54 protein-coding genes (1 of these 54 only partly in view) are annotated in these 57,671 nt (G+C 32.7%); 24 read left to right on the top strand and 30 right to left on the bottom strand.

Going from position 1 to position 57,671, the window contains the following annotated elements; genetic code table 11:
- Positions 1 to 908: the 3' portion of a peptidogalycan biosysnthesis protein gene (locus AC5ZCW_RS14990; protein ID WP_496120706.1), read on the top strand. The gene continues 238 nt to the left of window position 1, outside the view; the window shows 908 of its 1,146 coding nt (coding positions 239-1,146); its start codon lies off the left edge, out of view; the stop codon is at positions 906 to 908.
- Positions 909 to 1,091: 183 nt separating this feature from the next.
- On the opposite strand, the gene AC5ZCW_RS14985 is transcribed toward AC5ZCW_RS14990, so the two are convergent.
- A complete protein-coding gene (locus AC5ZCW_RS14985) occupies positions 1,092 to 1,961 on the bottom strand; it encodes a diacylglycerol/lipid kinase family protein (RefSeq protein ID WP_343542889.1) in 870 nt (289 codons plus the stop codon).
- A 61-nt stretch (positions 1,962 to 2,022) separates the two neighbouring features.
- Between AC5ZCW_RS14985 and AC5ZCW_RS14980 the strand changes: the two genes are divergently transcribed.
- Positions 2,023 to 2,985 carry an App1 family protein phosphatidate phosphatase gene (locus AC5ZCW_RS14980; protein WP_343542890.1) on the top strand — a complete coding sequence of 321 codons (963 nt, stop codon included), beginning with the start codon at positions 2,023 to 2,025 and terminating at the stop codon, positions 2,983 to 2,985.
- A 242-nt stretch (positions 2,986 to 3,227) separates the two neighbouring features.
- Here AC5ZCW_RS14980 and AC5ZCW_RS14975 read toward each other — a convergent pair whose 3' ends face one another.
- Positions 3,228 to 5,150 (bottom strand): ABC-F family ATP-binding cassette domain-containing protein, encoded by a 1,923-nt coding sequence (locus AC5ZCW_RS14975; protein WP_496120705.1) that lies wholly within the window; start codon positions 5,148 to 5,150, stop codon positions 3,228 to 3,230.
- Positions 5,151 to 5,586: 436 nt separating this feature from the next.
- On the opposite strand from AC5ZCW_RS14975, the gene AC5ZCW_RS14970 reads away from it, so the two are divergent.
- The gene (locus tag AC5ZCW_RS14970) at positions 5,587 to 5,970 is read left to right on the top strand and encodes a DUF983 domain-containing protein (protein ID WP_496120704.1); all 384 of its coding nucleotides are present in this window, start codon (positions 5,587 to 5,589) and stop codon (positions 5,968 to 5,970) included.
- Here AC5ZCW_RS14970 and AC5ZCW_RS14965 read toward each other — a convergent pair.
- From AC5ZCW_RS14965 to topA, 8 genes are all read right to left on the bottom strand, one after another.
- A complete protein-coding gene (locus AC5ZCW_RS14965; RefSeq protein WP_496120703.1) occupies positions 5,951 to 7,024 on the bottom strand; it encodes an NAD(P)/FAD-dependent oxidoreductase in 1,074 nt (357 codons plus the stop codon). The two genes, AC5ZCW_RS14970 and AC5ZCW_RS14965, sit on opposite strands and share 20 nt — an antisense overlap.
- Before the next feature lie 75 nt (positions 7,025 to 7,099).
- Positions 7,100 to 8,089, bottom strand: coding sequence for a type IX secretion system ring subunit PorN/GldN (gene porN, locus AC5ZCW_RS14960; RefSeq protein ID WP_496120796.1), 990 nt, complete (start codon positions 8,087 to 8,089; stop codon positions 7,100 to 7,102).
- 179 nt (positions 8,090 to 8,268) lie between these two features.
- Positions 8,269 to 9,258 (bottom strand): type IX secretion system ring subunit PorN/GldN, encoded by a 990-nt coding sequence (gene porN / locus AC5ZCW_RS14955; RefSeq protein WP_177210776.1) that lies wholly within the window; start codon positions 9,256 to 9,258, stop codon positions 8,269 to 8,271.
- A 44-nt stretch (positions 9,259 to 9,302) separates the two neighbouring features.
- A complete protein-coding gene (porM, locus tag AC5ZCW_RS14950) occupies positions 9,303 to 10,844 on the bottom strand; it encodes a type IX secretion system motor protein PorM/GldM (protein ID WP_281631285.1) in 1,542 nt (513 codons plus the stop codon).
- A gap of 51 nt (positions 10,845 to 10,895) precedes the next feature.
- Positions 10,896 to 11,543 (bottom strand): type IX secretion system motor protein PorL/GldL, encoded by a 648-nt coding sequence (porL, locus tag AC5ZCW_RS14945; protein WP_008467092.1) that lies wholly within the window; start codon positions 11,541 to 11,543, stop codon positions 10,896 to 10,898.
- Positions 11,544 to 11,599: 56 nt separating this feature from the next.
- On the bottom strand, positions 11,600 to 12,994 hold the full coding sequence (gene porK, locus AC5ZCW_RS14940; RefSeq protein ID WP_095928630.1) for a T9SS ring complex lipoprotein PorK/GldK: 1,395 nt from the start codon (positions 12,992 to 12,994) through the stop codon (positions 11,600 to 11,602).
- Positions 12,995 to 13,256: 262 nt separating this feature from the next.
- Positions 13,257 to 14,408, bottom strand: a complete 1,152-nt coding sequence (locus AC5ZCW_RS14935; RefSeq protein WP_496120702.1) for a formimidoylglutamase — start codon at positions 14,406 to 14,408, stop codon at positions 13,257 to 13,259.
- Between the two features lie 6 nt (positions 14,409 to 14,414).
- Complete coding sequence (gene topA, locus AC5ZCW_RS14930) at positions 14,415 to 16,943, bottom strand: type I DNA topoisomerase (protein ID WP_496120701.1); 2,529 nt, start codon at positions 16,941 to 16,943, stop codon at positions 14,415 to 14,417.
- A gap of 372 nt (positions 16,944 to 17,315) precedes the next feature.
- Between topA and miaB the strand changes: the two genes are divergently transcribed.
- The 11 genes from miaB to AC5ZCW_RS14875 all read left to right on the top strand — a co-directional run bounded on the left by miaB (position 17,316) and on the right by AC5ZCW_RS14875 (position 30,322).
- Positions 17,316 to 18,761, top strand: a complete 1,446-nt coding sequence (miaB, locus tag AC5ZCW_RS14925; RefSeq protein ID WP_496120700.1) for a tRNA (N6-isopentenyl adenosine(37)-C2)-methylthiotransferase MiaB — start codon at positions 17,316 to 17,318, stop codon at positions 18,759 to 18,761.
- A 77-nt stretch (positions 18,762 to 18,838) separates the two neighbouring features.
- Positions 18,839 to 19,207 carry a GxxExxY protein gene (locus AC5ZCW_RS14920; protein ID WP_496120699.1) on the top strand — a complete coding sequence of 123 codons (369 nt, stop codon included), beginning with the start codon at positions 18,839 to 18,841 and terminating at the stop codon, positions 19,205 to 19,207.
- A gap of 56 nt (positions 19,208 to 19,263) precedes the next feature.
- Complete coding sequence (locus tag AC5ZCW_RS14915) at positions 19,264 to 20,523, top strand: sigma-54 interaction domain-containing protein (protein WP_496120698.1); 1,260 nt, start codon at positions 19,264 to 19,266, stop codon at positions 20,521 to 20,523.
- Between the two features lie 100 nt (positions 20,524 to 20,623).
- Positions 20,624 to 21,127 carry an LptE family protein gene (locus AC5ZCW_RS14910; RefSeq protein ID WP_177210782.1) on the top strand — a complete coding sequence of 168 codons (504 nt, stop codon included), beginning with the start codon at positions 20,624 to 20,626 and terminating at the stop codon, positions 21,125 to 21,127.
- Between the two features lie 106 nt (positions 21,128 to 21,233).
- Positions 21,234 to 22,943: a tetratricopeptide repeat protein gene (locus AC5ZCW_RS14905; RefSeq protein ID WP_496120697.1), complete on the top strand. Its 1,710-nt coding sequence runs from the start codon at positions 21,234 to 21,236 to the stop codon at positions 22,941 to 22,943.
- A 3-nt stretch (positions 22,944 to 22,946) separates the two neighbouring features.
- Positions 22,947 to 23,291 (top strand): preprotein translocase subunit SecG, encoded by a 345-nt coding sequence (gene secG / locus AC5ZCW_RS14900; RefSeq protein ID WP_177210784.1) that lies wholly within the window; start codon positions 22,947 to 22,949, stop codon positions 23,289 to 23,291.
- 143 nt (positions 23,292 to 23,434) lie between these two features.
- Positions 23,435 to 23,710, top strand: coding sequence for a co-chaperone GroES (locus AC5ZCW_RS14895; protein ID WP_008467105.1), 276 nt, complete (start codon positions 23,435 to 23,437; stop codon positions 23,708 to 23,710).
- Positions 23,711 to 23,796: 86 nt separating this feature from the next.
- A complete protein-coding gene (locus tag AC5ZCW_RS14890; protein WP_343542915.1) occupies positions 23,797 to 24,153 on the top strand; it encodes a four helix bundle protein in 357 nt (118 codons plus the stop codon).
- Between the two features lie 157 nt (positions 24,154 to 24,310).
- Complete coding sequence (gene groL, locus AC5ZCW_RS14885; protein ID WP_095928620.1) at positions 24,311 to 25,942, top strand: chaperonin GroEL; 1,632 nt, start codon at positions 24,311 to 24,313, stop codon at positions 25,940 to 25,942.
- Between the two features lie 462 nt (positions 25,943 to 26,404).
- The gene (locus AC5ZCW_RS14880; protein ID WP_496120696.1) at positions 26,405 to 27,604 is read left to right on the top strand and encodes an alkaline phosphatase family protein; all 1,200 of its coding nucleotides are present in this window, start codon (positions 26,405 to 26,407) and stop codon (positions 27,602 to 27,604) included.
- 354 nt (positions 27,605 to 27,958) lie between these two features.
- A complete protein-coding gene (locus AC5ZCW_RS14875) occupies positions 27,959 to 30,322 on the top strand; it encodes a hypothetical protein (protein ID WP_496120695.1) in 2,364 nt (787 codons plus the stop codon).
- A 152-nt stretch (positions 30,323 to 30,474) separates the two neighbouring features.
- Here AC5ZCW_RS14875 and AC5ZCW_RS14870 read toward each other — a convergent pair whose 3' ends face one another.
- Together AC5ZCW_RS14870 and AC5ZCW_RS14865 are read right to left on the bottom strand one after the other, a co-directional pair.
- A complete protein-coding gene (locus AC5ZCW_RS14870; protein ID WP_496120694.1) occupies positions 30,475 to 32,004 on the bottom strand; it encodes a SulP family inorganic anion transporter in 1,530 nt (509 codons plus the stop codon).
- A gap of 247 nt (positions 32,005 to 32,251) precedes the next feature.
- On the bottom strand, positions 32,252 to 32,497 hold the full coding sequence (locus tag AC5ZCW_RS14865) for a hypothetical protein (protein ID WP_496120693.1): 246 nt from the start codon (positions 32,495 to 32,497) through the stop codon (positions 32,252 to 32,254).
- 81 nt (positions 32,498 to 32,578) lie between these two features.
- Between AC5ZCW_RS14865 and AC5ZCW_RS14860 the strand changes: the two genes are divergently transcribed.
- The 4 genes from AC5ZCW_RS14860 (at position 32,579) to AC5ZCW_RS14845 (ending at position 36,469) form a co-directional block, all read left to right on the top strand.
- A complete protein-coding gene (locus AC5ZCW_RS14860) occupies positions 32,579 to 33,661 on the top strand; it encodes a sensor histidine kinase (RefSeq protein ID WP_496120692.1) in 1,083 nt (360 codons plus the stop codon).
- Positions 33,637 to 34,350: a LytR/AlgR family response regulator transcription factor gene (locus AC5ZCW_RS14855; protein ID WP_496120691.1), complete on the top strand. Its 714-nt coding sequence runs from the start codon at positions 33,637 to 33,639 to the stop codon at positions 34,348 to 34,350. Before AC5ZCW_RS14860 ends, AC5ZCW_RS14855 begins: the two co-directional genes overlap by 25 nt.
- 248 nt (positions 34,351 to 34,598) lie before the next feature.
- Positions 34,599 to 35,606, top strand: a complete 1,008-nt coding sequence (locus AC5ZCW_RS14850) for an SDH family Clp fold serine proteinase (RefSeq protein WP_496120690.1) — start codon at positions 34,599 to 34,601, stop codon at positions 35,604 to 35,606.
- Positions 35,607 to 35,647: 41 nt separating this feature from the next.
- Positions 35,648 to 36,469: a hypothetical protein gene (locus AC5ZCW_RS14845; RefSeq protein ID WP_496120689.1), complete on the top strand. Its 822-nt coding sequence runs from the start codon at positions 35,648 to 35,650 to the stop codon at positions 36,467 to 36,469.
- Between the two features lie 110 nt (positions 36,470 to 36,579).
- Here the strand turns inward: AC5ZCW_RS14845 and AC5ZCW_RS14840 are convergent, their stop codons facing one another.
- The gene (locus AC5ZCW_RS14840; RefSeq protein WP_496120688.1) at positions 36,580 to 36,990 is read right to left on the bottom strand and encodes a helix-turn-helix domain-containing protein; all 411 of its coding nucleotides are present in this window, start codon (positions 36,988 to 36,990) and stop codon (positions 36,580 to 36,582) included.
- 333 nt (positions 36,991 to 37,323) lie between these two features.
- Here AC5ZCW_RS14840 and AC5ZCW_RS14835 point away from each other — a divergent pair, with 333 nt between their 5' ends.
- The 6 genes from AC5ZCW_RS14835 (at position 37,324) to AC5ZCW_RS14810 (ending at position 41,655) form a co-directional block, all read left to right on the top strand.
- On the top strand, positions 37,324 to 37,788 hold the full coding sequence (locus AC5ZCW_RS14835; protein ID WP_496120687.1) for a hypothetical protein: 465 nt from the start codon (positions 37,324 to 37,326) through the stop codon (positions 37,786 to 37,788).
- A 643-nt stretch (positions 37,789 to 38,431) separates the two neighbouring features.
- Complete coding sequence (locus AC5ZCW_RS14830) at positions 38,432 to 39,679, top strand: TMEM143 family protein (RefSeq protein WP_496120686.1); 1,248 nt, start codon at positions 38,432 to 38,434, stop codon at positions 39,677 to 39,679.
- A gap of 2 nt (positions 39,680 to 39,681) precedes the next feature.
- Positions 39,682 to 40,197 carry a DUF2199 domain-containing protein gene (locus tag AC5ZCW_RS14825; protein WP_496120685.1) on the top strand — a complete coding sequence of 172 codons (516 nt, stop codon included), beginning with the start codon at positions 39,682 to 39,684 and terminating at the stop codon, positions 40,195 to 40,197.
- A gap of 46 nt (positions 40,198 to 40,243) precedes the next feature.
- Positions 40,244 to 40,708, top strand: a complete 465-nt coding sequence (locus AC5ZCW_RS14820) for an Mpo1 family 2-hydroxy fatty acid dioxygenase (RefSeq protein ID WP_496120684.1) — start codon at positions 40,244 to 40,246, stop codon at positions 40,706 to 40,708.
- Between the two features lie 101 nt (positions 40,709 to 40,809).
- Entirely contained in the window at positions 40,810 to 41,316 is a 507-nt protein-coding gene (locus AC5ZCW_RS14815; protein WP_496120683.1) for a hypothetical protein, read from the top strand.
- A 147-nt stretch (positions 41,317 to 41,463) separates the two neighbouring features.
- Complete coding sequence (locus tag AC5ZCW_RS14810) at positions 41,464 to 41,655, top strand: hypothetical protein (protein ID WP_496120682.1); 192 nt, start codon at positions 41,464 to 41,466, stop codon at positions 41,653 to 41,655.
- A 139-nt stretch (positions 41,656 to 41,794) separates the two neighbouring features.
- Here AC5ZCW_RS14810 and AC5ZCW_RS14805 read toward each other — a convergent pair whose 3' ends face one another.
- From AC5ZCW_RS14805 to AC5ZCW_RS14725, 17 genes are all read right to left on the bottom strand, one after another.
- Complete coding sequence (locus AC5ZCW_RS14805) at positions 41,795 to 42,442, bottom strand: hypothetical protein (RefSeq protein WP_496120681.1); 648 nt, start codon at positions 42,440 to 42,442, stop codon at positions 41,795 to 41,797.
- Positions 42,443 to 42,480: 38 nt separating this feature from the next.
- Positions 42,481 to 42,693: a hypothetical protein gene (locus AC5ZCW_RS14800; protein WP_496120680.1), complete on the bottom strand. Its 213-nt coding sequence runs from the start codon at positions 42,691 to 42,693 to the stop codon at positions 42,481 to 42,483.
- Positions 42,690 to 43,169 carry a hypothetical protein gene (locus AC5ZCW_RS14795; RefSeq protein WP_496120679.1) on the bottom strand — a complete coding sequence of 160 codons (480 nt, stop codon included), beginning with the start codon at positions 43,167 to 43,169 and terminating at the stop codon, positions 42,690 to 42,692. The genes AC5ZCW_RS14800 and AC5ZCW_RS14795 overlap by 4 nt, the downstream gene beginning before the upstream one ends.
- A 164-nt stretch (positions 43,170 to 43,333) precedes the next feature.
- On the bottom strand, positions 43,334 to 43,819 hold the full coding sequence (locus AC5ZCW_RS14790; RefSeq protein ID WP_496120678.1) for a hypothetical protein: 486 nt from the start codon (positions 43,817 to 43,819) through the stop codon (positions 43,334 to 43,336).
- Positions 43,820 to 43,950: 131 nt separating this feature from the next.
- Positions 43,951 to 44,739, bottom strand: a complete 789-nt coding sequence (locus AC5ZCW_RS14785; RefSeq protein ID WP_496120677.1) for a hypothetical protein — start codon at positions 44,737 to 44,739, stop codon at positions 43,951 to 43,953.
- 76 nt (positions 44,740 to 44,815) lie between these two features.
- The gene (locus AC5ZCW_RS14780) at positions 44,816 to 45,169 is read right to left on the bottom strand and encodes a tetratricopeptide repeat protein (protein WP_496120676.1); all 354 of its coding nucleotides are present in this window, start codon (positions 45,167 to 45,169) and stop codon (positions 44,816 to 44,818) included.
- Between the two features lie 161 nt (positions 45,170 to 45,330).
- Positions 45,331 to 45,486, bottom strand: coding sequence for a hypothetical protein (locus AC5ZCW_RS14775; protein WP_496120675.1), 156 nt, complete (start codon positions 45,484 to 45,486; stop codon positions 45,331 to 45,333).
- 490 nt (positions 45,487 to 45,976) lie between these two features.
- Positions 45,977 to 47,755, bottom strand: a complete 1,779-nt coding sequence (locus AC5ZCW_RS14770; protein ID WP_496120674.1) for a DUF4153 domain-containing protein — start codon at positions 47,753 to 47,755, stop codon at positions 45,977 to 45,979.
- Between the two features lie 353 nt (positions 47,756 to 48,108).
- Positions 48,109 to 48,555: a hypothetical protein gene (locus AC5ZCW_RS14765; RefSeq protein ID WP_496120673.1), complete on the bottom strand. Its 447-nt coding sequence runs from the start codon at positions 48,553 to 48,555 to the stop codon at positions 48,109 to 48,111.
- A gap of 105 nt (positions 48,556 to 48,660) precedes the next feature.
- A complete protein-coding gene (locus AC5ZCW_RS14760) occupies positions 48,661 to 49,497 on the bottom strand; it encodes an ankyrin repeat domain-containing protein (protein WP_496120672.1) in 837 nt (278 codons plus the stop codon).
- Between the two features lie 527 nt (positions 49,498 to 50,024).
- Positions 50,025 to 50,687: a hypothetical protein gene (locus tag AC5ZCW_RS14755; RefSeq protein ID WP_496120671.1), complete on the bottom strand. Its 663-nt coding sequence runs from the start codon at positions 50,685 to 50,687 to the stop codon at positions 50,025 to 50,027.
- A gap of 188 nt (positions 50,688 to 50,875) precedes the next feature.
- Positions 50,876 to 51,877, bottom strand: coding sequence for an SPFH domain-containing protein (locus AC5ZCW_RS14750; RefSeq protein ID WP_496120670.1), 1,002 nt, complete (start codon positions 51,875 to 51,877; stop codon positions 50,876 to 50,878).
- A gap of 50 nt (positions 51,878 to 51,927) precedes the next feature.
- Positions 51,928 to 53,271 carry a hypothetical protein gene (locus AC5ZCW_RS14745; protein ID WP_496120669.1) on the bottom strand — a complete coding sequence of 448 codons (1,344 nt, stop codon included), beginning with the start codon at positions 53,269 to 53,271 and terminating at the stop codon, positions 51,928 to 51,930.
- Between the two features lie 102 nt (positions 53,272 to 53,373).
- The gene (locus AC5ZCW_RS14740) at positions 53,374 to 54,174 is read right to left on the bottom strand and encodes a hypothetical protein (RefSeq protein WP_496120668.1); all 801 of its coding nucleotides are present in this window, start codon (positions 54,172 to 54,174) and stop codon (positions 53,374 to 53,376) included.
- Positions 54,175 to 54,403: 229 nt separating this feature from the next.
- On the bottom strand, positions 54,404 to 55,093 hold the full coding sequence (locus AC5ZCW_RS14735) for a hypothetical protein (protein ID WP_496120667.1): 690 nt from the start codon (positions 55,091 to 55,093) through the stop codon (positions 54,404 to 54,406).
- Positions 55,094 to 55,220: 127 nt separating this feature from the next.
- On the bottom strand, positions 55,221 to 56,078 hold the full coding sequence (locus tag AC5ZCW_RS14730) for a hypothetical protein (protein WP_496120666.1): 858 nt from the start codon (positions 56,076 to 56,078) through the stop codon (positions 55,221 to 55,223).
- Positions 56,079 to 56,161: 83 nt separating this feature from the next.
- Positions 56,162 to 57,355: an ankyrin repeat domain-containing protein gene (locus AC5ZCW_RS14725; protein ID WP_496120665.1), complete on the bottom strand. Its 1,194-nt coding sequence runs from the start codon at positions 57,353 to 57,355 to the stop codon at positions 56,162 to 56,164.
- Positions 57,356 to 57,671 lie beyond the last annotated feature (316 nt).

Below are 57,671 nucleotides of genomic sequence, written 5' to 3'. Positions count from 1 at the left end.
ATAAATGTTTAAAAACTTCGGTGCGTAATTTTGCTTTAAAGAATTTTGCTTCGCATGTTTTATTCGTCGGAAATAATATGCTTACAGGACAAAATGCTTTTATTTTTGATAAAACAATCAAAGAATCCAAAGCAATTAAAACACTTCATAAAGCGATTAACCAGCTAAAAAAAGATTTAAAAGAAAGCGGAAGAAAAGTTCACATTACAAGCATAAAAGATTTTACTGCGAAAGAAATCGAACCGCTTCAAGCTGAATTCAAAAACAATTATACTTTTTCTACTCAACCCAATATGATTTTTAAAATCAATGAAAATTGGAAATCAGAACAAGATTATATTGATGCATTGTCCAAAAAATATCGAGATCAATACAAACGCGCACGAAAAAAATCGGAAGGAATTGTAAAACAGCAAATGTCACTTTCTGATATTAAACAATATGAAGATGTTATTTACGATCTTTATTTTCATGTTGCCAAAAATGCGCCTTTCAACACTTTTTTTCTAGCTCGCAATCATTTTAGTTTTTTTAAAGAAATAATGGGAGAAAACTTTCTTCTGTACGGTTATTTCTTGGATGAAAAACTAATCGGTTTCAATACTTTAATAAAAAATGGAGATGTAATGGACACCTATTTTTTAGGCTATGACGAAGGTGTGCAGCGTGAAAAAATGCTGTATTTAAATATGCTTTACGATATGATTGCGTATTCTATCAAAAAAGGTTTCCACGAAATTGTTTTTGCCAGAACCGCTCTAGAAATCAAAAGTTCTGTTGGAGCAAAACCTGTAAAAATGTACGGTTTAATTACGCACAGCAACGCTTTGATTAATCATAACATTTCTAGATTTTTCAATTATTTGGAACCAAAAATAGAATGGCAGGAGAGAAATCCGTTTAAATAAAAAATGTGTCGCTCCGATGGAGCTTTTTTGTCTTACAGCTTATTTTTCTATACATATTTCGCTCTTCCAGAGCTAAAAAAAAGCTCCGTTAGGAGCATAATAATTTTAGAAAATGTATAATTCAGAAGGCTTAAAAGCTCCAGCGGAGCGACATAATTCAACACTAATATTTCTTCAATAAAATCACGGAACAGCAATTTTCATCTGTTTATGCAGAATATGAATTTCTAACGAAGTCTGCGCACCGCAATATTCACCATCAATTTGAAAATTAACGGGATAATCTGTTTTAATTTCAGCTCTATCGGTCGAGATAATTACAATATCATCAGAATCAATTGGCATATTTCCCGTAATTATTTTTCCAATCAGAAGCAGATCAAGGCTCTTTAAAATCACCAGCTCAAACTTCCCATCATTCATAGCGCCATTCGGATTGATAATTACACCTGTTCCATATTTCTGTGAATTGGCAATTACAATCATTCTTGCCACATGCTCGACCGTTTTGTTATTTGCTGAAATAGTTGCAACGAAAGGTTCTTCAGATTCTTTGAGCGTCGTAAAAGCCTGCAATGCATAGCCCCAAAAACCACGAACATCGCTTTGCTCGTAATTTTTAACCAGATTGGCATTTAATCCAAGATCGCTTAAATGGATGCTTTTTTTACCGTTAATGCAAATCATATCCATTTCGATATAATGGTGCAAAAAGGCTACTTTAAGGTTCTCCTCTATTCCTGTCGGAAGATTTAAGTCGACTGAAAGTCCGTTTGCAGAGCCAGCTGGTAAAATTCCAATTATGACATCTTGATTTTCCATAGCTTCAGCCACCATTTTTATGGTTCCATCGCCTCCCGCAACAATAATTCGTTCTGGTTCCGATTCGTTATATAAAGATTGTATTGCTTTTAAATCATTTTTCCCTGTAGTCTCATACACTTTCAAATCGAAATGATTAGTTACAGCAAACTCTTCTACAGCATCTATCAAATCAGATTTATCTAAGTCTCCAGAAATAGGATTTACCACAAACAGAATATTCTTTTTCAAAATTTTATTTTTAAAACCAATTAAATTAAGTAATTTACAGTTACATAAATATACGTAATTAATGAAACCAATTCTACAATTATATCGCGGTTATGCAAATGAACAAGAGTTAATTGTAATGGGGCATGTTTTTAAAAGGGAACACAAATACAATTTTGAGAACAGGAAATTAAAAAATGCCACTTCGATCCTTAAATTGTTCAGAATAAAAACCATCAAAAATTTTGACGTATATCTTCATTACAACAACGAAATAATTCATACCAAAACACTAGACGACGGGTACTTTAACTTTTGTATTCCACTAGAAAAAGAAACACATTTTGGATGGATGCCTTACGAAGTAAGCTTAAAATACCAAAATGAAACCACAACCTGCAAAGGCAGCTTTATACGACCTCATAAAGGGAAACTAGGAATTATATCAGATATTGATGATACTTTTTTGATTTCGCACACCAATAACATCTTTAGAAAAATTTATATTTTATTGTTCAAAAACGTTAACGATCGTAAAGTTTTTAATGATGTTGTAGCACATTACCAAGCATTAAGTTCTGCTGGAAGAAATAATACCGAAGAAGTAAATGCATTTTTCTATATTTCTAGCAGTGAATGGAATTTATACCGATTTATTGCCAAATTCACACGAATCAACAAACTGCCAAAAGCGGTTTTTCTACTAAAAGATATCAAAAGAGGAATTACTGATTTTTTTATGAGCGGAAGAGGAAATCATGATCATAAATACGAAAAAATTAAACATGTTGTAGAGTTTTACCCAACTTTAAAATATGTTTTAATGGGCGATGATTCACAGCATGATCCAATACTTTACGAAAGAATTTGCAAAATATTTCCCGTTACCGTTGTTGCGGTTTATATTAGACAAACTGGTAAATCTCCCAAAAAAGAAGTTCAAAAGATTCTGCAAAATTTAGAAAGCCTGAATGTTTCTGTTTGCTATTTTAGAGACAGCAGCAAAGCGATTGAACATTCTAGATCGATTGGGATTATTAAGTAGTTTGTTTCAAGTTTCAAGTTTCAAGTTTCAAGTTTCAAGTTTTGAACTGAATAAATATTTAACCGCAAGGCACGTTAAGTTTTTATAAGCTTTTATAAAACGCAAAGTTCGCAAAGCTATCTATCGATAAAGCTTTGCGAACTTTTTACATTGCATGCAAACTACAAAAAACTTAACGTGCCTTGCGGTTAAATTTACCTCTTAAGATTACAACTTGAAACTTGAAACTTGAAACAAAAAAATTAAGCATTCATCCCTTCAATTTCTTCTGAAACAACTTCCCAGTCGATTAACAATTGCTCTAAATCTTGTTTCTTTTTATTGTAAGCTGTAAAAAATGATGCATCTTCGATATGTTTGTCGTAATTGGTTTCTAACATCTTATCGTCGTGCTGGATTTGTTTTTCTAATTGCTGAATCTGACTTTCGATCTTGCTTAACTTGTTTTGAAGTGCTTTTCCTTTCTTCTGATCTTCGTAAGACAATTTACTAGTCTCTTTTTCTTTCGGAGCAGGTGCATTTTTTACCACATCTTTTTTCTCTACTTCGCGCATGTTTTCTAGGTTACGCTGTTCTAAGAAAAAGTTGATGTCTCCTAAATATTCTTTAATCTTTTGATCTTTAAATTCGTAAACAATATTTGACATTCCTTGAAGAAAATCCCTGTCGTGAGAAACCAACAATAAAGTTCCGCCGAATTTTTGAAGCGCGGCTTTTAAAACGTTTTTAGATTTAATATCCAAGTGGTTCGTTGGCTCATCCATAAGCAACACGTTGATTGGCTGCAATAACAGTTTACAAAGTGCCAAACGGTTACGCTCTCCTCCAGAAAGTACTTTAACTTTTTTCTCCACATCATCTCCACGAAACAAGAACGAACCTAACATATCGCGAACTTTCATTCGGTTTGTATCAGTCGCTGCATCTTCCATTGTTTGCAGTAAAGTGATTTCTCCGTCCAAATATTCAGCTTGATTTTGAGCAAAATATCCTAATTGTACATTATGTCCCAATTTGATATTTCCTTGGTATTCAAACTCGTTTACTAGAGCTTTAATAAAAGTCGATTTTCCTTGTCCGTTCTGACCAACAAAGGCAATTTTACTTCCTCTTTCTACCAATAAACTAATATCTTTAAGAATCGTTTTATCTCCGTAAGCTTTTGTTACATGTTCAGCTTCAATAACTACTTTTCCTGGTTCTTTTGAAACTGGAAATGAAATATTCATTACCGAATTATCATCTTCATCTACTTCGATTCTTTCTACTTTATCTAATTTTTTAATCAACGATTGCGCCATAGAAGCTTTAGAAGCTTTTGCACGGAATTTCTCGATTAATTTTTCTGTTTCTTCAATCTTTTTCTGCTGGTTCTTTTGAGTTGCCAATTGCTTTTCGCGAATTTCGTGGCGCAACTCTAAATATTGAGAATATGGCTTATTGAAATCATACGCTTTTCCTAAAGAGATTTCGATTGTTCTATTCGTTACATTATCCAAGAACATTTTATCGTGCGAAACAATTACCACAACTCCAGGATAATTACGAAGGAAATTCTCCAACCAAATGATACTTTCGATATCTAAGTGGTTAGTAGGCTCATCCAGAAGCAATACATCATTGGATTGCAATAACAGTTTAGCCAATTCGATACGCATTCTCCATCCACCAGAAAATGTTTCTGTTTGGTTATTGAAAACTTCTCTTTTAAAACCAAGACCTAAAAGAATTTTCTCTGTGTCTCCCACATAATTGTAACCTCCAAGAAGCTCAAAACGATGTGTGTAATCAGATAAATCTTCAATGATTTGCCCATATTCTTCACTTTCATAATCGGTTCTAGTAACCAATTGATGATTGATTTCTTCTAGTTTTTTCTCTACAACTTTAATCTCTGTAAAAGCCTCATACGCTTCTTCTAAAACGGTTCTTCCTTGTTCAAAATCAATATCCTGACGTAAGAAACCCATTCTAATATCTTTCTCCTGAGAAATAACTCCAGAATCTGGTTTAAAATCTCCTGCAAGCATTTTTAGCATTGTAGATTTACCAGCTCCGTTTTTACCAACAAGACCTACACGGTCACCAGCCCCCAAACGAAAAGTAACTTCTTCAAATAAATAGGTTCCTCCAAAAGAAACAGAAAGATTGTGTATATTAAGCATAATGTATTGCTGTAAATATAAAGGCTAAAAAACCTTTTTTATCATTAAATAAATAAACTGTAAACAAGCGAATTATCCCGTTACAATTTTGAAAGTGCAAAAGTATAACTTTTAATTGAAGTTTTGGCACTGAAAAACAATAGCTTTTGCAAAATTCAAAAACTAAAAACTTTATCTAATTCGTAATTTTACTTCTTTAGTTAAGCCAAAAAAAATTGCATTGGGAATATGCCTTTATATGAATTTTAGAAAAAAAAGAAACATTGTATAAGTTAGAAAGATCCCCAAAACCAAACCAATATAAGCGGTAAGTTTTTATCCTAATTTAGTAGCTTAAAGCCTGAAAATACCCTATATTTGCTCTAAATAATTTTTCCCGTTCACACTGGTATCCAAATACAATCGAGGTGAATTAAAGACTATAAAACTTACTTAAATGTTTAAAAGAGGTTCCAAACTAAATAGCATAATAACAGGAAGTTGTCCGAAATGCCAAAAAGAAAGCATGTATGAAGATAAAAATCCGCTTCATTTAAGCAAAGTTCTCAAAATGAATGAACATTGCAGCCACTGTGGATTTAAATACCAAATTGAACCTTCGTTTTTTTATGGCGCCATGTATGTAAGCTACGGATTAAATGTTGCAGTCGGAATTGCTTCTTTTATTGTTTCTTTTGTCTTTTTTGGAGCCACAATCGAGCAATCTTTTATTACAATCATATTAACATTAGTTGTATTGTTTCCTTTTGTACTGCGTCTTTCAAGAAACTTATACATCAATATGTTCGTATCGTACGATCCTAAGGCCGGTCAGGAGTAAGAGATTTTAAATATCTTTTATGGAAGCGTTTTATATCAGCTTCACGATCTATCGGGGTTCCGTTTTCGATATTGTCATATAACATTTTGGCTAAAGCCGGTCCAAGCATTACACCACGTGTCCCTAATCCATTAAGCAGATGAATGGATTGATAAGCTTCATGAGTACCCACCAAAGGTCTTCTATCAGCAACCGTTGGTCTAACTCCAGCAAAATGCTTTACAATTTCAAAATCACAGGTAATAATTTCTCTAATACGATCTAAAAGTTCTTGTTTTCCTTCTTCGGTAGGAAGATCTGTTTTATCGTGCCAATTGTAAGTAGCACCAACTTTAAATAAATTACCTCCTACTGGCAGAATAAAAACGCTGGTGTTAACAATTAAATCCAATTTCAAATCTGGCGCTTTTATTAAAAACAGTTCACCTTTTGTTCCATCCAGAGGCAGATAATTAAAATAAGGATTTTTGTGCAACCCAAAACCTTCTGCAAATATGATATTGCGAGCTTTAATATTTTTATATTGAATTCCCGAATCAAGAATCTCTAAGAAAGAACTATGGAAAGATTCCTCAAGAAGCAAATTATTTTCCTTTAAGTAGGCTTTATAACTTTCCAATAGCTGTCCAGTTTTAACGTAGCCCGTATGTAAAACTTCTCCGTAATCGTAAGGGGAATCGATTCCTTGATATTTCTTAGTAATTAGTTTCGTTGATAAAAAAGGGGCTAAGTTTATTTTATCAGAAGCTGCAAACCAATTATTCTGTTCTTCTATTGAAAAAAATTTTCGAAGAATTGGCATTTTAAAATTGAATTTCTCTTGCAGCTTGTCTTCAACCTGTTCATAAAATTCATTCATTAGAACCAAATGTTCTTTGGCATTCCACACCTCGCTGAAACGTTTCAAAATCACTGGATTGTACAAACCGCCAGCAATTCTCGAAGAATTCTGAGATTTGTCATCAACAACTAAAATAGATTTATTGTTTTTTAGGGCGATTTCGGCAAAAGAAATTCCAGCCAATCCAGATCCGACGATTAAATAATCAAGCATTGTGAAGTGTATAAAATAAAAAAAACTCTTACTACAAAGGTAGCAAGAGTTTTTCTTATAATTTAGTTTACAAACTTAGTAATTCCACATATCTTCTTCAAAATTACGAATCTTCTCTTTTACTCTTTCAGATTCTAATAATTGGCTCTGTGCATTATCTTTAATATAATCTTTAATCTCACGATCGCCATAAACATTTTCTTCTTTGTATATTACAGCATTAAAACGTCTTGAGTTTAAGATTTGATCGAATGAAATCGGAAGTGCCGAATTTTGATCATTAAAAGCTTTTCCTTCATGAAGTACTTCTCGAGCATTGGGAAAGAAAACCCAGAATAGCTCTATATAATCTTTTTCATCGCTATTCATGGTATAAACATCAGGAGTTACTGGACAAATTCCTAGCAGACGGTACTTTAAATCACTTTGCCTTTTATCAAAATACCAAAAACCTTTAATTTTATACTGAGTAACATCTGCAGCCGTAAGATCTTGTTTTAAAATATATTCGGCAGGAACTGTTCTAGTTGGCCCTACAGTTTGATCAACATAATTGACTTTCTTGTTTTTCCCCGTACCAGTAACCACTTTTTTCTTAACAACACGCGTTCTATAATCGTCAGGATATTGATTAATTAGTTCTCGGCCAGCATCAGTTGTATCAACTCGAGATAAAGCTCCCTGAATGTCTTTTAAAGTCTTTTTAGTATTGAAATAACTATCTGTATAAACTTCTGTAATCTTACCGTTTCTGATTGCTTTGGTTAAAATATCATAAAGCGAACGTCTATCCGAACCAATATTCGCAGTATCAACAGGGAAGTATAATGGAAAATTGATTTTTTCGTTTAAATCAATAATTTCCCAAACCATTTTACCCATCAAAACATCTCGATCATCAACATAACCATATGCTAGAGGTTTATCATTATCAGATATCATTTGAGCAGGTGTTTTATACCCTATCTGATCGGCAGTTTTGGCATTAAGTAAATTAGACTGAGCATTAGAAGTCATACTCCCGAGAACAGCAACAATAGCAATTAATAAATTTCTTACTTTCATCATGATAAATTTTACAGAACATTAAACGAAATTTTATTATAAATATTGTTATTTTTCCTACACAACTAAAAGAGAATCAAATACTAATTTAAATCAAATTGCTTTTGAAACTTTTTAACATAAAAAAAACTCTTACTACAAATGTAGTAAGAGTTTTTAAATATTTGATTATGTGTAACTTAGTAATTCCACATATCTTGTTCAAAATTGCGAATTTTCTCTTTCACTCTTTCAGATTCTAACAACTGATTTTGTGCATTGTCTTTCATGTAATCACTAATTGCTCTGTCTCCATAAAGATTTTCTTCTTTGTAAACGACAGCGTTAAAGCGTCTTGAATTTAAAATCTGATCGAATGAAATTGGAAGAGCTGAATTGTTGTCATTGAACGCTTTTGCTTCATGCAGTGCTTCTCTGGCATTTGGGAAGAATACCCAAAACAATTCAATATAATCCTTTTCATCACTATTCATTGTATAAACGTCTGGAGTTACTGGACAAATTCCTAGCAAACGATATTTTAATTCACTTTGACGTTTATCAAAATACCAATATCCTTTAATTTTATACTGAGTAACATCTGCAGCCGTAAGATCTTGTTTCAAAATATATTCAGCAGGAACTGTTCTTGTTGGTCCAACTGTTTCTTCTACATAAGAAACTGATTTGTTTTTACCTTTACCAGAAACTACTTTTTTCTTCACAACACGTGATTTATAGTCATCAGGATATTGGTTGATCAACTCTCTACCTGCATCTGTTGTATCAATACGAGATAATGATCCTTCGATGTCTTTCATAGATTTTTTAGTGTTGAAATAACTATCAGTATATACTTCAGTAATTTTCCCACCTTTAATAGCTTTAGTTAAAACGTCGTAAAGAGAACGTCTGTTAGGACCAATATTAGCTGTATCTACCGGAAAATACATTGGAAAGTTGATTTTTTCATTTAAATCAATAATCTCCCATGTAGTTTTTCCCATCAAGATATCTCTATCATCTACATAACCATAAGCTAATGGCTTATCATTATCAGAGATTAATTGAGCAGGTGTTTTAAGTCCAATCTGTGCAGGTGTTTTAGCATTAAGCAAATTAGATTGCGCGTGAGAAGCAAAACCTCCAGCGATAGAAACAATAGCTATTAAAAAATTTCTTACTTTCATCGTCGTATCGTTATAAGATATTGAATGTAGTTTGCACTACTTTATTATTGTATTTCGTAAATTACTGGAGCAGTTCTTGGCAATAAATAACTACCAGCTCCAACAAGTTTAGTTTTAATTTCAGAAATAGTAACTTGGTCTCCTTTACCTGCTCTTGAAAGTACTTGTTTACATTGTGCATTCATTTTGTTTCCTGTAACAACAACTGTAGGCTGTCCAGCAATCTTCATATTGAATCCAACAACATCCAAACCAACTTCAAAATCAAAATCAAGAAGTTTCGCCCCAATAGTAGCAATCTCTAAGTTAGATTTAGGACCTTTAACAACTCCCATCTCACCTCTAATTGTTCCTGTTGGACCAGGAATACCTTTAATTCTAAATGTTTTCTTATCAGTAACTTTGTCACCGTTTGGTAAAGTACCTGTTACAGAAATTGTAGTTTCAGTACCTTGACCTGGGCTCATATTATATTTTCCTGGTTTTCCAGCTGAAGCTAATCCTGGAGCACTTGCAACAATTTTGTTTGCATCAACACCAGCGAAAGATACAGAGATTGGGTTAACAACTCCTCTATATACTACGTTCATTTTGTCTGCAGAAATTGTAGCTGCGTTTGGTCTTGGAACTACAACATATTTTCCAGAGAATTTTAAAGGAATATTTTTCCCATCCTCTAAGAAAGTAAATTGTCCGTTGATATCTTGTTCTCCAACTCCACCAGCAGTTAAAGAGATAACAGCTTGTCCGTTTACAATTTGTCCAGGACCTTGGAAAGAAGTTGGTGTAGTGTTTTCGTCATAACGACCTAAAACAACTTTACCAGTAACTTTTTCACCTTGGAAATAAGCGTTTTTATCTAAAACAACAATTGCTTGATAGTTGCTGTAAGAAGCAGCAGCAACCGCAGCTTTACCTAAAGCACTGTTGTAAACGTCAGTTTCAACTTTTTTAACATCATTTTGCCAAGCTGAAAGTTTAGCAGCAGATGCGATAGCAGGGAATCCTTTAAAGTGGTACGCTAAGTATTTTTCTTTAATTCCCTCTTTGTTTTTAACATCAGAAACATCAAATTTCTTTTCAACTTCCGCAATAATTGCAGCGTATTTTTTGTCTGTTCCTAAAGCAGCTTTAATGTCAGCTTTATATTTTTCGATTTTAGAAATAATTTCGTTACCTTTTTTAGTGTAACCGTCTCCTGTAAACCAGTCGTCGATATTATCTCCTCTATCCATAGATTCGTAAGGCATTTTTCCAGTTGCTTTATCAACTTCAAAACCTTTAACAGCCTGAGCTTTAAGAGTACCTATATAATCATAAAATTCTTTTGTAATTGTTTCAACTTTGTGAGCTGTTACTGCAGCAATAGCGAATTCTCCTTTTGCTTCAGCAGCTTTTTGATCTAAAGATGTTAATAAACCTGCATTTGTTTCTGTTGAAGTAGTGTTTGCACCTTCAAACTTCTCATTCATCAAACCAAAAGCAGAAATAACTTCTTTTGATACGTTCATTGCTAACATCGCGATGAAAACCAGATACATCAGGTTAATCATCTTCTGTCTAGGGGTTAATTTTCCTCCTGCCATTTTTTTCTAATTAGTTCTTTATTAATAAATTTAATATTAGTTAAAAACTAATTATCCTTTGTTACTCATTGCAGAAAGCATACCACCGTAAACACTGTTTAAAGAAGCAATGTTTGCAGTCATAGACGCCATTTGTTCTTTTAATTTAGAAGCGTTTTCAGCGATTTCTTTGTTAGCCTCAGCATTTCTAGAAGCGCTTTCTAATTGAACTTTATATAAGCTGTTTAATGATTCCATTTGAGCTGCTGCAACAGATAATTCTTCAGAATATTTCTTTTGTCCAGCGATTGAATCTACAGTTGGAGCAATTCCTTTAGCAGCAGATTCGAAGTTTTTGATGCTGTTTCCTAAACTTGACATTAATTCACCGTCAATTTTAGCTTCTTTTAATAATGTATCTAATTTTTGAGATAATAATCCTTGAGCGTCAGTTGGAGTTTCAGCTTTAGCTTTTTTCTCTCTAGCTTGTCCGTTAGCTAATTCTGGGTAAACTAGTGTCCAATCTAGTTCTTCTTCAACTGGTTCGAAAGCAGAAAGCGCGAAAATTAAAGCCTCAGTAACTAATCCTACTGAAAGCATAACTGTACCTGTTAATGGTCCAATCTCAAAGTGAGTAATTTTGAATAACGCTCCAACGATTACCACTGCCGCTCCCATACCATAAGCGAAATTCATTGCTTTTTTACTTAATAATGCCATAATACTTTTTTTTTAGGTTTAAAATAGATTTGTTGGATATTGATAAAATTATAAAATTACTTTTTTCTGTTTCCTGTAACTTGAGTACCCATGTAATCTTGTACAGTTCTGAATCCGATATAACTTCTTGCAGAATCAGCATATTCGTGGTCACGTGTACTTACCTGTAGGAAATAAGCAACGTCTTTCCAAGAACCACCTCGAACTACTTTTCTTTGGTTTTTACCATCAATTACGTTTGGATTCATTGTTGATACATATTCGTAAGCGTTTGGATTATAAGCCGAATCTGTCCACTCAGAAACATTTCCTGCCATATTGTATAATCCATAACCGTTTACATCGTATGATTTAGCTTCAACTGTATAAAGTGCTTCGTCAGCAGCGTAGTCTCCTCTACTAGGTTTGAAGTTTGCTAAGAAACAACCTCTATCACTCTTAGTATAAGGACCTCCCCATGGGTAAGTAGCAGACTCCAGACCTCCTCTAGCAGCATACTCCCATTCTGCCTCAGTTGGTAATCTGAAAGAGTTTACTAAGTCACGTCCTTTTTTCTTAGATTTAATGTAGCTGTTTTTGTTTAAAGTTCTCCAAGCACAGAATGCTTTAGCTTGTTTCCAAGTCACACCCACTACTGGATAATCTCCATAAGCTTTGTGCCAGAAATAATCATTATGCATTGGCTCATTATATGAGTAAGCAAAATCTTTAATCCAAACTGCAGTATCAGGATAAACATTTACCTGTTCAGTTTTTACGAAGTCACTTCTTTTTCCAACTTTAGCTTTTGCAGCAGCTTGAATATCCATCCAAGAATAACGGAATTTCAATTTATTTACGTCAATTGTTCTTAAACCATTGTATGATTCTTCAATTGGTAAATACATAGAATCCATTACTTCAGCGTAATACTCGTCTGGATAAGCTTTAGTATCTTTAATTAATTTTACTTTTCTGTTTAATTTTCTTCCAGCATATGGATCATCCTTTGTACCAACACTATAGTAGTTATCATACATGTATTTATCATAAGCTGTCATTTTTTCTGGATCAGAGTCGTTAAAAGCATAATCAGCAATACTTCCGCCTTTTTTACCTTTTCCATCAGTAGCTTTCTGTCCAGTTTCGTCGGCTAAGATCGCTAAACGAACTCTCATTGTAGAGTCTTTTACCCACTCCACAAATTGACGATACTCACTATTTGTAATCTCAGTTTCATCCATATAGAATGAACGAACAGTTACAGTTTTAGTTGGAGCATCTTCCACGTTAGCTAAATCAGCATCTGATTTACCCATAATAAAAGATCCACCCGGAACTAATGTCATTCCATAAGGCTTCTCGGGATGCCATTTCCCTCCTGTAACACCGACTAATTCACCTTTGTCACCAGACTTACCACAGCCGATTACTAGTGTTAACATTGCTGCAAATGCAATAAACTTCTTCATATAAATTTGGGATTATCTATTCATTATTAAAAGTCCGTAAACGTATTTATTATTTATCTAAAAAACAATACTACTTGCGAATTTATTTTACCGTTCAAAAATAATGTTAAATAAAATAAAAAAAAAATATTTTATCGATAAACTGTTCTAAAAAATCGATGTAAAACGTTAATTTTTATATATTAGAAAAATTTTCCTACTAATTAAATTTAACCTTTTTAAACAGGTTTCAAAATTTTAAGATTTCACTTAAATTTTCGTTCTATAATGCGTTTTTTCGTTGCGCTTTCCACCATCTTTCTGGCAATTCTTGATTGCAAGCCGACAAATATTCTTCGTAAGAACAAGGTAATAACGTATTTCTTTTCAATTTATTGTTGCCATTTGATTCATATGGAATTTCGATCCACCAACGGTCAGTTTTATCGCTTTTATAGAATATCAGTTCTTCATCTTCCAATGGAACTATATATTTTAAATAATTGGCCCTGCTTCCAAATGGATATTCTTTCGAGCGGTAATGATACCCCTCAATAAAATACCATACAATCTGAGAAATAATAGCCGATTCGGCCAATGTACTGTTATGATTGAATACTCCAAAAGAAGAAACTTTATCACTGATACCAGCATATCTAGCCAAAGCACAAATCTCTTTTCCATTAAATCCGTTTGGCTCAAATGTAACCATATTAGCTGAAGCAGAAGATTTTACAGAATTCAAATCTATGCTAACCAAGTCTGCATCTCTAAAAACTGGCTCTGCCAAAGTTATTTTATTAGAAATTTCACCCAATCTATAAGCATCAAAAAACAACTTTTCAATCAAGTCAATTTCTTCTTGTGAATTATAATAAGTTTGATATCCTATATTACAGTAATTAAAAAGATTGTTAGGCTCATCAATAATAATTTTTGTAAGGTAAGAGTTAGCAGAAACCGACTCATTTTCTTTACCAAAATCAAATTTATTATCTACTGCAACCAAATTAACCATCTGCTCTAAATCATCGTAAGCACGATACAAAGCATAGGTCAAATCCTGAGAACCTCCTAGGACTATAGGTATGACTTTATTCTTGATTAATGCAGCTGTAACTTTCTTTAATGCAAAATAAGTATCCTCTACAGAATCGCCTGCAAGTATATCTCCAAGGTCTGCTATCGAAGCATCCCAGTTACCTGGAAACATACTATAAAGCTTTTTACGTACAGCAGAAAGATTAACTTCGTTAATCATATTGATGTTTGTACGGTCTTCTAAAACACCAATTATAGCAATATTTATTTGCGCAATATCAGGAAACTGATCTTGAGTATGAAAAACTATTTTACTCCCAAGCTCTTGTGAAGACAGTCCTCCGACGAATCTTACAATTGCATCATTAACTGGTTCTAGAAAATCAAATTCCATCTATATTTATTTCTTTTTAGCAGCTGTTTTTTTAGCTGGAGCTTTTTTAGCTGTTGTTGTTTTAGCTGCAGTTTTCTTTGCAGGCGCTTTTTTCGCAGGTGCCTTAGCAGCAATCATTTCTTGAACTTGAGCCAGAGTCAATTTTGTTGCATCAACATCTTTACTTAATTCAATTTTGATTTTACCTTTAAGAATCACAGAACGTCCCCATCGGGCCTTCTCCACTACAATTCCTTCTTCTTCCCAGTTATGAATAACTTTATCAATGTTTTTCTGAAGTTTATCTTCAATCAATTCTTCAACATCAGCTTGAGAAAGATTATCAAAATTGTATTTCTTGCTCACATTAACAAAAAGTCCGTTCCATTTAATGAATGGTCCAAAACGCCCCACTCCTTTTTGAACAGCTTCTCCTTTGTAAACTGCAATTGGCGCATCAGCAAGTGCTTTTTCGTCAATTAATTCCTGAGCTCTTTCTTTAGAAACATTAAGCGGATCTTCTCCTCTTGGTAATGATATAAAAACACTTCCGTGACGAACATAAGGTCCATAACGGCCATTGTTTACTTCAACTTCTTCACCTTTATATTCTCCTAAACTTTTTGGAAGCAAGAACAAATTCAGAGCTTCTTCAAGTGTAATATTTCCAATATTCTGGTCTGCCATCAAGCTTGCAAACTTCTTATCTTCATCGTCTGCTTCTCCAATTTGAGCCATTGGACCAAATTTCCCTAGACGAACAGAAACTTGTCTTCCATCTGCATCTTTTCCTAAAATTCTTTCACCACTTTCACGTTCAGCATTTGCCTCAACTTCTTTTACATTTGGGTGAAATTTATTGTAGAAATCCTGCATCATTTTTGCCCAGTCAATATTTCCTTCGGCAATTTCATCAAAGTCTTGCTCAACTTTTGCAGTAAAATTATAATCTAGAATGTTTCCGAAATTCTTTACCAAGAAATCAGTAACAATAGTTCCGATATCTGTAGGAACCAATTTTCCTTTATCTGAACCTGTATTTTCTTTTAGAACTTTTTCTCCTACTTTACTGTTTTGCAAAGTAAGCTGTGTATAATTACGCTCTACACCTTCAAGAGTTCCTTTTTCAACATAATTTCTATTGATAATTGTAGAAATTGTTGGTGCATAAGTTGACGGACGTCCGATTCCAAGCTCCTCTAATTTTTTAACTAGAGATGCCTCAGTGTAACGTGCAGGCGGTCTTGAATATCGTTCTGTAGCTGTAATATAGTTATTTGCTAGTTTCTCATTTACTTTTAAAGCTGGAAGCATTCCTTCTTGCTCCTCTTCATCGTCATCATGACCTTCTAAATATACTTTTAAGAAACCTTCAAAAAGCAATACTTCTCCAGAAGCTGTAAAGATCTCGCTATGATTATCAGCCTCAATTTTTACGTTTGTTCTTTCAAGCTGTGCATCGCTCATTTGCGAAGCCAAAGTTCTTTTCCAGATCAAATCGTATAAACGAGCTTGGTCACGGTCAATATTTACCGTATGACGAGACATATCTGTCGGACGAATTGCTTCGTGCGCTTCTTGTGCTCCTTTACTTTTGTTAGCAAAAGTTCTCGGTTTAGAAAATTCTTTCCCGTACGATTTTATGATTTCTGCTTGTGCAGCATCCATTGCTTCTTTAGAAAGGTTTACGGAGTCGGTTCTCATATAAGTAATAAGCCCGGCTTCATATAAACGCTGTGCTAACTGCATGGTAATTCCAACTGGCAAGTATAATTTTCTTGCTGCTTCCTGCTGTAACGTAGAAGTTGTAAAAGGTGCTGTTGGAGATTTTTTGGTAGGTTTAGTTTCTAAATCGGCTACCTTATATTTAGAACCGATGTTTTGATTTAAGAAATCCTCGGCTTCTTTTTTAGTATTGAAGTTTTTTGGAAGTTTTGCTTTGAAAGCTTTTCCTGCTTCGTTTACAAATTCTGCAACAATAGAATAAGTTGCAACTGCATTGAAACTTTGTATTTCGCGTTCTCTTTCAACAATCAAACGCACAGAAACTGACTGTACACGACCCGCTGAAAGTCCTCCTTTAATTTTTCTCCATAAAACCGGAGATAATTCATAACCTACTAAACGATCTAAAACACGACGTGCCTGTTGTGCGTTTACTAAATTATAGTCAATTTCTCTTGGATTATCGATTGCTTTGAGAATCGCAGATTTTGTAATCTCATGAAAAACAATACGTTTAGTTTTTTTAGTATCCAGTTTTAATTCTTCCGCCAAGTGCCATGAAATAGCCTCTCCCTCGCGGTCCTCATCGGATGCTAACCAAACCGTTTCGGCATTTTTAGAAAGTGACTTCAGCTTCGTTACCAAGGCTTTTTTATCCGGAGAAACTTCATATTTAGGTTTAAAACCATTTTCTACATCTACTCCTATTTCCTTTGATGGTAAGTCTGCTATGTGTCCATAACTTGACTCCACCTGAAAATCACTCCCAAGAAATTTCTCGATCGTTTTCGCCTTTGCAGGTGACTCCACTATTACTAAATTCTTTGCCATTGCTCTATTTTTCTGCAACAAAAGTATTTATTTTTTTTAAATATTAACCTTACGAATGCATTTTTGAGGTATTTTGATATTATGAAACTTAAAATTGCAGATTTATCTGTAATAATCTCGATAATATATATAGGTATAACTTTTAGTGATTTTTAACCAAGAAATCCCTTTATTTTAGATTGCAGATTTTAGATTTTATATTTTTTGCCATTGAGTTTAAACTTTCGTCCAGTACATATCAATTGATAAAACAACGCATAATCTACAATCTAAAATCTGCAATCTAAAATTTTTAAAACATTGTTAATTCTTTATCTGACATCTTGTCATATTAGATTCAATTACCCTATCTTTGCACTTTGAATTTTTACAATGGAAAAGATTATTGAAGAAAGCAAACAGGGTGAAAGTCTTGTTTTGGAAAATAAACCTGAGAATACTAAAAAACTATTTATAGAAAGTTACGGCTGTGCGATGAATTTTTCGGACAGTGAAGTCGTAGCTTCCATTTTGTCTGACGGAGGTTATAATACCACTTCTGTTTTAGAAGAAGCCGATTTGGTTTTGGTAAACACTTGTTCTATTAGAGATAAAGCAGAGCAAACTATTCGCAAACGTCTAGAAAAATACAACGCTGTAAAACGTACGAATCCGAAAATGAAAGTGGGCGTTTTGGGCTGTATGGCAGAACGTTTGAAAAGTCAGTTTTTAGAAGAAGAAAAAATAGTTGATCTTGTGGTTGGACCCGATGCTTATAAAGATCTTCCGAATTTATTGGCAGAAGTTGAAGAAGGCCGTGACGCCATTAATGTAATTTTATCAAAAGAAGAAACATACGGAGACATTTCGCCTGTCCGTTTAATGAGCAACGGAATCACAGCTTTGGTTTCGATCACTCGTGGATGCGATAATATGTGTACATTCTGCGTTGTACCGTTTACACGCGGACGTGAGCGTAGTCGTGAGCCTCAAAGCATCATGAATGAAATTAAAGATCTTTGGGAAAAAGGCTTTAAAGAAATTACACTTTTAGGACAAAACGTTGACAGTTACCTTTGGTACGGAGGCGGATTGAAAAAAGATTTTGTAAACGCTTCTGAAATGCAAAAAGCAACTGCCGTTGATTTTGATCAGTTGCTAGAGATGGTTGCTGTTGGTTTTCCAAAAATGCGTATTCGATTTTCGACTTCAAATCCGCAGGATATGCATGAGAGCATTCTGCATGTTATTGCAAAATATCCAAATATCTGCAAACATATTCACTTACCGGTTCAGTCTGGAAGTAATAGAATTTTAAAAGAAATGAATCGTTTGCACTCTCGTGAAGAATACATGGCTTTGATTGACAAAATTAGAGCAATTGTTCCAGATGCTTCGATCTCTCAAGATATGATTGCTGGTTTCCCAACAGAAACAGAGCAAGATCACCAAGACACTTTAAGTTTAATGGAATACGTAAAATATAATTTCGGTTATATGTATTCGTATTCTGAACGTCCTGGAACTTTGGCTGGAAGAAAAATGAAAGATGATGTCGAGGAAGAAACTAAAGCAAGAAGATTACAAGAAATTGTCGATTTACAGCAAAAGCATGCTTGGTTTAGAAGTGAAGAATTCGTTGGAAAAACAGTTGAAGTTTTAGTCGAGAAAGTTTCTAAGAAATCTAAAGACGAATTCTCCGGAAGAAATTCTCAGAGTATAACAGTTGTTTTTCCAAAAGAGAATTATAAAATTGGAGATTTCGTAAACGTAAAAATCACAAGCTGCACTAGCGGAACTTTAAAAGGTGAAGCCGTTGGACTAAGTAGCATGAATTAATTTTTTCGCCACGAATTTCACCAATTTACACGAATTTTCTTTCAAAAACTTCTATAGATTTGTTTTAAAAAACAAAGATGGAATTATATAGAAAAGAAGAATACTATAAAATTGTTGGAATTTGCATGGAAGTTCATAGAATATTAGGTGGTGGTCTATTGGAAATTGTTTACAAAGATGCATTAGAATATGAGTTTAAAAAACATAATATCCCCTATGAACGTGAAAAAGAATACGATATTCAATACAAAGAAATTGTTTTAGCACATAAATTTTATGCCGATTTTGTAGTTTATGACGAAATCATTTTAGAAGTAAAAGCATCAAAAGAAATAGCTGATGAATATATCGCCCAAACAATAAATTATTTAAAATTAGCTGATAGTGATTTAGGAATCGTTAATTTTAACAAAAAGACATTACAACACAAAAGAGTTATTCATTGACCACTTTCAAGAATTTGTGAAATTCGAGAAATTCGTGGCAAAAGATAAAATCTAATATGGAAACAGTTCAAGCAATAAAACAGCGATTTGAAATTATCGGAAATGATCCGAAATTAAATCGCGCCATTGAAAAAGCCATTCAGGTTGCTCCAACTGATATTTCGGTTATGGTAACTGGGGAAAGTGGTGTTGGTAAAGAAAATATTCCTAGAATTATACATTCGCTTTCGCATAGAAAGCATGGTAAATATATTGCCGTAAACTGCGGTGCAATTCCGGAAGGAACAATTGACAGTGAACTTTTTGGTCACGAAAAAGGTGCGTTTACAGGCGCGACAAGTACTCGTGAAGGTTATTTTGAAGTGGCCGATGGCGGAACAATTTTTCTCGATGAAGTTGGTGAATTGCCACTGACTACTCAAGTAAGATTACTTCGTGTACTTGAAAATGGTGAATTTATAAAAGTAGGTTCCTCTCAGGTTCAAAAAACGAATGTGAGAATAGTTGCGGCAACCAACGTGAATTTATTTAATGCTATTGAAAAAGGTAAATTCCGTGAGGATTTATACTATCGTTTAAGTACGGTTGAAATTACATTACCACCTTTACGCGAAAGAAATGACGATATTCATTTATTGTTCAGAAAATTTGTGGCCGATTTTGCTCACAAATACAAAATGCCGCCTTTAAGACTGGACGATGATGCCGTTCAGCTTTTACAAAAATTCAGATGGAGCGGAAATATTCGTCAGCTTCGAAATGTAGCTGAGCAGATTTCTGTTTTAGAAACCAATCGCGACATTAGTCTTGCTACTTTACAATCTTACTTGCCAGCTGAAGGAAGCAATTTGCCTTCTGTTATCAACGACAGTAAAAAAGAAAGTGACTTTAGCACAGAAAGAGACATTTTGTACAAAGTGCTTTTTGATATGAGAAGCGATTTGAACGACTTGAAAAAACTGACTTTAGAGTTGATGAAAAATGGTACATCTAAAGTACAAGATATTAATCCGAATCTAATTCAGAAAATATACGGAAATCAGCAAAACGACAGCGAAATTGATTTTGAAGAAGAACCAAGAACTGCTGTTATGACAGCGCCTACTGTTCGAGAAGACAATTATCAGATGCAAGATGACAATTACTTGTTTGCTGAAACTATCGAGGAAGAAGAAGTTTTACGTTTAGAGCAAAAGGAAATCGAAATGATCAAAAAATCATTAGAAAAAAACAAAGGAAAACGTAAAGCTGCGGCAGATGAACTAGGTATTTCTGAAAGAACTTTGTATCGTAAAATCAAGCAATTCGATCTATAAAAATAATTAAATTACAATTTCGAAATTCCAAATTCCAATTATCTATATTTGGAGCAATTGGAATTTGAAATTTAAAAATTGGGATTTCCTCTTAAATATTATGAAAAAAATATATTCTCTTTTTGCACTTTTAAGCCTTTTTATGTTGAGTGGCTGTTCTGTTTATAACTTTACAGGAACTGGAAAAATCGATGCTAAAACATTTCAAGTTAACTTCTTTCAGAATAATGCCGATTTAATTGAACCTGGAATCGATAGAACTTTTACCTTGGCTTTGCAGGATTTGATTATGAATCAAACCAATTTAAACTTAGTCAGTAATGGAGGTGATTTGGTTTATGAAGGAGAAATTACAGATTACAGAATTACTCCAATGACAGCAACTGCTGATCAGCAGGCTGCTCAAAACCGTTTATCGATTCGTGTCAATGTTCGTTTTATGAATAAAAAGAAAGAAACAGATGATTTTGAGAAATCTTTTGAATTCTATTACGACTTCCCAGGAAGAGACTTACCAACAGGATCTGTTTTAAGTGAAGCAATTAGAGTTATTTTTGAAAGAATTACACAAGATATCTTTAATGAGTCATTAGCAAAATGGTAGTTTTGCTTGTTTGTTTAATCGTTAAATCGTAAAACCGTTTAGTCGATAAAACAGCCAAAAACAAATAAACGATTAAACAATTAACCGATTAAACCAAAAATAAAGAATGAACGTTAGCGATTATACCTACTTAATGAACAAACCCGATGCTATTACTGAAAAGCAGGCGGATGCATTAGGCAGTGTTTTGAATGAATTTCCGTATTTTCAAAGTGCACGCGCATTGCGATTAAAAGGACTTTACAATCAAAACAGTTTTAAGTATAATTATGCTTTAAAGGTAACAGCAGCGCATACTGCTGATCGTTCTGTTCTATTTGATTTTATTACTTCTGAAGCTTTCACTTCTATTCAGAATGATTTCTATGAACAAAAATTGAGAGATCTTCTTGAAATTACAGTTTTTGACAGCGAAATCATTTCGCCTGAACAAATTCAGAAAGCTATTGAAATAAAAACAGACGTTGAAGAACAAGCTGTTTCTGAAATAACAAAAGAAACACCAATTTCTACTATAGAAACTCCTTCATTTATAAAAATCGAAGAGCCAATTAAAATGCAGGAACCAGTAAAAGCGGAAGAACCTGTCATTGTTGAAGAACCTAAAAAAGTTCCTGAAATTGACCCTTCTATTTTTCTGGCTATAAAAGAAGCACATTCTGTTACTTTTGAAAAACCAATTATAATAGAAGAGCCTAAAAAACTTCCAGAAATAGATCCGTCTATTTTTCTAGCTATTAAAGAAGCGCATTCAGTTAGTTTTGAAAAACCAGTAATCGAAACAGAAAATAAAATTAATGCTGTCGATTCAGTCTCAAATATTGAGGAAGAAAATGAAATTTTATCAGAAGAAGAACCAATAAAAACAGAGGAGCCTAAAATAGACCGTATTGAAAACTCTATTTTAAGCTCTATTAAAGTTTCTGAAACTCCTTCCATAACTGAACCTGAATCTATAATTACAGTCGAAGAGCATAAATTTGATCGTATTGAAAATTCTATTTTAAGTTCGATTAAAGAATCAGAAGCCGCAACTGCTGAACAATCTGCAAAAGCTGAGGAAATAAAAGCTGAACCTATTATAGAAGAGCCTATTTTAAATTCGGTTGAAGAAGACGAAGATGATAGCGTTATCGAAGAAATGATTATTCCAGAATTTAAAATGAATTCTGTTGAGCGATCTATTCTTTCTTCGATTAAAGAAGCTGAAACAAAAAAACCTGAAGAACCAAAAGAAGCAGCTCACGAGGTTATCAAAGCTGAGGATAGCGAAGAAGATAAAGAAGAAGAGATTAGAGAAGAAAATGAGGAGCCGATCGAAGAAATAATCGAAGAAGAAGAGCCTAATGAACCTGCAAAAACAGCTGCAGAACATTTAGAAATTGGAAAACCTTTGGATTTTTCTCTTAGCGAAAAACATTCGTTCCAAGAATGGCTTCAATTATCTCGAACAGAACCAATTGACCGCTCAAACGAACTTTCTCCAGAAGAACAAGCTAAAATTGAAGCTGCTAAAGAAGAAGAAAGGCAAAAGAAAGCTGAAATTATCGATAAATTTATCGAAACCAATCCGAAAATATCTCCAATTAAACCTGGAACAAGTGCTCCAGTAGTTCAAATTGAGGCCACTATAGAGGACAATTCGTATTTAATGACCGAGACTTTGGCCAGAGTATATCTGGAACAAAAGAAATATACAAAAGCAATTCAAGCTTATGAAATATTAATTTTGAAATATCCAGAAAAAATTACTTTCTTTGCAGACCGCATATCGGATATAAAGATTTTACAACAAAATAACAATAACAATAATTAAGTAATGAGCACATTTTCAATTTTTTTAGTTTTAATCACAATAGTTTGTTTTCTATTGATCGTAGTTATCATGGTACAAAACCCTAAAGGAGGCGGATTGTCTTCTACAATCAGCGGAACGCAGATGTTAGGTGGAGTACAAAAAACAACTGACTTTTTAGACAAAAGTACTTGGACTTTGGCTACTGTTTTAATTGTGCTAATTTTACTTTCAAGCTTAAGCTTCTCTGGATCTTTAAGCGATACTGAATCTAAAATTATTGATAAAACTGAAGCTCCTGTAAATGCACCTGCAGCTCCAGCACAAGGAACTACTCCTGCGCCTGCAACACCTGCACCAGCAAAATAAAAAGTAGCTCGATATACAATCTAATGCCAGCCTGTCAAAGCTGGCATTTTTTTTAAGAAATAATGTCAGTTTTTCTAGCATGGCACAGTTTCTGAAAGTTTATAGAACAGAAAAAAACGTATAACTTATAATAATATAAAATCATGGCTTTAAACATTAAACCGCTTTCAGACCGCGTACTTATTGAGCCTGTTGCAGCTGAAACTAAAACTGCCTCAGGTATTTTTATTCCTGATACTGCCAAAGAGAAACCTCAAAAAGGAACTGTAGTTGCAGTTGGAAACGGAACTAAAGATCACACTATGACTGTAAAAGTTGGAGATACTGTTCTTTACGGTAAATATGCAGGTACTGAATTAAAATTAGAAGGTACTGATTATCTAATCATGCGCGAGGATGACATTTTAGCGATTATCTAAAGATTGCTGTAAGCCGTAAGCTTTAAGCTATAAGCTTTCACAAAATGCCTATAGCCTACTGTTTAAAGCTTAAAGCTAATAAAAAAATGAGAGATTTTAAAAAATATGACATTTGGCAGCTGAGTCATTCTTTCACTTTAGAAATCTATAAAATAACTTCTCTTTTCCCAAAAGAAGAATTATATGGATTAACAAGTCAGATTAGAAGGGCATCTTCCTCAATCCCGACTAATATTAGTGAAGGATGCGGAAGAAATAGCGACAAAGAGTTCAATCAATTTCTCAACATTGCTTTAGGTTCTGCAAATGAAACCGAATATCTTTTGATTTTAGCTAAAGATTTACAATATCTAAATAATGAAATTGCAGAAAATCAAATAGAAAAAATCAACAGTATAAAAAGCAAAATTTACAAATTAAAACAAGTATTAGTTCAGCAATAAGCTGTAAGCCATAGGCAATAAGCACTATGCTGTAACTGAAACCCACAGTAGAAAAGCCTAAAGCTTAAAGCCTACTGTGTAAAGCATAAAAAAAATTATTAACAGCAGTAGAAAAAGCCTAAAGCTTAAAGCCTACTGCCTAAAGCAAATAATAAAAATGGCAAAAGATATAAAATTTGATATTGAAGCACGTGACGGTTTAAAACGTGGTGTTGATGCATTAGCAAATGCTGTAAAAGTAACTCTTGGACCAAAAGGTCGTAACGTAATTATCGGAAAATCATTTGGTGGACCAACTGTTACTAAAGATGGTGTTTCTGTTGCAAAAGAAATCGAATTAAAAGACGCACTAGAAAATATGGGTGCGCAAATGGTAAAAGAAGTTGCTTCTAAAACTAATGATTTAGCTGGAGACGGAACTACAACTGCTACAGTTTTAGCTCAAGCTATCGTAAAAGAAGGACTTAAAAATGTTGCTGCAGGTGCAAATCCAATGGATCTGAAACGCGGTATCGACAAAGCGGTTGAAACTATCGTAGCTGACTTAGCAAAACAAGCTAAAGTGGTTGGAAGTGATTCTGACAAAATCAAACAAATTGCTTCTATCTCTGCTAACAATGACGAAGTTATTGGTGAATTAATCGCTACAGCTTTCGCTAAAGTTGGAAAAGAAGGTGTTATCACTGTAGAAGAAGCTAAAGGAACTGATACTTTCGTTGATGTTGTTGAAGGAATGCAGTTTGACAGAGGATACCTTTCTCCTTACTTTGTAACAAACCCAGAGAAAATGGAAGTTGAATTAGATTCTCCTTACATTTTATTATACGACAAAAAAGTATCTTCTTTAAAAGAATTACTTCCGGTTTTAGAGCCAGTTGCTCAATCAGGAAAACCATTATTGATTATTGCTGAAGATGTAGACGGAGAAGCTCTTTCTACATTAGTAGTAAACAAATTAAGAGGTGCTCTTAAAATTGCTGCTGTAAAAGCTCCAGGTTTTGGAGACAGAAGAAAAGCAATGTTAGAAGATATCGCAATCTTAACTGGTGGAACTGTAATTTCTGAAGAAAGAGGTTATACTCTTGAAAATACAACTATCGAAATGTTAGGAAACGCAAAAAGAGTTTCTATCGATAAAGACAATACAACTATCGTAAGCGGTGCTGGTGAAGCTGATATTATCAAAAACAGAGTAAATCAAATTAAAGGTCAGATGGAAACTACTACATCTGATTACGATAAAGAAAAATTACAAGAGCGTCTAGCTAAACTAGCTGGTGGTGTTGCTGTTCTTTACGTTGGTGCTGCTTCTGAAGTTGAAATGAAAGAGAAAAAAGACAGAGTTGATGATGCTTTACATGCAACTCGTGCTGCTGTAGAAGAAGGAATCGTTGCTGGTGGTGGTGTAGCTTTATTAAGAGCTAAACTTGCTTTAGCTGATTTAAAAGCTGACAACGCTGATGAAGCTACAGGAATTCAAATCGTTTCTCGTGCTGTTGAAGCTCCATTAAGAACTATCGTTGAAAACGCTGGTCTTGAAGGTTCTGTTGTTGTAGCTAAAGTTTCTGAAGGTTCAGGTGATTTTGGATACAATGCAAAAACTGACGAATATGTAGATATGCTTACTGCTGGAATTATCGATCCTAAAAAAGTAACTCGTGTAGCCCTTGAAAACGCTGCATCTGTTTCTGGAATGATCTTAACTACAGAATGTGCATTAATTGATATTAAAGAAGAAAATGCCGGAGGCGGAATGCCAATGGGTGGCGGAATGCCAGGAATGATGTAATTCATTCTCTTCTTAAAAATTAAAAGCGCTGGATTTACTTCTAGCGCTTTTTTTTTGTTTTGTTCGCCACGAATTCACGAATTATTTTTTCAAATCTGTGTGTTTATTTTTTGCCACAGATTTCACTGATTTAATGGATTTTCCAAGCTTTATCTATAATTTTTTCCACGCAGATTTTACTGATTTTGGCAGATCTATGCAGATTAAAATTTAAAAAATCTGCTTAAATCTTTTTTTAATCTGCGTGAAAATTTACTCTCACAGATTTCGCAGATTTTATTTTAATCTGTGTAATCTGTGTAATCTGTGGCTAATAAAACAAATACAGATTATAAAAAAAATAATTCGTGAATTCGTGGCTATTCTCCTCTGTCAAGTCGTGGCTATCTTTTTATTTAACATTCTCTTTTTCTTTAAAAAATATGTTATCTCTACCTTTGCAATTCTATTTAAAATTGCACAATGAGAAAATTCACAACTCACTTTTTATCTTTTACATTTTTACTTCTTACTACTTTTTTACAAGCCCAAAATAGCAAAGAAAACTATGTAGTTTTAGTTTCTATGGATGGCTTTCGCTGGGATTACGGCAAACAATTCAATCTTCCGAATTTGAAGCAAATTGAAAAAGAAGGCGTTCATGCAAAATCAATGAAACCTTCATATCCTAGTAAGACTTTCCCAAATCATTATTCGATTGTAACAGGACTTTATCCAGATCATCACGGAATTATTAATAATGTTTTTTATGATGCTTCTTTAAATCAATCTTTTTCATTATCAAGCAATGCAAAAAATGATTCGAGATTTTATGGCGGAAATCCGATTTGGAATCTAGCTGAGCAGCAAGGTGTAAAAACAGCCTCCTTTTTTTGGCCGGGTTCTGATATTGACAAAAGAAATCCGAGTTATTTCAAAAACTACGACGGTAAAATTCCGTATGGCGCAAGAATCGATACCGTTATGAAGTGGCTACAACTTCCAGAAAAACAGCGCCCGCATTTGGTGACTTTGTATTTTGACGAGCCAGATCATACGGGTCATAATTTCGGTCCACTTTCGTCTGAAAATAAAAAAATGGTCATCAAGATGGATTCTATAATGGGTGAAATATCTCGAAGATTGGATCAATTGCCTATCGGAAAACAAATCAATTTAATCATCGTTTCAGATCATGGAATGGCCGATATTAGCAATGATAAAAAAGTAGCCGTTTTAGATTACTTAAAACCAGAATGGTTGGGTTATAAAGACGTAATCAATCCGATTATGAGTTTACAGGCAAAACCTGGCTATCAAGATTCTATTGCTACTGCTTTGAAAAAAGTGCCTCATATTAAATTCTGGAAATCGACCGAAGTTCCTGAAAGACTACATTACGGAACGAATCCGCGTGTTCATGATTTTGTTATTGAGGCCGATAAAGGTTGGAGTTTAGTAAGCAAAGAAAGTACACATATAAAAGGTGGAACTCACGGTTATGATAATAATGAAAAAGATATGCATGCTATTTTTTACGCAAAAGGCCCTGCTTTTAAAGTCAATAAGAAAGTAAAAACGTTTCAAAATGTTTCCGTTTATCCCTTAATTGCTCATATTCTTGGTCTACAAACGGGTGAAATTGATGGAAAATTGAGTGATGTAGAATCAATGTTGCGCTAAATTAGATAATGTGTCAATTTGATAATTTGATAATTTGACAATGATTATCAACCTGAGCGAAATCGAAGCGCGCTTCAATCGGCGCGTAGGCTTCGACTCCGCTCAGCCTGACAAAAACATAAAGACAAACAAAGTTTAGACCCGATAGGTTTTTTAAACCTGTCGGGTTTATTTTTTGATAACATATATAAATATTAAGTCATTATAAGTACTTAATTGACAAGCTTCACATTCCTTAAATTGTTTTGTTAAAACTTTAAAAATATTATGAATCTTTTAACCATTTTAGGACACTAATCCAATTAATTTTATAGCTACATTATAAGTATCATAATTGCCAAATATTTTCTATTTATGAAATTAATCATCAGGTTTTTTAGTTTTCTATTCTGCCTTCAATCTTTTGCACAGGCTATATCCAATCAAGACAAAATTACCAAATACCTTAATGATTATTTTTCTCAGGATCGCGAGGTTATTCATGTACAATTCAATAAAAATCTTTTTACAAATAATGAAGATATTGCCTTCAAAGGATATATTCTTAGTAAAAACTATAACATCCCGAACAGCAATACTACAAATGTTCAACTAATCGTTTATAATGGCGAAGACCAAATCGTTCAGAAACAATTACTTTTTGCGCAATATGGTGTTTTTTCTGGCGGAATTCATTTAAACGAAAAATTTAAATCTGGCAAATATCATTTTCATTTCTACACAAACTGGATGAATAATTTTAAGGAAGACGATTCCTTTAATGAGACAATCGAAATTATTGATAAAAACGTTCCGTATGCATTTCAAACCACTGAACCTAATTGGAAAACAGCAGAGGTAAACTTGTTTCCAGAAGGAGGAATTATCTTAAATGATATTATTAATACTATTGGAATTAAGATTACAGACTGCAATAAAATAGGAATAGAAGTAGCAGATGGAGTTATTTTGGATTCTAAATCAAATGAAATTACGCACTTTCGCACCAATCACACGGGAAATGGAGCTTTTTACCTAAGAGCCGATTTAAACGAAAAATATACCCTTAAAATAAATACTGATAAAGTAAAAATAACGCAGCCTCTAGGCAAAATTGCAGAAACTGGAGTTATTTTAAGTGCTCCTAATAATCCCGCTCGAAACAATTTGCTTGTTGTTCTAAAGACAAATGAAAAAGGACTTCAATTGTATCAAAATAAAAAATTCACCGTTCTGATTCAACAAAATGGAAATTCAATGCAACAAGAAGTCACCTTCAAAAACAATAAAACAGAGCAACCTTTTTATTTCGATAAAAAATATTTGCCAAATGGAGTAAATGTAATCAGAGTATTGGATGAAGATTTAAATGAAATCACAGAAAAGCTAACCTATATTGAAGAAAACAAGGTTCCTTCTACAACATTAGAAGCAAAAATAACATCTAATGACAGCATTCTATTATCTGGAAAAACCGATGTTAATAAAGCAGATTTAAGCATTAGCGTTCTTCCCGAAAAGAGCGTATGCTTCAATCAAAAAAAGACAATTTTAAGCACTTTTTACCTAAATGCCTATTTAGAGAAACCTGAAACTGATGCTTATTTTTATTTTAATCCAGAAAATAAAACTCGAAGACAAGACATAGAGTTATTGCTGTTAAATCAGAGCAGAGGAAAATATTTATGGGAAAACATTAAATCAGGTCCACCAAAAATTAGTTTTGAATTTGAAAAAGGGTTCGCCATAAGCGGAAAAGTAGAGAAAGAACTAAAACCGAATTCTAAGAACAAAATTTCTCTCGTTGCATTAAAAAACAGTCAATTTGATCAAACCAATATAGATCAGAACAATGATTTCAAATTTGAACATTTTTTCGCCCAGGATTCGACTGTTTTGGCATTACAAATGACCAATGAGAAAAACGTTGCTTTAACCACAAAAATAGAAGCACGAATAGCTCGAAATGAACCTCGATTTGTTTTGGGGACATCATTCGAAAAAACATTTTGTCCCATTTTAAAAACTTCTGAAAATGTTTTTAATTTTCCGCCACCTAAAACAAAAGCTAGCGAACTAAAAGAAGTTGCAGTAAAAAACACTTTCAAAAAAGAGGTTTTTACTCATAAAGACGACATGAGCCCTATGGCCAAAGCTTTTAAATTTGATGGCACGGAATTCAGAACTGTATTGAGTTTTCTATCTTCAAATGGTTATGAAACTGGCATTAATCCAACTGACTTTAGCGTATATATAAAAGAAAGAAGAAGTTCTTATCTTGGCGAATCTGGAAAATCTCCAAATGTATATATTGACAATTTTTTAGTATTCGATTTCAATCAACTCTTCAACCTTACATTAGATGAAATAGATGAAATTTATATTGATCAGACTGGAAGTTCTGACACTTCTACCATAGGACATGGTACAATTAAAATTTTCATGAAAACAGGACAAAAAAACAATTATTTCAAACCAAAATTCACAACATTTATTGTAACAAAAGGCTTCGCAAAAGATTTTAATTATAAAACAGCTCCATTTGAAAATCAAGATGAATTTAATTATTTCGGCACATTGGGCTGGATACCAAACATTGAGTTAAATGATCGTTCCGATTATCAAATTAAAATTCCAAAGAATCAGCAAAAAGAAATACAGGTTTTAATTGAAGGTTTTACTAATGACGGACAACTGATTTCAGAAGTTAGAAAAATTTCGGTTGGAGGAGTTTTTTAATGTGGCAATTTGAAAATGTGACAATTAGATAATTTTAGTGATGTTTTATAATTGTAGAAGCGCCAGTAATATGGCTTATACACAACGACAAGACAATTCTCTAATTCTCACATTTTCTAATTCTCTAATTATCAAATTGGCACATTGTCTAATTAACTAACCACTTTATAAGTTGGATCTTCAATAACATTAACATTTATAACCGCATCAGCATTTTTCAGCAATTGCCTGCAATCGGCACTTAAATGCTGTAATTCTACTGTTTTATTGAGCTGATTGTATTTCTTAGTCAGATTATTTAAAACTTCTATTGCCGACATATCTGAAACACGGCTTTCTTTAAAATCTATTACAATATGATTGGGATCGTTTTGAATATCAAACTTTTCTAAAAAAGCTGCTGTAGATCCAAAGAATAACGGCCCATAAATTTCGTAGTGTTTTATTCCGTTTTCATCAATATAATGTCTTGCACGAATTCGCTTAGCACTTTCCCAAGCAAAAACCAAAGCCGAAATAATTACGCCAATTAAAACCGCCAAAGCCAGATTATGCAACACAATGGTGATTACAGCCACTAGAATTCCAACAAAAATATCGTGTCGTGGCATTTTATTAATAATCCTGAAACTTGCCCATTCAAAAGTTGTAATGGCCACCATCATCATTACACCAACTAAAGCCGCCATTGGCAGTTTCCCGATTACTGGAGCCCCGAAAAGAATAATCAATAAAATAGTGAGTGCTGCAATAATTCCCGAAAGTCTGGCTCTTGATCCTGCACCAAGATTTACTAAAGTCTGTGCAATCATTGGGCAGCCTCCCATTCCGTAAAAAAAGCCGTTTAAGATGTTTGAGCTTCCTTGTGCGATACATTCTCTGTTGCTATTTCCTCTTGTTCCAGTAATTTCGTCAACTAGATTCAGCGTAAGCAAACCTTCCGTTAAACCAACAGCCGCAACAATGACCGAATACGGAAATATCACTTTTAAAGTTTCAAAAGAAAGTGGAATATTCGGAATGTGAAACGGAGGAAATCCGCCTTGAACCGAAGCGATATCTTCTACTGTTTTGGTTTCAATATTAAAAACAATTACCAAAGCAAAAACAACCATAATGGCTACTAAAGATGCTGGAACCGCTTTTGTAATCTTCGGAAAAATTAAAACAATCGCAATAGTCAAAGCGACCAAACCCAACATAATATATAGCGGAGTTCCTTGAAGCCAAGAAACCTGTCCGTTTACAACTGTTTTAAACTGCTCCAACTGCGACATAAAAATCACAACTGCTAAACCGTTTACAAAACCAAACATAACGGGCTGCGGAACTAACCGAATAAATTTCCCAAGTTTAAAAAGTCCGATACAAATCTGAACGACACCGCCAAGAGCTACTGCAGCAAAGACATATTCAATTCCATGCGATTTCATTAAGGCGATCAAAACAATGACCGTTGCTCCTGCTCCGCCCGAAATCATTCCAGGTCTTCCGCCAAAAATAGCCGTAACCAATCCTGCAATAAAAGCGGCATATAAACCAACCAATGGTGGAAATCCAGCCAAAATAGCAAACGACAGCGATTCTGGAATCATAGTCATTGCAACAGTTAAACCTGCTAAAATTTCGTTTTTATAGTTAACTTTCTGGCTAAAATCGAAGAGTTGGAATGCTTTTTTCATGGGCACAAAATTAGAAAAATAATATGCAAAAAAGCACAAACCTTTTCGTAATGAAAAAGCAGTAATGATAGAAGAATTTAAACAGCTTGATTAAGTTAGCTGTTCTAAAAGAAAAAGGAAAATCGAAAGTATAAAACCGATCATTTCTGTATTTAATTTTAAATTAAAATATTATGCAAAATACTTACAAAAAAAGCAAATACAGCTGCGTACTTTTACCTAATTTACTTTTGAAGTTATTTTAAATTTATTCTAATCTTATGCAAGTATAGCCTAAATGCGAAACATGATTTACGACGTTATCATACTGCAAATCAAAACCTTCAATTCTTAAAATTTTATCGCAGTCTTCCAAATCAAAATTAATTTTATATTCTGGAAAATGCTTTTGCATCATTGCGATGACATGATCTCGATCAGATTCATTCTGAACATTTGTTTTAAAAATCTCCACGATCATATCGGCATCTTTTAATTCTTTAAACTGGTACATTTTTATTTTTTTTAAAAGAGTATAGAAATTCGAATTCAAAAATAAAGGAGAAACCTCTATTTTAACAGCAATTTTATACCAATGGCGTACGATTTATACGAATGGCGTTGGTATAAATTTTTCTTTATAAATACTTACAAACTATACGATTGTATTATTTTTGCCACTATGACAATTGCAAAAATCTACCAGAATTTTTTTCTACGAAACCTAATCGTAAACACACTTGTTTATTTAGTTATTTTCGCCTGTATTTATGATGAAGTAAAACTCGACGGGCATAGCTGGACTTTTATTCTCAGCAAAATTGCCATGGGCTATTTTCCGTGTATTGTCTGGATTACGATTTTTAACATCTGCATCATTAAGCCTTTTTTATTTCATAAAAGGTTCAAAATCTTTTTCACGCTTCTAGCAGTATATTGGACTTGTTTTTATTTCTTCATGAATTGGTTCCTCCCGCTTGTGGAGCTAGGAAATTTAAAAGCCCTTCAGATTGTATCGCTTATTATAAACGGCTGTTTTTTTTATTTCCTGCATATTGTTATTAGCAAAAAAATGAGCCAAGCCGATAAAGATATTATGAATTTCAAATCGGAACTTTCGTTTTTAAAACAGCAGCTGAATCCGCATTTTTTATTAAATGCAATGAATAATCTTTACGGAGAAGCTCTAGCAGAACCAGAAAAAGTTCCAGATCGAATATTGAATCTTTCAGACATGTTGCGTTATCAGATTGAAGCTTCTAAGAAAGATTATGTTTTAATGCAGGAAGAAATTGCGTTTATAAAAAAATACATTGAATATTACACCTTTAGAAACGAAAGACTAGCTGTAACGCAAAAAATTGAAGGCGTTCACGATCAAATCGAAATTCCGCCTTTGTTCTTTCTCCCTTTGGTAGAAAATGCAGTGAAGTTTTCTGCCGAAACTGCCGAACCTTTTATCAATCTTGATTTGAAGGTAAATTGCCGAAGCGTTACTTTTACCTTAAAAAACAATTATCTCGATTCGGGATCGCGACTTTCGAGCACGGGAATCGGAATTGAAAATCTAAAAAGACGTCTGGAAGTATACCGCCTAAAACACACTTTGAGCTGTAAAAAAGAGAAAGATATGTTTATCGTAAAATTGAATATATGGCACTTACCTACCGCTGTCTAATAATTGATGACGAATCGCCGGCACACAAAGCCTTGATTTCGCATATTTCTAAATTTGACGAACTGGAACATTCTGGAAGTGCTTTTAATGGTATGGAAGCCATAAAACTGCTCAACGAAAACCAATACGATATTATTTTTCTAGATATTAATATGCCCATAATTTCGGGTGTAGAATTAATGGAACTTCAGCCCAAACGCCCCATTACGATTGTGACAACGGCTTATTCTGACTTTGCGCTTTCGGCCTACCAAAACGATGCTATTGATTATTTAATGAAACCTATTTCGTTCGATAAATTCTCAAAGGCAATAGAAAAAGCCAAAACGTATCATTCCGGAAATAATCTTAAAAAAGAAAACAGCGACGACGAAAAAGTGCTTTCTTACCGCTCGAACGGACAAGTAATTGAAACACCTCTTTCTGATATTTTGTACATCGAAAGTCTGGGAAATTACATGAAATTGTACAACTGTAAATTAAAATCTCCAATTGTTATTTACGGCTCGCTTGCGAGTATAAGTGCCGAAATTGATTGTGCGCATTTCCTTCAAGTTCACCGATCTTATATTGTAAATACGACTAAAATTTCTGCTGTTACTGCTAAGAATCTCACAATGTCAAATGGCGATATTATTCCTGTGGGAAGGAAATATCAGATTCTGCTGAACAACTTGTCAATGAGATAATCTTTTTTAATGAGATAATTTGTCAATTTGGATAATTAGATAATTTTTGAAAAGCTCAACTTTTTTAAAGTTGGGCTTTTGTTTTTTACGGGTTTGCAAAATGCGTAGAAGTACTTGCTGAGGAATTTTTATTTATTGGTATAATTGTTTGGCAACAATATGCACTTACAATAGTTTGTTTATTGGTTAACAAGTTAACATAAATAAGACTAATTTCATTTAGAAACATTACAAAAAAAGCAAAAATTATGGCTAAACTAGAAACAAAAAAGGAAGACAAAGAAGTAGAAAAAGGATTGACAGAAACTAATTCTCTTAACAATACTGCTCCTAATAATGAAGAAAAAGAGAATCAAGAAGAGAAAGAATTAAAAGAATTTGATGTTATAAAATCTTTAATTGAGGCTTATGAAGATGAGGCAACTAATTCATTAATAAAAATATATCAGAAAAATTTCAAAGGCTATCTAAATCAAATTGTAAAAAAATCATCTATAGCAAAAAAGTATAATTTTGTCTTTTTATTTGATAACACAACAATGTTAAAAAGTGACGCAGATAAAATTTATGATGCAGTTACTAGTTTTGACAAATCTAAACCTGTCTTGATGGTATTGCTATCAGGAGGTGGTGTTCCTGGTTCGGCTTACTTAATTGGAAAATTATGTCGTGAATATTCAAATGGAAATTTTATCACTGTTGTACCAAGGCATGCAAAATCAGCAGCTACTTTACTGTGTTGTGCCGCTAATGAAATTCATATGGGAAGTCTTAGTGAACTTGGCCCAATTGATCCTCAAATAAACAATTTACCAACGCTAGGATTAAAAAATTCTATCGAACATATTGCACAATTAGTTGCTGAAAACCCAGAAGCCTCTGAAATGTTTGCTCAATATTTAAATATGTCTATAGAACCAATTCAAATAGGTTATTATGAAAGAGTAGCAGAATCCGCCACACAATATGCCGAAAATCTGTTAAATACACATAAAGAAAATTTACCTAAGGAAGCTAGTCTAATTGCAAATGAACTTGTTTATAAATATAAAGATCATAGTTTTGTAATTGATAAATCTGAAGCAGAAAAAATATTAGGAAATAAAATTGTGAAACATAATACTCCAGAATATGAATTTGGTAATTCGATCTATCAATATCTTGATTCCTTACAAACTATAGCTGAATACACAAATCGAAATTTTTATTTTATAGGAGGACTAAACTCTGATTCCACTTTACTAAAAAGAAGATAGAACAAGACAACAAACTAATTTAAATCAATTAAAAACAATTAATGACAGAACAAGAAGTTAAGTATAAAGAAGAACAAATAAAGAGAATGAAATCTTTTGTTATTGGCTCTAAAGATGTCTCTGGAGATCTTATAAAAAAAATTTTCTCTCAATCAGATGAATATGTAATTTACGAAATAAAAACCCCTCATATTTCTGACAGTATCAAGATACAAATTGACTCAATTATTGAAGAAGATGAAACTTTAAGTAAAAGATTTGACAAAATTCGTCTAAAGTATAATCAAGTTAAAGGGTTGCTATATAAAGTTAATGATAACTCAATAAAAACTAGAATTGCTCATATTTTATCACAAGGATTAGCTTCAGATGCCACTTCATGCAATAGCGAATTTGACAATCTTATAAATGAGATAAATACAAATTATAAGGACCAATTCACTCATCGCTTAAGCTATATTGTAACAATTATGATATTAACTTTAATTAGTATATCATTATCAGTTTTAACTTATGGTTATAATTATTTTAAAAACACACCAATAATAATTGAACTAATTTATTTAATATCGGCAGGTTGCCTTGAGGGCTTTATATCTGTTTCAAGAAGATTAAATACAATGATTTTTGAGAAAGATGTACATCGAAGTATTTATATAATATATGGGATAGAAAGAATCTTCATTTCCATATTAGGTTCAATTATTATATTTTTCAGTATAAAGTCAAATTTAATATTTGGCTTAGTTAACGAACTTGACAAGCCTCTTTATGGGTTTATAGTTTTTGGTGTTTTAGCTGGTTTCAGTGAAACTTTAATCCCAAATCTTCTGATAAAATTAGAAAATAACAAAACTGATTAATAACATTTTTCTTTTAAAAAAGTTTATATACTTCTACGAGAACACCTAAAAATAAAAAAAGAGACTTTAAAAGTCTCTTTTTTTTTGTTTTTATAATATTTTATAAAATCCTATTTCTCTTTAAGCAACTTTTCCAAATAAGAAATTTTCTCTTTTTCCGATTCTAATAAACGTTCATAAAGTTTCTTATTTTCATCATAAGATTCAATCAGCTTTTCGATTGGATTGAATGTTGGGTGAAATTGAAATAAAGCAGAATTATCGTGATTAGTAACTGTATTACCAATAATATTAAAAACGGCTTCATCACTAAAATTCTTGATAGTCTCTGCAGAAACGCCTAAAACTTCGGCAATTTTATTTAGTCTTTCGTCATCGATGGTTTCACTTCCCTCAATATTAGAAACAGATTGCTGGCTTACTCCGATAGAAATAGCAAGCGCTTCCTGTTTCATACCTCTAAGCTCTCTAATTCGGCTGATATTTCTGCCAATATGTTTTGGTTTTGTTGCTGTGCTCATAATTCAAAGATATTTAAAATTCTTTAAAGTTTTTTATTTCAATAAAAACACCTTTTTATCAAACAAAAGTATCGTTTTTCTCACAACTAAAAAAGCAATGCACATTTCCTTTTTGTACTAAATCTAATACAAGACCAAAACTTCGTATGCCTAGTAATTACAGGGATTTCAGATTTTAGCAATCATTATTTTTATTTGTTTTAAATCAATGCCAATTGTATAAAATTGGGATTTTGTGAATTATTTTCTTAAAAAAAATCGTAAACCAAGAAACTTTTCTTACTTAATTATTTAAATTCGCGCCAACCAAACCATTAAGCTACTTACAAACCAATGAGCATTTTTAATTTTTTTAGAAGATCAGATACAAAATGTCCGAGATGTCTTGGAAAAAGATTTGTTGATTGGGATGATATCCGCCGTTTAAACCGTCAATTAAAATGGGTTCCAGCGCCTTGCGCATACTGCGATGCAACAGGAAGAGTGCCCAAAGAACTACTCTCTAAAGTTGCTGTCGACTGCATGTATCTCACAATTGATTTACCAGAATCTGTAATCGAAAAAATAAAAGAAGGCGATCTAGAAACAGTCGAAAAAGGAAAACAGCGCGAACATTTTGTAGATCATCTTATAGAATATGCAGAGCATCATTACCTCGCTCAAAATCTTGATGCCGAAAGTATTGCTAATCTCTATTTAAACTTCGAAGCCGAAAAAGCTCCTTTTGCAGTTACTAAAGAAGAATTAATAAAATATATTCAAGGTGTAATCGAATTAAAGAAATCGGTATTGCAATAACCTTTGCTTTCTAACTATTCAAAATCTTTGATCATTTACAAAAACAGGTATAAATACTCGTAGCCATCATTTTGTTTTGTGCTAATATTGTAGTGAATAATTTTTAGTTTAGGCAAGGTTTTCTAATAGAGAGCTTTTTAATTTTTTGTCACTTTTTTTTTGGAACAGAAAGTGGAATTTCAAATCGCTGGTACCGATTGGAAATTTCACTTTTTTTTGTTTACCTACTTAATCATTTTTTACCGCAAAGAGTGCTAAGGATAACGCAAAGTTCACAAAGTTTTTTTTGAGAAGTTTTTGATCACGCAAAGCTTTATCTACACAAAGCTTTGCAAATTTTATTTCAACATAGCCCGTGGTTTCAACCACGGGACACAATCCATATCACAACACATCTCTGAGCATTCCCGAGGTTGAAACCGCGGGCTATATTTGAATTTTAGACAACAATTAAAATCTTTTTTAAAACACAAAGTGCACAAAGTGCATTTCTGTCTAGCTTTGCGAGCTTTGCGGTTTTATTAAGTCTCTCCATTAAAAATTCTTAGCGCGCTTTGCGTTAAAAAAACATCACGCATAAAGCCTAAAATCAAATTTCAGGCAGTATTTTTGCGTTCTGTAAAAGCCAAGAAATTAAGTCCGCATGACTAGAGAACATTATATTCCGTTTAACAAAGAATTCTTACTCGAACAGCAAATTGCTGCGTTTGCCGAAAATGCACAAAAGGCTGATGATTTTAAAAAGCTATTCGAAATTATCGAACATTATTATCATTACGAATCTTTTAATCTTAATCGAAATCTAAAACAGCATTACGCGCTTTATGATCCCGATTTAAGCGAAAAAGAACGTGAACAGTTTATCAATAAAAGCGATTTTCCCGTTTTTAAAGAAACATTGCTGAAAGTTCTCGAGCGTGGTAATTATTACAGAATTAATCAACAAGCTTTAAACGATGCTTTTAACGAATCTGATTTGATTGGATTGCATCTTTCTATCGATTTTAATGCTTTTAAAGATTTCGAACTTTATGCACGCGGACATCATAAAGCGAAAGAAAAAGTCAAAAAATACTTTTTCTGGACCAAAGAAGTCGAAATTGAATATTATGATCGCGTCTTAATTTACCTCAATTACAGCGAAGCAGATTATCTGAAAGCAAAGAAAGTCAAGTTAGGTAAAATGCCAATTGATCCGGGTTCTATTGCTCTGAAAATTTTTAAGCGCGTTCCTAAAAACGATCTTGAAACTATTTTCCCGAATGCCATTCCGAAAATGTCTCTTAAAGATAAATTACTGCTTTGGGTTCCAGGTCTTTTTGGCGGACTTTCTTTATTAAGCGCCAAAGTAATTCCAGCATTGATTAATATGTATGAAGCTTATCAGACTGGCGAAACCATCGATTTATTAAACAGTAAAACTTCCTTAAATCAAGGTTTAATTGCGTTAGGAATTTTAGGTGCTTATTGTTTCCGTCAATACAACAACTTCGTAAACAAGAAAATCAGATACTCTAAAACGCTTTCTGACAGTTTGTATTTTAAGAACGTCGGCAACAATAGCGGTGCGTTTTATTCTTTACTAAATTCTTCAGAAGAAGAAGCCTTGAAAGAAACTATTCTTGCTTATACATTTTTACACGAAAGTGAAGAATCTTTAACAGCTGAAGAACTAGACAATCAAATTGAATCTTGGTTTAAAACCAAACTAAACACCGATTTAGATTTTGACGTAAACGATGCTTTATTGAAACTAAAAAGTATAGGATTAGGAACAGAAACTAACGGAAAATGGGACGTGATTCCGTTAAATGAAGCGCTTATCGCTATTGATGAGTTGTGGGACAATGTTTTTCAATACAACCAAAATGCAAATGCTCTAAAATACTAAAAATGTATACTTACAAATGTTCTTGCTGTGGCGAAGTTTTTGACGAAATGCCTTTGTGTTTTGGAAACGAATTTCCTGCTTATTATTTTGCTATTCCGCCAGAAGAAAGAGAAAAACGAATTGAATTTGGAGGAAATTGGTGTTATGTAGATGAAGAACATTTTTTTCATCGTGGAAGACTAACAATTCCGATAATCGACTATCATGAAGATTTAGTTTTTAATGTATGGACAACGATAAGCGAAGATAATTTCTGTCTTCGAATGGATTTATGGGAAGATCCAAACAGAATTCACCAACAGCCTTACTTTGGCTGGATGCAGACTGATGTTCCTACTTATGGCAAAACTATATCCCTAAAATCAATCGCCATTGAACAAGGTTTAGGATTAATTCCAGAAATAAAAATGATTGAAGAAAATCATCCTTTAACCTTAGATCAGGAAAACGGAATTACTTTAGAAAAAGCCATTTCGATTGTAGATGAAATAATGAAAATTCAGCACGGTAAAAGCTAAAAGAAATTTTATTAGATTTACGCATCTAACCCTAAAACCACAAACAATGAGAACATTAGACCAATGGTTTGCAGAATATGCCGTAAGTCATCAGAATCCAACCAATAAAACGATTCATTACATTTGCGTTCCCGCAATTTTCTTTTCTATCGTTGGCTTGTTAATGAGTATTCCAAGCGGAATTATTACCAATACTTTAAACCTAAATTTACCTATTATCGAAAACTGGGCTTTTGTGGTTCTGCTTTTTGTATTGGTTTTCTACATTAGATTATCGGTTGCAATGGCGATTAAAATTGCTTTGTTCTCGGGAATCTGCTTAGTTATCAATTATTATATCGGACAAGTTGTACCGTTGTGGGCATTCTCAATCGGCGTTTTTGTTATTGCTTGGATCGGACAGTTTTACGGGCATAATATTGAAGGCAAAAAACCTTCTTTCTTAAAAGATCTTCAGTTTTTATTGATTGGTCCGGCTTGGGTTGTTGAGAATTTATTTTCTAGAAAATAAATCGTTTCGAAATAATGTCACCCTGCGACCAATAATTAAAAATAAGGATTATCCTATTTTTTGAAATAAAAATGTACTTTTGATATATCTAAAATAAAATTATGATAGAGTTAATCTGGGGAATACTAAACATTGCACTTGTTTTAATGCTTATTATTTTTAGTGCAAAAAAAGCAGCAGAGATTCGTAAAAAAGTTGGCTTATCCGTTGCCATTCTCTTTTCTTTTTTTGCTTTATCTTTTATTACAAGACCAAGCAATGAACAAAAAGATAAAAAATTTGAATTTGAAAATAGCGAAACCGAAAAACAATCTTCAAATCGCAATACCTACCTTTCAAAAACTACTCTTGAAGATGATCTCTTTTCAAAAATCGAATTGTACGTTATCTGCGATGGCGAAAATGCTCGTTCAGCATTGATTCCAAGAACTGGATACTCTTTTGGTACAGAATGGTCTACAGAGTACATTACTATAAATAAAACAGAACAGAAAAACACCTTTGAATATCAGGCAGGAGGAACTAGAAAATGGATACTTCTTGGTATTCACATATATTCAGAGTATAAAGAATTTAGCGGAATAAGCAAATTTAAACCCACTTTATAATATTCTTTAAATTCTTAAAAAATATAAGGACAAGGAAGAGAATTTTATCTTTTTTGTCCTTTTCATTTAAAAAAGCATTTCTAAATAGTTTAAAATTCAATCTATAAAGCGAAATCTGAAACATCTTTAACAACCAACAATCTAATTATGGAAAATAAAAACCAACCTATTACATTTGTCTTTTGGATAGTAGCCATCATTTTAGGCATCACTTTATACAAGCAATTTGACTTTCAGAATCTAAAATTTGAGAATCCAGCAATGGCAGTTATTTATAGCATTGTCTTTGTATTTTCGGTTTATTATATCATTAAAAATTCCAAAAAACAGCCAAAGTAAATATCTTGCGAGACATCCGCACAGATTTATAATTTTAAAAGCGCATTTCTTTAATAATTAAAAGAATGCGCTTTTAGTTTGTATATTACTTTTCACAAAATCCGACTGAATCATAAAAAAATTGAATAATCAAATTTATTTAATGTCCCAATAGCTTATTCCATTTTTCCAAACACTCATTCATCTGATTTGTTGCTTTCTCTTTATCTTTAGAATCAGTTATTTTGTCTATAAACTGTCTTGTTTCCTCATGCCACTCCGAAAATTCCTTTTGATATTTTTGTCCAATTGCAGTATTAGCATGAATTGAATTTGCCTTACATTGATTATAGAGCATTTTGAATTTTATAAATTGGACATCTAATTCCCGATGACTTAAATCCGAAGATGTTCCCGCTGTTACTGGTTTTAATTTCTGTCTTTTTTCAGCTTCTTTTATTTTTTCAAGAAACGTATCTCTATCTGTGGGCTTTTGTGTAAAAAATGCAAGAATTGTGGAAACCACCAGTAAGCAAATGGCAATCTTCACAAACGTTTTGCCTTGACCAATTGCTTTTTTCCAAATATAATAAGCATAACAAACCAAGCCACTTCCTAAAATAATAATTCCAATTGCAAGACCTATATTACCTGCTAAAGTGTACAAAAGAGCCAAAATACGGGGAATATAATATTCTGACTGAGGTCTGAAGTAGGTAATTCCAAAACCAACAAACATACTGCCTATTAAGCAGATAGTCACAGCTTTAATTTTTTCAATTTTCGATAGTATTTTTTCTCTATCCATAATATGATTTTTTTAGTTATAAATAATCTGAAAAAGTATTATAAACTTAGCAGTTCATTGGTAAGTATATTCATTGGTTTTTTATCATGGATAAATACAGCCCATAAATAATTTTCCATATTAAAATTTGGAGGCAAACTATCATTGGAAAAGTTTGTACTTGCCAAAAATGTATCACCTTGACTTCCTAATGACAAGGGTACAGGGCATTGCAGCCCTACAGCATAATGACCTGTCTTACTGTCTCTCACTTTATGATAAATATCTTTTTCCAAGTCGTTCTGAGGGGGCGTTCATCATACAACAATCGTATCACATTATATCTTACAGCATTTATGTACTCAGCATTCTGCGCAAGTGATGGATTGGCAGCATACACAAAAACGGCTAGTCCATACCCGTCTTTTTCCAAAAGACGACTCCAATAAGTACAAAATCCTATATATGATAAAGGAGCTTTGCTAAGTATTTCAATTGTTTTCTGCCTTTCTGTTTTTTTTATTATTTGCAGAGAAAGAATTGCAGATACTGCAAAACCAGCCATTACCATAAAATACATTAGAGGCGATCCAAAAGCCAAAAGTATCAATGTAAAAATTCCTGATATCACTCCTAATATTGCACACCATAAAACTATTTTATACAAAGTTGTCTCAGGAGTAATCTTTTTTTGCCAATTGCTGGGTATAATTCTTGGTGTTTGAAATAAATTTTCGATTGTTGTCATGTTTGCTTATTTATTTTAAATTTTTAGAATCAAATCTTTGGGTGACATCGAGACTCTAAAAGAATTAAATTTTATCCTTAAAAATTCTTATGTTCCTTGTCAGGAAATGTTTTTTTGTTGACTGTATACTTGTGCCCAATAAATTTTAAAAAACGAATTTGTCACTATTCACAACGCAAAGATGTTTTTGTTGCTCCTCCCGATTTTGAAGACACACTTTCTTCTGGTGCTTCAAAAAAATAATCAATGTAAATCGTGTTTACCTTTACTGATTGATTTGGTTTAATAATCTCATTTTTTTCTCCTTCCTCCGGTGAATTATTCCCGTAATAATGGTATTCAAATACTAAGTTTTTAGCGGAGTTGTTAAAAATGTATGTTTTTTTTCCGTAGCTGATTTCAACACCGTTTTTATTAGTTGGAAACAATACAACTTCCTCCTTGTAATCATTACAGTTCAAAACAGTTACTATTTTTGGCGTGTACCAATTGACTGGCAGTAGTGCTATCAGTAACACAATCCGTATGGCATCAAATACGCTACCAGATTGCTTTTGCTTTTTTATAAAATGCACGTACAATGGCTTAAGAAGTATTACAAATGCAATGATTCCTAAAATGAGAAAAAAGGTGTTTTGAGATACAATCATGTTTGTTAATGTTTTAGTATAGTAGAAATAGAATTTTGCATTGAATGTCTTTTGGCAATATTCCCCATAAAGTTTTTTATAAGTGCCAAAAACTTAATAAGCCCTGTTTATTCATTAAAAAATAGGCTGTATTATAATTTCCTGTTTCGTTGTTTCAAATTGTCATTAAGTTCCAATATCGTCGGGGTAAAAATCATTGGCATGTGACTGATCTCTTTGAGATGTTTGTTTATAATCTGGCTATACCTCCGCTCTACCATGAACCGAAGTTTCAACGCATTTGAAAGACCTTTTAAAGTGTAGTGATATTCGGCCTCTCCTTCTTTGCCCCGACTTATTACATAAGTATCTTCTACTTTAACTTTATTGGCTTTTTCGAAACTAGCAATAAATTCCTCTCGAGTTGGTGTATTTTTCCACTGAGAATCTGGCGGACAGCAAACAGAACCATAACTTTCACTAAAAAAGATCTTATTCTTATTGGCAATGACATTGTCATAAGATGCAAATTGCATTTTTGGAAAACCACTGCCTCCCATTATGACCAAACTATCCTTTTTGGTTCCTACGTTCTCCCGGGAAAAAGAGTAAACAATGGAGCTAGCTATCGGTTCTGCACAGTAAACACCTCTAGGGAATTTTTGACGAGACATTTCCTTGTAATATGGCCAATTGGGAACTATAACGATTATCTTTGAAAAATCGGGATAAATATGTTGCAAAAGATTTAGAGGTATCTCTGTCTGAACAAAAATCACAGGTATTTTCATCGATTTTGGAATAGTCACGTCAAAAAGATAATCAATGCCATTTGTCGTCACATTTTTGTCCGACACTTCAATAACATTTTTGAATTCCCTTTCGTGAATAGTTTGGGAATAGCCGTTTGCTCCCGCCAACAGAAAAACCAAGATTATCATTATACTCCATTTTGTGTTTACACCTTGGGGCATGTGCTCAAGTACAAATAACCGTTTGAACCTCGCAGTAAAAAAATTAAACATTTCCTCGTTCATATTTATTTATAAAATCGTCATACCAAGACAAATGGACTTCTTTACCATTGTTTAACGTTATCAGCGTATTAACATAAAAAATTGCTCTTTCTTTATTTTTAAGTAAAACGTAACATGCGGCAATGTTTATTAGACACATTTTTCTGACGTTGATTTTTGAAGTTGTTATCAAAAAGACATATCGATAACGATCAAGTGAGGGGTATTTCTCAAAATGCTGATAAGCCTTTTCAAATAATTCTATTGCTGACTCGTATTGATTATTTTTTAAAAGCTTCAATCCTTTTTTGAAAGTAGTCATATTCCAATAATGCTGAATAATAATTGTAAGCATGAAACTGAAATGTCCTATCCAAATTGATCTAAATAAGATCTGTCGATTGAACACAGTACTGCCACTAATAAAATACAATGTCACTATTGCGATTAAAATAAAAACAAGATTTATTCCAATCTGGATCAACAAACCGGTAAGCGAAGTTCTACGATGTATTGCTATTGAGACCATGTCATGTTTTTAGCTGGCTTAACAACTGAAGAATAGAACAGCCTATCGATTAATTCCAATAAAATCGCACGGAATGATTTTTTATCATATTTTTCAGATTCTTTCCATTTTAATATTAAAACTTCTGTGGCAATCGCTTTCATGACTTTTGAATTGATGTTTTTCTGTGATAAATGTCTAAGACATTCATGCAAATATGGAATGAGGCAAATGATAAATTGCAATCTTTAAATACATCCCCTCTTTTCATTTTCCTTTGTTTAATTAATAAAAATATGTTCGCCATCTGGTAGCAGTAAATATTTGTTAAAGTTGGTATTGATTTTTTTAAATCATCTTCAAATCGAAAACCTCTTCCTAAGAAATCTAATATGTTATTTGAAGCTCCAAACAATAGAATATTTCAATTGATATTTTTAATTAATAATGAACGAATATTCTTTCAATTTATTTTCTAAAAATAAAAATATTGTAACCAATAATTTCAAAATTTTCAGCCCGAGAGTATTCAAAATTTTCTATAACACTAATTCGTTACTATTTAAAACTTTCGAACTTTAAGCTGCCGCAATACAATTTCATTTTTCTTTATTTACAGACCTTTTCCATGACCAAAAACATCCTCTCCATTTTTTATTTGACACCAATCATAACTTTTACTCTATAGCTATCAACCTCTCTTTTGCCTTTTTCATTTCTGCTATTTACAGTTAAATAAGTGATTAAAATATGATATTTATTACTATCTATCGATTGAGTGATTTTATTATTGCCTCTTGCATTCGATCTGATATCATTATTTTTATTTATAAAATCAATAATTTTTAAAGGAAAAACATCTTTATTAATTTTTAATTCGATTCCGTAATACTTTTTCTTTGATTCAATAGAATAACTTTCTCCATCGATTTTAATACAATCCTTGCATTCAAAATCAGCATTATTTGAAGCAACAGAGAAAGACATATCATAACCATGAATATTTTCTATTATACCGTCGTTATCATCAATATAATAGAAATAATAAGTTTCAGCACGCACATCTTTTTCGGTTTCATAACTCCATCTGTATTTATACCCCAAAGCCTTCATTATATCAGAATCACTAGGTGATTTATTTTTTTTAAGAAGTGCTTCAAGTTTTGTTTTGGCATACGGCATCATAATTTCCACTCCGTAATTTTCTCCTAAAAAAGTGACTATACTGCTTAAATCTTTTTCCTGTTCAAAATTCAATTTATTAGAAGAAGACATTTTCATGTAAGTTGCAAATCTGGAAAGCTGACTATTCATCGAAACAGAATTAGCACTTTGTGGTCCCACAATAGAAAGTAAACCTACCAAACACATACTTATTGGTATGAATTTGATTTTAGGATTTTTTTTAATTAAAAAATACAATACCACAATTGAAAGCCAAATTGACAATAAAAGAACATAATAGCGTTCATGTGTAATACCGTAAAAATTGATTCGGTATAAAATTGCCCAAAAAAGCAATCCCAGTAAAGGAATGAGCAGAAAATAAAACCAACGATTAAATGTTCTCATCCACAGATTTCCTGTTTTGGTAGCAATAGGAAGAACCAGTAAAAAGGACAGAATTCCTACAATAGCAAACACCAAAACGAGATATGAAACCCAACCAACAGGCAAAGAAAACAGAATCAATATTTTAGCTTCGTAACATATTAAAATTGTCAGATACAGACTTATTAAAGGCAATAAAACATATTGAGTAAAGTTTTTGAGTCCTTTTGGATAATCAAGAACTAAAGATTCTTTGTTGTAGTTGATTTCTGGAACTCCACTCAAGAAAAAAACCGTATTAAAGATTCCAGCAATAACTAAAAAGACATGAAAATAAATTTTATCGTTAAATTCAACATTGAACAATTGATCTACTGCCAAAATTGCCAAAGCCAATCCTGAATACAAAACAAAACTGTACAAAACAGAGGTCAAAATTCTGATGAAAAGGCGCTTATTAAACTCCCAAAACTCATCTTGATCGTAAGTTCTCAGCAAAAATCCGGAAAACGAAACCAATAAATGTAAAGCAATACCAAGTACAAAAAATTGTTGAATTTCTACACTTGTAATGTCTTCATGAAAATTAAAAACAAATAACACAATCAAACCTCCAAGGACAACACTTGCTAAGAAATGCAGTAAATTGCCTTTTCTTGAAGCTAAAAAAAACAGACTGACAGAAAGGAATAATGCCAAACATAAACAACAAGACATTATTCCTTTTACATAGAGATCTCTTTCTTGAAGATCATGGCTTAATTCAATTAGGATAATAGCCAATGTAGTTCCCGTAATCGAAATTAAAATTTCTAATGGAAACCTAAGAATTGTTTTTTTTGTTGCATTTAAAACATTTTGTAATGATGGTAATTTACTCATTTTTATTTTGATTATTTTTTATATGGAATTCAAATAGTTACCCATGCTTAATTAACTAAACTGGTAATTTTACAATTAAAATTACAAATCACTTGTAGTACAACATTTTCAAATAAACGGCAATAATCATGTAATTTTTCTTACTATTTTAAAATTATACATACTGAAATAGCGATTTTTTTTATCTATCATTATTTCAGCACGAGACACCTTTCATGCAGAACGTTATTCTCCCAAAGCTTGGTGCTTCACCTTAGGTCGGGAGGTCGGGAGGTCGGGAATTAATTTAACATAATATCGGAACGAATAAAAAATCGAGAAACTTTGCTCAGAAAGATCAATTTTGGGGCAGCTTAATCTCTAAAGCCAACAACTTTAGATTTATTTTTTACTAGACTAACGTATAATATTAGCATCTCTTCTAAATCTGTACCCCTAATTTTTATTCCTACCGTAATTGAATTTTTTGGTGTGAAATTATCTGTCGGATGTAATTCATTTTCTATTATAATCGTTTGAAACTTGGGAACTTTTCTTTTGCCTTTATCTTCAATTATATGCTGATAGATTTGTTTAAGATTGTCATGACTGACTATAAGCTTTTTTCTTTCCATATAGAATGGAAAATCTGAAATTTCCATTAGTTTATCCGTTTCTCCTTTGTATATTTCCGTAAACCAAAGGCTTGCTGTTTCAATTACGGTCTTTTTTTGTCCTGAAGATAAATTTTGTTCTAAATCGTTTTGAGCAACGAATTTTAATGGTAAACAAAGTATTAAAATTATAATTAGTGGTTTCATAAATTAGATAAAAGTGTTTTTTTTTAAAATACACATAACGTATTATGGTTCAATTATGTATAAGATCTTTAATGCAACAATTCGATTGAATTGCAATTAGTATACTCATTCAAGTAAGGAGATAATTTCTCTAAAATTATTTTTCCGTGCGATTTGAATTGGTGTTTTTCCATAAGAAATATCATCTCCACAATCAAAAGTTTCGGGTTTGTTTTTATCTGCATTTTTGTTTGTTAAATATTTTACCATCTCCAAATTATTTTTTTTAATGGCAATAATCAATGCTGTTTCTCCATCACAATTATTGTTATTCAATTCATCTTTCGTTAGATTTAATTTATTAAGTGCTTCGTAATCAGATTTAATCACTGCTTGTTCAAAAAACCAAAGTTTTCCTCTTACATCTCCTTTTTCCTGATTTGCCCCATTAAGCAATAACAATTTTGTCGCATCGTAGAACTGATTAAATCCTGCTTTATTGAAGGCTTCATTATTTTTAATATCACAACCATTTTCAATCAAATATTTCAAAATTTCTAATCTGCCATGTTCAGAAGCATCAACAATCAACGGCTCTTTTGGGTTATTAATTTTTGCTCCGCCTTCTACAAATAGTTTTGCTAAATATGAATTATCCGATGACCTAATCAATGCTTCTAAGGGTGTTATCTTATTTGTAGGTTCATAGTTTGCAGGAAATTTTGTTTCCAGCATTTGTATAACCTTTTTGTCGTCTTTATCAAAGATTGCCTGATAAAACTCATCTACAATTTCATCAGTTGGTATCGGGGTTTTTGTGATTTTCTTCGTGATTGGAGTCAATTTTACTTTTTGTTTTTCAATTATTTTATTTGATGATTTGATTGATTTTTCTGTTTTGTTTTCGCATGATTGCAAAAGAAATATTGTTGTCGATAGTACTATTAATAATAACTTTTTCATTTATTTTGTTCGTTTTTAGAAAATTTTTGTTGAGCAAGTTGAGCAATCTCTATTTATTTGAGCGTTGGCATTTAGACAGAAAAATGTGATTAGTATAAAAATTACTTTTTTTGATTACTTTCAAAAATTTCAATTCACCAATGGTTTTCATCATTTTATTCAAAAATCTTTGTTTGTTTTACACGGTTTGTTGTGAAATTACTATTAATGGATACTTTAAGATGAAATAAATCGAATTTCAAAAGCCTATATTATTACTAAATTTCATTTGAAAAACTACCCTTAAATTTTATACTTCAGCCTATCTGGCTCAATATTCTTTTTTACTATATTTTAATAGTTATATTTTTTGTTTATAGGTTTGTATTCATCCTTTTTATTTTCAGGAAATTGTATTTGCACTTGTTTTTGCTATATAATCTTTCTGCCCTTCGTATTCTTAGTAGTTGTGAGATATTTTGGTGAATAGATTTCGCTGTTCTCAAATCTGAAAATTTGTTTCAATTCCTTCTGTTCTAACTTTCATTTTAATCTTCAAATCTTTCCATCAGCCATTTATACTCTTCGTTGGTCATCGGAAATTGATAACCCAAGAGTAAACATTGCATATTAAGCCACATTTCGTATTTCATATACAATTTAAATTCCATCAATATGTCTAAATTTTCGGGAAATAATTCTTTTTTTCTTTTTAATCTATTGTTAATCTTGTCTTTTAACATTTTCAAATTTTCTGCTGATATCTTTTTAATGGATGGCATTTTCTTTACCTGTTCTAACGAAATATTTCTTGTCAGATAAAAACACAATGCTTTTTCTAAATTAACGGGTTGGGAAATAAACTTTTCTACCTGTTCTTTATTAACGAAAACTGTATCGACATACATACATAATGCTTTATTGTCTTCAATAAATTGCAATACTGTTACGCCATTGTCTTTTCCTCCATCAGATTTAATAAAAAAATAAATATTTTCTTTTGTAGTGCTTTGCAAAGGCTCTGCAAATTCTTTTATTTCATTAGTTTCTTCATTAACACCTGATATTTTCAAACCTTTTTTATTCTCTACTTTAATCGCTATAAGAGTTTTGTTTAACTCTTTATCAAAAAGCCTGTATAATCCAGTTTCCTGAGAATGAGAAACGTTAAAAAAAAACAAAACTGTCAGGGACATAAGGTATTGTTTCATGTGCTTATTATATTTTTAATAAAATAAATTTGTTTAATTGTTTACTAATCCGCAGCCCTTTTTAAGAAACACAGGATCAACGTCAATAGTTTTTACATACAAGAGTTCATCGCAATACAAAAAACAAACAACAAGAAATTCTTAAACATTTTTTTTGGGGTAGGATTTGTTCATTTTTTTCAATGATTTTAAATTTTACTCAATATTTCTTTTTTCTTGGCATCAAATTCTTCCTGCGTAATGATCTGCTCATCCAACAGCAGTTTCATTTTTTTTAGCTGAACAGAATAATCTTCCTCATTAATACGAACAGTTTCCTCTTTACCAATGTTGAATGCTTTGCCCAACTCCATACCAGCACCCAATTGCAAGCCTGCACCTGCAAGTCCGCCTTCGTTTTTTGCTGCATCTCTTAATGCTCTTAATTTTTCCAAATCCACAAAGCTCATCCCAACTTCACTGGCTGATAACGATTCGGTAGTCATGTCTGCAATAGTCGAAATACGTTTTTTTGTCGCATCATCAAATATGGTAGCCTGAATTTGGAAATCTGTAACCGTAAGCCCAAGTTTTTCAAATGTTTCATTCAATTGATTTTGCAATGCTTTCGACATATCAAAAAGATGCTTGTCTATATCGCGATAGGAATATCCGGCATTGGCCAAGTGTGTGGTCAAAGCAGGAGCAATACGCGAATTGAGAACTTGCTGCATATCGCCCGTCATGAAAACCGATTTGCTACCGATAATATTTTCAAAAAGAAACTGTGGTTGCGAAATAAAATAAGAATAAGAACCATTTGCCCCCAGCTCTACAGGAAAATTGTACGTGTTATCCATATATTTTACGGGTGCAGCTGTTCCCCAGCGCTGATTTAGCAATTCTGCTGTACGAAAAAAGTAAATTCCCATTTTGTGTTCACTTTCCAATCCTTGACGAAGTTTCATCAGCGTGGTGATAAACGGATGATTATCTGTCTTCAATTCATGAGTACCTTGCTCGACGATGACTTCTCGCACCTTTCCCTCATATACCAAAATGCATCCCTGCCCCGGTGACACGATAAGTTTACTCGCATTTTTTATTTCATCTGTCGGAGTTTCAATTTTATACACCAGAACATTCGTGTCCTGATTTGTCCATTCTATGACAGTACTTAATTGTCTTTTGAAAAAATTACCTAGTCCCATATTTTTGTTTTTTAGTTGTTGCTATTATTGTTTACGAATCGGAAATATTACTATGGCAATTCATAAGAACTCATTTCTTTTCCAGACTTATCTAGCATAATCACTTTTTGAGATGAAAGCAAATAACCCTCTTTACATTTGCATATACTTATTTTACTGTTTAACAAATCTGCCTTTTTTACCAAATATGTCCAATTGATAGCTCCGGTAGTTGTATTTATACTTTGAATATTTGGTAATCCATCGGGATTGGCATTTGGAAAAACCTTGATAATAACCTCTCCCGAATCATCAGAATACAAAATATTTGGATTAAAATAAGATCGTCCAGGAGTTACATCATGGAGAGACAGAACACGATCGCCTCCATTATGGGTTAGTTTTTTTTCATACTTAGTTTTTATACCATAGTAAATACCTGCTCCTTCTGGATATTCTGTTACGTCAACTTTCCTCCATGATGAAGCTGTTATCATCTCTTTTGGGCCTCCTACATTATCCTTAAAAAGGACTTTTAAAAGCTGTATCTTCTCATCTGGATAGTCATTGCTTACTGATGTAAATAAATAGGCATAACGTTCTCTGGCTCCGGGAAGCAAAGTGCTCATACCTTCGCTTTGCTTACCAAATTGTTCTTTAGTATATAATTTTCCAACAACAGGATAGTAATAATAATTCTTCCCATCATTGGTCATGATGTTCAATCCGTCACCGTAATTATCATACACAAGTTCCATTGTAGCAACACCTACAGATAATTGAGCGAAGCCTTTAAATAAATCGGTTGAAACATCTGTTACGGTAAGTGTATGGATATCTATTTTAAGCACTTTGTTTTTATCTACCGTGGCATATACAAATCCATCAGCAAACCTGCGCATTTTAACTTCTGCAAATCCATCAGTTTTATCGTTGATTTTTTCCGTTTTTATCTCTTCTTTTTTTACTGCATCATAAAAAGTAATGTAGGTCCCATTTTTAGCATTATTTGAGCTATGAAACCCTTTTCTTCCAATTTGAAACAAACATGGCCTTGCCATTGAAGACTCTGCGAAACAATATGCATCACTGCCTTCCCACATGCCATCATCATCGTTATTTGAAGAACTTTGAAAGGATGAATTGTTATTACCTATAAACAAATTAAGTATACCTGTGAAAACAATCATACCGAACAATATTCCTACAAAAATCATAAATCCCCTTTTTACTTTTGTGGTATCTATAGAAGTTTGTGAATATGCTGCGGTTTGAGTGACATTTACATTAATATCATTGTTATCTAGAAAATATTCTGTTTGACAGCTATTGCATCGATAAAAATCTGGTCGTATTTCTGTTTTTTCTGTGCTTCCGCATTTGGGACACTGAATTGCTTTTATTTCTTTGGCCATTTTTTATAAGGATATATTTTTAGATAATTCCCTGCTCCCGTACGAAAAATTTGACTGCACCAAATTCCATTTTGTGGGTGAGCACCGGATAAATACTTTATTCTAATTGCTTATTGTTGGATAAATTGCTTTTGTTTTATACAACAGCTTACCTTTATTTGAGTATTCATATATGTATTCCCCTCCTTCCGATGGCGCTGTTATGGTATAACTCCCGTCCTTGTTAATTGTCTTTTCTCGGCCATCTTTAAATTTTATTTTTTTACTGTCCAACTTTCCTTTTTCATCAAAGGTTTCTTTAATCTCATCGATCCCTTTGTCTAAGTTTTGGGTTGTAATCCTTTCTTCAATGATATTTGATTCTCCGTAATAAGACTCCCTTGTACCTTTGATATTATCCTGCACATCCCATCCTGAGAGGTTCATCTGTTTAGAATAGATTAATTCGTTATTTTCATATCTGTGTTCACTTTCAAACTTTCCATCATTGTAGGTTTTGTTGTAAAAAACCGTCCCTTCGCGATAGGCTGTTTCTACCATTTGTCCGCTATGTTTTTTCTCAAATTTTATGAGCGTGTCATTTCTATAAGTGATATTAAAATCATAATACGGTTTTTCGGGCTCAATAATCATCATGCCATCTACCTGCCCCATAGTATTTACATGAAAAAAATAAGACCCTTTACCTCCTCCTCTTTTTTCTGTCTCTAAAATGTATTCGCCACCTTTTAGGTTTATGCCGTCTTTATAGCTTAAATGTTGCAGTTTGCCGTACATTATCTGATCTAGCATATTCCAATCATCATTCATTTCATTACTTTTTAATACGGTTTGTCCGTAAGAGGCTGTTGATGCAATGAAAATAATCGTAGCCAAAATAAATTTCACAATATGTTGTTTCATAAAATATGTTGTTTGAAAAAAATAACTTTTATTAATTAAGCAGTCCCCGCTCACACACAAATCCTTTAGTGCGATACGTTTTACTAAATCTCCTTGCCTATCATGTTTACAATTTCTATTCATTTTTAATACATTAAGTTTTTATAAAAAAAATAGGCTTTGACTTGAATGTTGTCGCACAAAGGACTGGCTTCGTCGAATTTCATTTCGTGCGTGAGCGGTATTTTTTTTAAAAAGCCCCCTTTGTTTCTGTTTTCCTGGAATTTATTCCATCTATTTCGAGTGTTGAAATTCGTTTGCTCCTGCTACTATTTTCAATTTTAAAATGGCAAATACTTACAGCCCGGCAATCATTATTAATTGTTTCATATAAGTAATAATCTCCTTCTTCATACTGATTGGAAAAGCGAATAATAGTGTTTTTCAATTCAATAGACTGGTTGCTACAAATCTCCTTTCGGGGCTTGTCAACTTTATTAGTTTCATCCATTGTTTTATCGAGATCTAGAAAAGTTTCGGAAAAGTATCCTGTTTTTTCACCTTTAACCGAGCTAAGTATATCATCAAAAAAATACATTTCAATCTTGTCGAAAACGACATTTTTTACTGTATAATTTATTAAAACAACACATTTTACTCTAGAAGAATATGGCGGACCAAAAGGAGCTATTCTGTACTCAATATTTTCTTTTCTTGTTGAAAACAAAAATGCTTTTGCTAGCTTAGAATTACTTACGATTTCTTTATCATCTGAAATCATTTTCAGTGAAACTTTTTGTTTGGTCAAACTCTTTTTCAAATCAGTAAAAGTTGATTGACCAATTGTATAATTTCCTAAGGGAAATGTTCGAACCTGACTGAATGATAAAAAAGTAATACCTATTGTAATCAGTGTTATTATGTATTTATTTATAGCCATTTTTAATTAAATTAATTCAATATTCTAACAAATAAGTAGTTTAGATGAGTGATGGATACTGAATTGCTTTTATTTCTTTCTTCATTTTTCTGTCAAATTATATTTTACTGTCGAAATTCATTAAATATTAAAAGGAAGCTACCTCTGAATACGGAATGCGCAATAGTTTTATAAACTCATCTGTATGAGTTTTCGTACCCTTGCCTTTTTGAGTTACAGTAACATTCAATACACTTATATAAGCTTTACTATCTTCAGGATGGGAATAAATAATTACTTCTGAATAAGCATCGGGCAATGGCGGGTTTTCTTTAAGAGCCTGAAGTGTTCCAGCGTATTTTCCAACTTCCAATGCGTTTTTTAGCGCAATTGGATCGGCTACCAGAACGTGCTTGCTTCTTGTTTCTTTCAACCAGGTATTGCAGGCTTCTGAATAGGGTTTGTTTTTAACATACAGCCTCACAAAAAAACCGCTTGCAAGAATAATGACAGCTTCAAATATCCATATACACCATAGAGGGGTACCCGATACAACCGATCTTTTAACTGAAAATGTACCTATTTCATTAAGCATTTTTACAGCCTCATACACATACTTTGGCTCGAAGAATACATTTACAAAAGTTCTAAGATTAAATGATGTTTTAACGACACCTATATCTCCTATTGATGCAGTGCCCGAAGATTCCTGCGTTAACGATATAAAAAGCGCCCATTGCGAATAAAGTGCCACAACGCTTATTATTATTCCAATGACTAAGGCAACAGTTGTGTTTCGTATATTTCCTTTTTTTAGCATCATTGCCCCAAAAGCCACTAAACCAACGCTGAATAATATTGCAAAAATTACATTGATATAAATAAAAGGTAAGAGCCATTGCAATGCGATATACACAATGCTTAATAATATAGCCCCGACAACACCTCCTATTAATGCTATAATTATTCCGAATATTGGTGCTTTCCCAGATGGTTTGTAATACATTATATTCATATTTTTTTCAAATAATTGGACATTCCATTTTGCCCATATTTCGGGTATTAGTTACGTGTTTTTATTAAATGCAATTAATTTGCTTTTGCTCCATTTTGCATTAATAACTCTACTGTTTTAATTTTCAGCTTGTCTTCTACTGCAAGCATCAAAGGAGTTTCATTTTTATCATTCAGCCCATTTACATCTGCACCTTTTTCAATCAGGAGTTTTGCTTTTTTATATGTTTCTTTTGCTCTTTCCTTTTCCGAATTAATATTATATGCACATACTTTATGCAATACTGTGTTCCCTTCATCATCCTGCTGGCCTACATCAATATTTCCAACTTCTAAAAAGGTTTTAAGGATAAGTTCTGATTTTTCGGCAGCCCAATCCAAAGCTGATTTTTGCTTGTCATAATGAGGGAATGGCTGATAAGGATCTGCTCCAGTCTGGAGAAGCATCTCCAATACGTTTAATATATCATCATTTGCCAAATCTGTATACACTCTCATAAAGTAGCACAGCAAATTTTCATCAAATTGGGTAAGTAGTGAGAAATCGGGCTGCACATAACTGATGAACAATGCAAATAAATGCTTGTCTGTCAACGCGACAAAAAAAGCATTTTCCCCATTCTTATACTGTTCATTGGGATTAGCCCCATTCTCCATCAAAATTGTTATATAATTGTAATAGCGATACTGCACGGCTATATCCAAGGGTCTCTGATCATAGAGATCTGCTATATGAATATCAACCCCTTCATTGATGAAATACTGCAAATACTCTTTCCCGTTTTTACTATAAAAAAATGGATGTCTAATTAGCTGATGAAGATACCCCTGCTCCGCATTGTTTTTATAATGTATATTACATCCTGCATCCACTAGACATTTAATATGGACAAGTCCAGCTTCTCTATTTAAAAATAGCCCCAACAGGGTTTGGTCATCAACCTCATCATTAATATTGGAGACACGTTTTACAAAATTTGCGAAAAACACTGCTGATTCCTCATCATCTTTTAAACCGGATGCAATGAGCCTGAATGTTGAACCATTAAGATCATCACATTCATAGACATCCATTTGGACATAACCATGATTAATCAGTAATTCAAAAAGATCAAATGCTTTACCCTGCAATACATTATGAATAATATTGTCCCTATCATACTCATCTAAGTCCGAAGGGAATGATTCTCCGTTCTGTAAAAAAGTTCTTGCCTCATCAATTTTTCCCCACAATAAGCTTTTTATTAATGGATTATCTGTGCTGTTCATAGTAAATTAATTGAATTGTTCACTGTTTAGAATTAAGGATAGTTATGTAGTCATCTAAAAAAATTCATTATAATAATTTTGTAACAACATCTTTTTAGATAACCAAACAATGGTCTTTAATTTGGTTTTTGTTTTTTTTCTGATTCTTTTCTTTTTTGGGTTTCGGATTATAATTCCATATTGCCCTTGCAAAAAAGATTATAACATCCATTATCATAGAGGCAATCAGGTTACCTGTAGTTTTTTAATTATTGAACTTTGAAAATAACGGATAAATAACCATTCCCTATAAGAAGTTCAAAAAGATCAAATGCCT

The organism is Flavobacterium sp. PLA-DH12 (assembly GCF_059511845.1).
Note: the sequence above shows the minus strand (reverse complement) of the source record. Positions and strands in the feature narration are given on the sequence as shown.

Excerpts from the sequence above, each read along its gene's own strand:
- AC5ZCW_RS14980 (WP_343542890.1), top strand. The coding sequence starts at position 2,023 with ATGAAACCAATTCTACAATTATATCGCGGTTATGCAAATGAACAAGAG.
- AC5ZCW_RS14975 (WP_496120705.1), bottom strand. The coding sequence starts at position 5,150 with ATGCTTAATATACACAATCTTTCTGTTTCTTTTGGAGGAACCTATTTA.
- AC5ZCW_RS14970 (WP_496120704.1), top strand. The coding sequence starts at position 5,587 with ATGTTTAAAAGAGGTTCCAAACTAAATAGCATAATAACAGGAAGTTGT.
- AC5ZCW_RS14965 (WP_496120703.1), bottom strand. The coding sequence starts at position 7,024 with ATGCTTGATTATTTAATCGTCGGATCTGGATTGGCTGGAATTTCTTTT.
- porN (WP_496120796.1), bottom strand. The coding sequence starts at position 8,089 with ATGAAAGTAAGAAATTTATTAATTGCTATTGTTGCTGTTCTCGGGAGT.
- porN (WP_177210776.1), bottom strand. The coding sequence starts at position 9,258 with ATGAAAGTAAGAAATTTTTTAATAGCTATTGTTTCTATCGCTGGAGGT.
- porM (WP_281631285.1), bottom strand. The coding sequence starts at position 10,844 with ATGGCAGGAGGAAAATTAACCCCTAGACAGAAGATGATTAACCTGATG.
- porL (WP_008467092.1), bottom strand. The coding sequence starts at position 11,543 with ATGGCATTATTAAGTAAAAAAGCAATGAATTTCGCTTATGGTATGGGA.
- porK (WP_095928630.1), bottom strand. The coding sequence starts at position 12,994 with ATGAAGAAGTTTATTGCATTTGCAGCAATGTTAACACTAGTAATCGGC.
- AC5ZCW_RS14935 (WP_496120702.1), bottom strand. The coding sequence starts at position 14,408 with ATGGAATTTGATTTTCTAGAACCAGTTAATGATGCAATTGTAAGATTC.
- topA (WP_496120701.1), bottom strand. The coding sequence starts at position 16,943 with ATGGCAAAGAATTTAGTAATAGTGGAGTCACCTGCAAAGGCGAAAACG.
- miaB (WP_496120700.1), top strand. The coding sequence starts at position 17,316 with ATGGAAAAGATTATTGAAGAAAGCAAACAGGGTGAAAGTCTTGTTTTG.
- AC5ZCW_RS14920 (WP_496120699.1), top strand. The coding sequence starts at position 18,839 with ATGGAATTATATAGAAAAGAAGAATACTATAAAATTGTTGGAATTTGC.
- AC5ZCW_RS14915 (WP_496120698.1), top strand. The coding sequence starts at position 19,264 with ATGGAAACAGTTCAAGCAATAAAACAGCGATTTGAAATTATCGGAAAT.
- AC5ZCW_RS14910 (WP_177210782.1), top strand. The coding sequence starts at position 20,624 with ATGAAAAAAATATATTCTCTTTTTGCACTTTTAAGCCTTTTTATGTTG.
- AC5ZCW_RS14905 (WP_496120697.1), top strand. The coding sequence starts at position 21,234 with ATGAACGTTAGCGATTATACCTACTTAATGAACAAACCCGATGCTATT.
- secG (WP_177210784.1), top strand. The coding sequence starts at position 22,947 with ATGAGCACATTTTCAATTTTTTTAGTTTTAATCACAATAGTTTGTTTT.
- AC5ZCW_RS14895 (WP_008467105.1), top strand. The coding sequence starts at position 23,435 with ATGGCTTTAAACATTAAACCGCTTTCAGACCGCGTACTTATTGAGCCT.
- AC5ZCW_RS14890 (WP_343542915.1), top strand. The coding sequence starts at position 23,797 with ATGAGAGATTTTAAAAAATATGACATTTGGCAGCTGAGTCATTCTTTC.
- groL (WP_095928620.1), top strand. The coding sequence starts at position 24,311 with ATGGCAAAAGATATAAAATTTGATATTGAAGCACGTGACGGTTTAAAA.
- AC5ZCW_RS14880 (WP_496120696.1), top strand. The coding sequence starts at position 26,405 with ATGAGAAAATTCACAACTCACTTTTTATCTTTTACATTTTTACTTCTT.
- AC5ZCW_RS14875 (WP_496120695.1), top strand. The coding sequence starts at position 27,959 with ATGAAATTAATCATCAGGTTTTTTAGTTTTCTATTCTGCCTTCAATCT.
- AC5ZCW_RS14870 (WP_496120694.1), bottom strand. The coding sequence starts at position 32,004 with ATGAAAAAAGCATTCCAACTCTTCGATTTTAGCCAGAAAGTTAACTAT.
- AC5ZCW_RS14865 (WP_496120693.1), bottom strand. The coding sequence starts at position 32,497 with ATGTACCAGTTTAAAGAATTAAAAGATGCCGATATGATCGTGGAGATT.
- AC5ZCW_RS14860 (WP_496120692.1), top strand. The coding sequence starts at position 32,579 with ATGGCGTACGATTTATACGAATGGCGTTGGTATAAATTTTTCTTTATA.
- AC5ZCW_RS14855 (WP_496120691.1), top strand. The coding sequence starts at position 33,637 with ATGGCACTTACCTACCGCTGTCTAATAATTGATGACGAATCGCCGGCA.
- AC5ZCW_RS14850 (WP_496120690.1), top strand. The coding sequence starts at position 34,599 with ATGGCTAAACTAGAAACAAAAAAGGAAGACAAAGAAGTAGAAAAAGGA.
- AC5ZCW_RS14845 (WP_496120689.1), top strand. The coding sequence starts at position 35,648 with ATGACAGAACAAGAAGTTAAGTATAAAGAAGAACAAATAAAGAGAATG.
- AC5ZCW_RS14840 (WP_496120688.1), bottom strand. The coding sequence starts at position 36,990 with ATGAGCACAGCAACAAAACCAAAACATATTGGCAGAAATATCAGCCGA.
- AC5ZCW_RS14835 (WP_496120687.1), top strand. The coding sequence starts at position 37,324 with ATGAGCATTTTTAATTTTTTTAGAAGATCAGATACAAAATGTCCGAGA.
- AC5ZCW_RS14830 (WP_496120686.1), top strand. The coding sequence starts at position 38,432 with ATGACTAGAGAACATTATATTCCGTTTAACAAAGAATTCTTACTCGAA.
- AC5ZCW_RS14825 (WP_496120685.1), top strand. The coding sequence starts at position 39,682 with ATGTATACTTACAAATGTTCTTGCTGTGGCGAAGTTTTTGACGAAATG.
- AC5ZCW_RS14820 (WP_496120684.1), top strand. The coding sequence starts at position 40,244 with ATGAGAACATTAGACCAATGGTTTGCAGAATATGCCGTAAGTCATCAG.
- AC5ZCW_RS14815 (WP_496120683.1), top strand. The coding sequence starts at position 40,810 with ATGATAGAGTTAATCTGGGGAATACTAAACATTGCACTTGTTTTAATG.
- AC5ZCW_RS14810 (WP_496120682.1), top strand. The coding sequence starts at position 41,464 with ATGGAAAATAAAAACCAACCTATTACATTTGTCTTTTGGATAGTAGCC.
- AC5ZCW_RS14805 (WP_496120681.1), bottom strand. The coding sequence starts at position 42,442 with ATGGATAGAGAAAAAATACTATCGAAAATTGAAAAAATTAAAGCTGTG.
- AC5ZCW_RS14795 (WP_496120679.1), bottom strand. The coding sequence starts at position 43,169 with ATGACAACAATCGAAAATTTATTTCAAACACCAAGAATTATACCCAGC.
- AC5ZCW_RS14790 (WP_496120678.1), bottom strand. The coding sequence starts at position 43,819 with ATGATTGTATCTCAAAACACCTTTTTTCTCATTTTAGGAATCATTGCA.
- AC5ZCW_RS14785 (WP_496120677.1), bottom strand. The coding sequence starts at position 44,739 with ATGATAATCTTGGTTTTTCTGTTGGCGGGAGCAAACGGCTATTCCCAA.
- AC5ZCW_RS14780 (WP_496120676.1), bottom strand. The coding sequence starts at position 45,169 with ATGCTTACAATTATTATTCAGCATTATTGGAATATGACTACTTTCAAA.
- AC5ZCW_RS14775 (WP_496120675.1), bottom strand. The coding sequence starts at position 45,486 with ATGAAAGCGATTGCCACAGAAGTTTTAATATTAAAATGGAAAGAATCT.
- AC5ZCW_RS14770 (WP_496120674.1), bottom strand. The coding sequence starts at position 47,755 with ATGAGTAAATTACCATCATTACAAAATGTTTTAAATGCAACAAAAAAA.
- AC5ZCW_RS14765 (WP_496120673.1), bottom strand. The coding sequence starts at position 48,555 with ATGAAACCACTAATTATAATTTTAATACTTTGTTTACCATTAAAATTC.
- AC5ZCW_RS14760 (WP_496120672.1), bottom strand. The coding sequence starts at position 49,497 with ATGAAAAAGTTATTATTAATAGTACTATCGACAACAATATTTCTTTTG.
- AC5ZCW_RS14755 (WP_496120671.1), bottom strand. The coding sequence starts at position 50,687 with ATGAAACAATACCTTATGTCCCTGACAGTTTTGTTTTTTTTTAACGTT.
- AC5ZCW_RS14750 (WP_496120670.1), bottom strand. The coding sequence starts at position 51,877 with ATGGGACTAGGTAATTTTTTCAAAAGACAATTAAGTACTGTCATAGAA.
- AC5ZCW_RS14745 (WP_496120669.1), bottom strand. The coding sequence starts at position 53,271 with ATGGCCAAAGAAATAAAAGCAATTCAGTGTCCCAAATGCGGAAGCACA.
- AC5ZCW_RS14740 (WP_496120668.1), bottom strand. The coding sequence starts at position 54,174 with ATGAAACAACATATTGTGAAATTTATTTTGGCTACGATTATTTTCATT.
- AC5ZCW_RS14735 (WP_496120667.1), bottom strand. The coding sequence starts at position 55,093 with ATGGCTATAAATAAATACATAATAACACTGATTACAATAGGTATTACT.
- AC5ZCW_RS14730 (WP_496120666.1), bottom strand. The coding sequence starts at position 56,078 with ATGTATTACAAACCATCTGGGAAAGCACCAATATTCGGAATAATTATA.
- AC5ZCW_RS14725 (WP_496120665.1), bottom strand. The coding sequence starts at position 57,355 with ATGAACAGCACAGATAATCCATTAATAAAAAGCTTATTGTGGGGAAAA.